Below are 57671 nucleotides of genomic sequence, written 5' to 3'. Positions count from 1 at the left end.
TCTTGAAAATGGGGGTCAATGGTAACTGTTACTTTCATACAAATCCCTTCTAACTCTATGATTTGAAGTCAGATGTCCGCTAGCAGGACCTCCTCCTTACAAGTCTATTAAACACTTTTTCAGAAATGAAAACAAGGTTTTTTGTCTATTCGGTCTTTTTATCGGTTTATCCGGTTGAAAGTTGAAGATCAGCCTACTATCATTATGAAAAAACTTGATGAGAAAGCCTCCTGTGAAAGCATACTATGGAGGGGGCTCCTTGCTTTTAGAAGGGCCTTCGTACTCTATTTACTTGGAAAAGGGAGACAAGTCCGTCCCGCCTTCTGTAGCGGTAGCCTCCTTGTCGTCCCACTCAATCTTTATTTCTCTCTAAGAGAGGAGGAAACAGTCATTCAGGAGAGTCTGACTCTAATCCGCCCTAACCTTAGTCCTAGACTGTTTTAAGATCAGGCCTTCCTTGGAGATATGGTATAATAGTTCTACCTATGCGCGTATATAACATAAGAGGGGAAGCTATGTCACAGATTATTGAATTGCCAGAAATTCTAGCCAATCAGATTGCTGCTGGAGAAGTCATTGAACGCCCAGCCAGTGTGGTCAAAGAGTTGATTGAAAACTCCATCGATGCGGGGGCCAGTCAGATTGTCGTAGAGATCGAAGAAGCCGGTTTAAAGACCATTCAAATCACGGATAATGGACAGGGGATTGCCCATGAGGAAGTGGAATTAGCTCTTCGTCGCCATGCAACTAGTAAGATCAAGAGTCAAGCCGATCTCTTTCGGATTCGGACCCTAGGCTTCCGTGGCGAGGCCTTGCCATCTATTGCCTCTGTCAGTGTCATGACTATCCTGACAGCTCAGGAAGGAGCTAGTCATGGGACCAAGCTAGAGGCTAAAGGGGGTGAAATCACTTCTCTTGAGCCGGCGACCAGTCCTGTGGGGACCAAAATTAAGGTCGAGGACCTCTTTTTCAATACACCAGCTCGCCTCAAATATATGAAGAGTCAACAGGCAGAGTTGTCCCATATCGTTGACATTCTCAACCGCTTGAGTCTAGCCCATCCAGAAATCGCCTTTACCTTGATCAATGACGGCCATGAACTGACCCGGACGGCAGGGACGGGAAATCTCCGCCAAGCCATTGCAGGAGTCTACGGGCTCGCTACTGCCAAGAAAATGGTTGCCATCGAGACAGGTGATTTGGACTTTGAAGTGTCCGGTTTTGTCTCTTTGCCAGAACTGACCAGGGCCAATCGCAACTACATCAGCCTCTTTATCAATGGCCGTTACATCAAGAATTTCTTGCTCAATCGGGCCATCTTGGACGGCTATGGCAGTAAACTCATGGTCGGACGCTTCCCAATAGCGGTCATCAATATTCAAATCGATCCCTATCTAGCTGATGTCAATGTCCACCCGACCAAGCAAGAGGTGCGTATTTCTAAAGAACGAGAACTGATGGCCTTGATCTCCCAAGCGATTGTCTCCGCTTTGAAAGAGCAAGATCTGATTCCAGATGCTCTGGAAAATCTGGCCAAGTCGACGCTTCGTCGAACAGAAAAGCCAGTCCAGACTAGCCTCCCTCTAAAAGAAAATAGCCTCTATTACGACCGAGACAAGGGAGATTTCTTTGTCCGCCCAGAGGTCGGGGAATCCCAGCCAAATGGTGAAATGTTCCCAGAGCAAACGCTTCTCTTTTCACAAGATGAAGGAAAGGAGGTCAAACCGACAGCCATCAAGTTTGCAGAGCGAAAGGCACCTCAGTATGACCAACTGGATCACCCAGAGTTGGATCTGGTTAGTCTAGACAAGGCTTATGATAAGTTGGAAGGGGAAGAGACATCAACTTTCCCAGAGTTGGAATATTTTGGTCAGATGCATGGGACCTATCTCTTTGCCCAAGGCAATGGGGGCCTCTACATCATTGACCAGCATGCAGCCCAAGAGCGGGTCAAATACGAAGAATACCGAGAGAGCATCGGGGACGTGGACGGCAGTCAGCAGCAACTGCTGGTGCCTTATATCTTTGAGTTCCCTGCAGATGATCTGATCCGCCTACAACAGCGCAAACACCTTCTAGAAGAAGTGGGCGTCTACTTAGAAGAATACGGAGCCAACCAGTTGATCTTACGGGAGCACCCAATCTGGATGAAGGAAGAAGAGATCGAGTCGGGCATCTATGAGATGTGTGACATGCTCCTATTGACCAAGGAAGTGTCCATCAAGAAATATCGGGCTGAGTTGGCCATCATGATGTCCTGCAAACGGTCCATCAAGGCCAATCACACCCTGGATGATTACTCCGCACGGGATCTCATCTACCAACTGTCCCAATGTGACAACCCTTATAACTGCCCCCACGGCCGTCCCGTCTTGGTTAACTTTACCAAGTCCGACATGGAAAAGATGTTCCGACGCATTCAGGAAAATCACACCAGTCTGCGGGAATTGGGCAAGTATTAAATAAAGAATAAAGGAATCTTATGTACGAATACATTAAAGGAATTTTAACGAAAATCACTGCTAAATACATTGTGGTAGAAACAGCTGGAATCGGCTATCTCTTGCATGTGGCCAATCCCTATGCCTACTCTGGAAAAATGAATCAAGAGGTGCAAGTCTATCTGCACCAGGTGGTTCGGGAAGATGCTCATCTTCTCTATGGTTTTGCGACCGAAGAAGAGAAAAAGCTCTTTTTGAACTTGATCTCAGTCTCTGGAATTGGCCCAGTCTCAGCTCTGGCCATCATCGCTGCAGATGACAATGCAGGGCTCGTCCAAGCCATCGAAAGCAAGAACATCACCTACTTGACCAAGTTTCCGAAGATCGGCAAGAAAACAGCCCAACAGATGGTCTTGGATCTAGAAGGTAAGATCAATCTTGATCTAGAAGATGCACCGGCTCAATCCAAAGTTAAGTCAACAGAAGAAAACCAAGCTCTCGAAGAAGCTATGGAAGCCATGTTGGCATTGGGCTACAAGGCAACGGAACTTAAGAAAATTAAGAAATTTTTTGAAGGCACGACGGATACAGCAGAAAACTACATCAAGTCGGCCCTTAAGATGTTGGTGAAATAGGAGATTTCTATGCCAAAACGCTGTGGTTGGGTTAAAATGAACAACCCGCTATATGTAGCCTACCATGATGAAGAGTGGGGCCAACCCCTCCATGATGATCAAGCATTGTTTGAGTTGTTGTGTATGGAAACCTATCAGGCAGGCCTGTCTTGGGAGACGGTGCTCAATAAACGCCAAGCCTTCCGAAAAGCTTTTTATGGCTATCAAGTCCAACGAGTCGCAGAGATGACCGACTCGGAACTGGAGGCCTTGCTAGATAATCCGGCAATCATTCGCAATCGAGCGAAGATCTTTGCGACACGGGCCAACGCCCAGGCCTTTTTACAAGTCCAGAAGGAGTTCGGCTCTTTTGATGCTTATCTCTGGTCTTTTGTCGGTGGGAAAGCCATCAACAATGATGTCCCGGATTACCGGCAGGCCCCTGCGAAGACAGCTCTTTCCGAACAACTTGCCAAAGACCTCAAAAAGCGTGGTTTTAAGTTTACAGGCCCCGTTGCGGTCCTATCCTATCTACAAGCTGCAGGTCTGGTCAATGATCACGAGAATGATTGTGACTGGAAGGGTCTTAAATGATGTCTAATAAAAATAAGGGAATCCTTGGTTTTGGTATTCTCTATACAGTTTTCTTTGAGTTTGATGGCGATAAATTGCTGGCTTCTTTGATGCCATCTGTCATTGAGAATTATCTACAATATCTAGTCTATGTAGTATTAGCTCTATATGGCTCTTTCTTGTTCAAGGATAGATTGATTCAACAATGGAATGAGATTAGAAAGACGAAAAGAAAATTCTTCTTTGGCGTTTTAAAAGGCTGGCTCTTTCTCATTCTGATGACTGTTGTCTTTGGTTTTGTATCAGAGATGTTGAGGCAGTTTTTGGGGCTAGTCGGACAAGGTCTAAACCAGTCGAATATTCAGAGCACTTTTCAAGAGCAACCATTACTGATAGCAGTTTTCGCCTGCATCATCGGACCTTTGGTGGAAGAATTATTTTTCCGTCAAATTCTATTGAGATATCTGAGAAAAAGTCTGGCAACTTGGCTGAGTGTCTTTTTGGTCGGCCTTGCCTTTTCGCTTACTCATATGCACAGTTTGTCTTTATCAGAGTGGGTCGGTGCAGTCGGTTACCTAGGTGGTGGCCTTGCTTTTTCAATTATTTATGTGAAAGAAAAGGAGAATATTTACTATCCCCTACTTATTCACATGTTAAGCAACAGTCTCTCCTTGATCATTTTAGCTATCAGTAGTATGTGATGAAAATGCCAGTAATGATAATGAGAAAAAGCTGAGAAATTCATCTCAGCTTTCTTTGTTATAGTCAAAGCGAATGACTTGCTCCGTTGCGTCTACATACGCGTGGACTCCAAAGGGAACAATTGCTCTTGGTGTAGCATGGCCAACGTTTAGATTATAGACAATCGGGATATTGCTATCAATGGTGTCTATTAAAGCCTCCTTATAGTCGTCATAGAAGGTTTCATCCATAGGTTTTCCGACCAAGAGTCCACTGATGACTTCGAATATCCCAGTTTCTTTTAAAGCCTGCAACATTTTTTTAAAATCATCAGGTTCAGGCTTTTCTTGACTTGTTTCTAGCAATAGAATCTTTCCTTCCCAGTCGGATAAGTCAGGGAAAAGTTTGTATTTTTGGCAGAGGTCTGTGCTATCTGCGTGTAGAGAGTTGTCAAAAATATCATAGAGAGACTCAAGACAACCACCGAGGATTTCTCCCTCAAACTGAGCATTGCCTTGTAACAAGTCAAAACCTGTATTTGCATGGCTGACACGAGGTGTTCCCAAGGCTTTGGGACTAAAATCAGTCCGTTCCTCATACCAAACGTCACTAGGTCGAATTTCTGAGATTATTCCCGTCTCAATCAATTCTTTGAAGTAGTGGAGGCTATATGGCAACATTTCTTTGTCTAACTCACAAATGTCTGCTAGAAAGGATTGGCCGTAAAAAGTCTTGATTCCTAGTTTATACAACATGAGATGGTTCATGGTCGTATCCGAGAAACCGAGAAAAATCTTTTTTTTGATAACCTTTTGTAGTTGGTCATTTTCAAAAAGATAAGGTAGCAAGCGATAGGTATCGTTTCCACCAATGGCGCATAGGATTATGTCGATGCTATCATCAGAAAAGGCCTGAATCAAATCCTCTGCACGAGCTTCAGGATGTTCTTTGATAAAATCTAAGCCTTTTAGCGAATGAGGTAGAAAGATAGGATTGAGTCCGAGGTCCTTGAGACGTTGAATACCCAAGTCCACTTCGTGCTTGACAAAGTCTTCACCCATAGTCCCACTAGATAAACTTATAATACCAATAGTAGAAGTCATATATTATCCTCCTAAAAATAAATTGATGCTATTGTATCATAAAAAATGATAGAAAAATATAAGGAATAGCATTAGAGATACGATTCTATGTCAATAAAGCAATAGAAAAATAATCGCTCGATGTGCTTACTTCAGAATATAGGCAAGCCCTTTTAGAAGTTGGTTACCACGTAGTTAAATCTCTTAGGAATATTGATGTAACGGAATTTATAAGAGTTTTTTTACTTTATAATACTCTAAAAAGAAAAAGATTGAAGAAAGTTACCTAAAATGAACTTTTTCTTCAATCTGTTTTTAAAATAATTTAGGAAATTGTGTTACAATGAAGAAAAAATTACGAATAGTATAAGTGGAGGCGTTATGAAAGCAGAGATCATTGCAGTGGGGACCGAAATTCTCACAGGACAGATTGTCAATACCAATGCGCAGTTCTTATCAGAAAAATTGGCCAGTCTAGGGATCGACGTTTATTTCCAAACTGCAGTTGGAGATAATGCTGATCGTCTCTTGTCTGTTCTTGCGATTGCGCGTGATCGAAGTGATCTCGTCATCCTCACGGGAGGCCTCGGACCGACCGAAGACGATCTGACCAAGCAGACCCTAGCCCAGTTTTTGGGTAAAGATCTGACATTTGATTCAGAAGCCATGGCCAAGTTGGACCGTTTCTTTGACAGTCGGCCAGACCATGTTCGAACTCCCAACAATCTGAGACAAGCTCAAATAGTAACAGGCTCAACACCGCTCCAAAATCTGACCGGTTTGGCAGTGGGAGGACTAATCGAAGTAGAGGGCGTTAGCTACGTGGTCTTGCCTGGTCCCCCTAGTGAATTGAAACCTATGGTCAATGATGAGTTAGTGCCTCTTCTAGCAACAGGAGAAAAGCTCTACTCACGCGTCTTGCGCTTCTTTGGGATTGGGGAAAGCCAGTTGGTAACCGTCCTAGCGGATGTGATTGATGGCCAATCAGACCCGACGGTGGCCCCTTATGCTAAGACAGGGGAAGTCACTCTGCGTTTGTCGACCAAGGCTTCGTCACAAGAGCAGGCAGATCAGAAATTGGATCAGTTGGAGCAAGTGATTCTCCAGCATGAGACCTTGGATGCCCAACCCTTGAGGCAGCTCTTCTATGGCTATGGAGATGACAATTCCCTAGCCAAGGTTGCTTTTGAACTCTTGTGCGAGAGAGGCTTGACCCTAACCGCAGCAGAGAGCTTGACGGCCGGGATGTTCCAGTCGACTCTGGCTAATTTCTCAGGAGCCTCAGCAGTCTTGCCAGGAGGCTTTGTCACCTACAGCATAGAGGAAAAGAGCAAAATGCTCCAAATCCCCCTAGCTGAGTTACAAGAACATGGAGTGGTCTCTGCCCATACAGCTGAGCGGATGGCGGCACAAGCCCGTCTCTTAACAGGGGCTGACTATGGAGTCAGTCTGACAGGTGTTGCTGGTCCAGACAGCCTAGAAGGGCACCCAGCAGGGACTGTCTTTATTGGAATTGCGGGTCCAAAAGGAGCTCGATCGATCAAGGTCAATATCGCTGGTCGGAGTCGTATGGATGTTCGTAAAGTCGCAGTCCTTCATGCCTTTAATCTGGTACGCAAGACTGTATTATTAGATGAAAATTTGCTATAATAAAAAGAAGGTGTAAAACACTACGCTTTGAACATAGGAGAAAAGAATGGCGAAAAAACAAAAAAAGTTAGATGACATTTCGAAAAAATTTGGGGACGAACGCGAAAAAGCCCTCAATGATGCCTTAAAATTGATTGAAAAAGACTTTGGTAAAGGTTCCATCATGCGCTTGGGTGAACGCGCAGAGCAAAAAGTTCAGGTCATGAGCTCTGGATCTTTAGCTCTTGACATTGCCTTGGGAGCTGGTGGCTATCCAAAAGGTCGAATCATCGAAATCTATGGTCCAGAATCATCAGGTAAAACAACCGTTGCTCTCCATGCGGTAGCGCAAGCCCAAAAAGAAGGAGGAATTGCTGCCTTTATAGATGCCGAGCACGCCTTGGATCCGTCTTATGCTGCAGCTCTTGGGGTCAATATTGATGAACTCCTCTTGTCTCAACCAGACTCAGGGGAACAAGGACTTGAAATTGCGGGTAAATTGATCGACTCTGGTGCTGTTGACTTGGTCGTGATCGACTCTGTTGCTGCTTTGGTACCACGTGCAGAAATTGATGGAGATATCGGTGACAGCCACGTTGGTTTGCAAGCGCGGATGATGAGCCAGGCTATGCGTAAGCTTGGGGCTTCAATCAACAAGACTAAGACCATTGCCATCTTTATCAACCAATTGCGTGAAAAAGTTGGGGTCATGTTTGGGAACCCTGAAACCACACCTGGTGGTCGTGCCCTTAAATTCTACGCTTCTGTTCGTCTAGATGTTCGTGGGAATACCCAAATCAAGGGTACTGGGGACCAAAAAGATACCAACGTTGGTAAGGAAACAAAGATCAAGGTTGTGAAGAACAAGGTGGCCCCACCATTCAAAGAAGCTATGGTTGAAATCATGTATGGAGAAGGAATTTCACGTACAGGCGAATTGCTGAAAATCGCGACAGACCTCGATTTGATTCAAAAAGCAGGTGCTTGGTATTCTTATAACGGTGAGAAGATTGGCCAAGGTTCTGAAAATGCCAAGAAGTACTTGGCAGATCATCCAGAAATTTTTGATGAGATTGACCACCAAGTGCGCGTGCGCTTTGGCTTGATCGAAGAGGATGCTCCACAAGCTACACTAGATGAAGTAGAAGAAAAACCACTTGTAGAAGAAGTAACACTAGATCTTGATGATGCTATTGAAATTGAAGAGTAACTTTTTTTCAAAATAGGTCGAAAGACTGATGGTTTTTGTGGTATAATATACTATAATGTTATTATCGTGTGGCGAAAGGAGTGCATGCATGATCAAAATTTATACAGTCTCAAGTTGCACCAGTTGTAAAAAAGCTAAAACGTGGCTTAATGCTCATCAGTTAACCTATAAGGAACAAAATCTAGGTAAAGAAGGAATTAGTAAAGAAGAGCTACTCGATATTTTAACCAAAACAGAAAATGGAATTGCTAGTATTGTTTCTTCCAAAAATCGATATGCAAAGAATCTAGGAGTGGATATAGAAGACCTTAGCATGAATGAGGTCATCGATATCATTATGCAAACTCCCCGTATTTTGAAAAGTCCCATCTTAGTAGATGATAAACGCTTGCAAGTCGGTTACAAAGAAGATGATATCCGTGCTTTCCTACCACGTTCCGTCCGAAATGTTGAAAATGCTGAAGCGCGTTTACGTGCAGCTCTTTAATTACTAAGAAGAAGTGATAGATAGTCAAATAGACTGATTAAGTCGAGATTCTAAGATCTCGACTTTTTCTTTCCTTACAGAAAGTAGCGAAAAAGTAAGGGACAAGAGTACCTTTGCTTGTGAATCTGTGGTACAATACTCCTGTAGGGGAAAGAGAATTTCCCACCTATCAGGAAAATCATAGGAGATTTTATGAAAAAGAAATTGATGTATTTAGGACTTGTCCTTGTAGCCTTAACAGCTTGTGGACAAAAGAAACAAGGAAAAACCAACTCTTCTAGCAATCAAAAGGCCAACAGTGCCAAGATTGAACAATTCAATAAAGAGAATCGCAATGTCTTGGAAAAAGCAGAGGATCAACAAATCTATACCAAGACCTTTGCTATGCCCAAAGATGAAAAAGGCATGCAACAAACTCAAATGATTACCTATCAGGGAGATAGTTTTACAAAATTGGTTATGGTCAATACAATTCCGACGAGTGATGAGATCAAACAAGCGATTCAACAAGCAGGAATAGAAGAGGTTCAAAAACTATTGGTTGAATCGATGGACAAGGATGAGGCGGCCAAACAGGCTCGGGCTCTCCCAGGTTTCTCCTTGGAAATCAAGTTGCTCAACGAAAACGACTACCAGACAACGATAACCTACGACTTTACGACCTTAGATGTCAAAAAGGCTGCTACAATGGAGTACTTCAAGTCTTCTAATCTTGAAGCGCTCTTGAAATTAACCCCAACTCAATATATGAACAACCTTCTTCGAAATGGAGCTAAAGAACAATCCTAAGGGGTGTGTGATGAAAAAATTATGTTTGACCTTCCTTTTGGCCTTGTTGGCCCTAGCAGGGTGTGGAGAAGCCCAATCTTCAGGGACAAGCACCCAATCCACAGATGGAACGATTACTCGGACCTTAGTCGATGAATTGCAAATGGAATCGGAAGAGGATGGAACTGGAGTTTTCACCCTCGTGTTGACTTACTCGGGAAAGACCTATAAAAATATCAAACTAAACGTGACCAGCTATTTGACCGATGAACGGAAAGAAGAATCTGCCCAGCACTTAAAAACTGTAGAGGATGAAGAAACGGCCAAAAACGACATGCTGTTGGCCTTTGAGTCAGAGTGGGCGACCGATCAGCTCAGAGAGTTGGATGGGGTAACGGTGACGTCTCATATGACAGAAGAAGCCTTTATCCTTGATATATCGATCGATCCGGAAAAAGTCGATCTTGAGGAAGCCAAACAAAACGAATTTTATGGAGACCTATTTGAGTCTATAGAAGATTATTCCCCAGAAAGCTGGATCAAGGAATTGAAGTCGATTGGCTATAAAGAACTGGGAGAAAAAGGCAAATGAAAAGCAAGTGTCCGATTTCTGACTTTGCTTTCAAAAAAAGCTGAAAAAGTACGGAGAAAGCCCGTGAAATCAAGATTTTTCGATTGAGAATGCTTGAAAATTATGATATAATCGAACTAATATAAAGAAAGAGGGTGTTATTGTGGGATTTACAGACGAAACAGTACGTTTTAATCTTGACGATTCAAACCGTAAAGAAATTAGTGATACATTAAAGGATGTCTACTTGTCTTTGGATGAGAAAGGCTACAATCCAATCAACCAAATCGTAGGTTATGTGCTTAGCGGGGATCCTGCGTATGTACCTCGTTATAACAACGCTCGGAACCAAATCCGAAAATACGAACGCGATGAAATTGTAGAAGAATTGGTTCGCTACTACTTGAAAGGGCAAGGACTCGACCTCTAATGAGAATTATGGGACTAGACGTTGGCTCTAAGACAGTAGGAGTGGCTATCAGTGATCCGTTAGGTTTTACGGCTCAAGGTCTGGAGATTATTCAGATTAATGAGGACAAGGGAGAGTTTGGTCTTGACCGCCTTGCTGAGTTGGTCAAAGAATACAAAGTGGACCGCTTTGTCGTTGGATTACCCAAGAATATGAACAACACAAGTGGACCGCGAGTAGAAGCTAGCCAAGCTTATGGCAAGCGAATTGAAGACTTGTTTGGATTGCCAGTTGAGTACCAGGATGAGCGATTAACAACTGTCGCAGCGGAGCGCATGCTGATTGAACAAGCCGATATCAGTCGAAACAAACGCAAGAAAGTCATCGACAAATTAGCTGCCCAGCTGATTTTACAAAATTATTTGGATCGAAAATTTTAGAAAAAGAGGAAACAACATGTCACACAACCATGATCATGACCACAACCATGACGAACGCGAATTGATTACATTGGTGGACGAACAAGGAAATGAAAGCTTGTTCGAAATCCTTTTGACCATTGATGGGAAAGAAGAATTTGGGAAGAACTATGTTCTTTTAATCCCTGCCAATGCAGAAGAAGATGAAAACGGCGAAGTTGAAATCCAAGCTTATTCATTTACAGAAAACGAAGATGGAACAGAAGGCGACCTTCAACCAATCCCAGAAGATTCAGATGACGAATGGAACATGATTGAAGAAGTTTTCAACAGCTTTATGGAGGAGTAAAAACGTCCGGGGGACGTTTTTAGCCTTGCGTTAGAAATGAAGACCGCAAGTAAGTCTGGGAGACTGTATCACCCCAACTCCAAGAAACTAGAGAGAGTTGGAAGGTCCGGGGGCGTTTTAACCCCTGCACTAGCAATTGCCTATCAGTCCTAGAGGCTGATACACACCAAGAAACTAAAAGAGCGCTAGCATCTATCCAAGCTTAGTCGCTCTTTTCTGTTAGGAGAAGAGAATGAATCAAATTGAAGAATGGATGAATAGTCGGATTGGACTGAATTTCCGTTCAGGCTTGGATCGGATGAAGCGGGCGGTTGCTCTGCTGGGGCATCCTCAGGAGGCTTATCCTATTATTCATGTGACGGGAACAAATGGGAAGGGCTCGACCATCGCTTTTATGCGCCAGCTGTTCCAAAAACATGGGCAGAAAGTCGGGACCTTTACCTCGCCCCACATGATTAGTATTCATGACCGCATCTGTATTGGAGGGGAGCCCATCTCAGACCGAGACTTTATCCGCTTGGGCCAAGTCATCCAAGCCATGGAAGTCCAATTACTAGAAACTCAGGATCAACTTTCTTATTTTGAGATTATCAGTTTGATGGCCTTCTTGTATTTTAAGGAGCAAGAGGTGGATCTGGCGTTGATCGAGGTAGGGATTGGTGGCCTGCTAGACACGACCAATGTTGTGACGGGTGAGCTTGCAGTCATTACCTCTGTCGGTCTCGATCACCAGGAAACCTTAGGAGATACGCTTGAAGCTGTCGCAAGTCAGAAAGCTGGGATTTTTAAAGCAGGGAAACCAGCCATTATCGGTCCTCTAGCTCTTGAGGCCAAGAGGGTTTGCCAGCTTGAGGCAGAGGAAAAGAACTGTCCTCTTCTAGCTTATGGGGCGGATTTTCACTTGGTCGAGGGCATCTTTCAAGACCAGAAGCACCGCTTTGAGCATCTAACACTGGGACTCAAGGGAGCCTATCAGGAAGAGAATGCTGCGGTGGCCCTCGAGGCCTTTCTCCTCTTCATGGAGCAAAGAGGTCAGCAGGTAGTGGCAGATCTGGTGGCAGAGGGCTTACAAGAAACTCGCTGGCCAGGTCGTCTGGAAGCTTTTGCTGGCGACGTCTATTTGGATGGAGCTCACAATCCTCATGCAGTTCATCGCTTGGTCCAATACGCTCAAACGTTTACGGATCAGAAGGTCAAAATCCTCTTTGGTGCCTTGAAGCGCAAGGACTACAAGGGGATGCTAGACACCTTCTGTCAAGAGTTGCCTCAGGCTGAACTGACTGTGACAACCTTTGCCTATGGAGAGGTCGTAGAAGAGGAAGCAGGTCTGGCTTATCCTTATGTGGCGGACTTCCGTGATTACTTGAAAGACTTTTACCAAGAAAATGAGGGGCAAGCTGTTCTCTTTGTGACGGGTTCTCTCTACTTTATCGCTGAAGTCAGGGCCTATCTGATCCAAATAGGAAAAGGATAACATTGACCTCAGGTAGGAAATGTCCTATACTAGGAGTAAGGCAAGGCCCTAGGGTTGCCTTTATGAATAAGGATGGCGAGAAAGGAAGAAGATCAATGATTAAAAAAATAACGACTTTACTAACTATGGCTACCGCCCTTTTGCTGGTTGCCTGCGCTAAGCAAGATACGCCAAGCCCTGCTGCTAGCTCGCAAGAGAGCTCTCAAGTTAGCTCGTCTATGGAGAAAGGGACAAGTTCCTCTAGTCCAGCCTCGTCCAGTTCTCAAGTGGCTGAAGGGACTATCGGTGGCACCTATAAAGGAACCGATGAAACCGATCAAGTGACCTTAGTCATTCAAGGAGATAAGGGGACTTGGACTGCTGTAGAAGCAGATGGGGAGACGGAAAGCAAGCCTGTCCAAATCGATGAGGTTAACCAGTCTATGGTCATCGGAGATGATACCTACCGCTATCGCATAGATGGTCAACAACTCACACTGGAGGATCTAGATCAGGAAATCGATGATCATGGAACCATTGTTCTGACGAAACAGTAAATAGCTTACTTGAGAGTGGGACAGAAATCGGTAATTCGTTAGAATTCGATTTCGTCGTCCCACCTCCGCACAGTTGAGTAGGGCTGTAAAAGATGATGAAATCAGCGTAGTAGAGCCCACTCAACCACTGCGTCTTGCTCGACAATCCAAAAACAATTAAGAGGCTAGGACTTTTGTCCCAGCCTCTTTTTTTCTTGACCTCTAGTTTGCACTGCTCTTTCAGAATTGGTATACTAGTAGGGATTAGAAAAGAAGGAGGGTTCGGGTGAGTTTTCGAAAAATACGATTTTTGATGTCCAAGTATGGTTTCAGTATTCTCTTTATGGGCTTTGAGCTCTGGTTCTCATTTGCGGCTTTCTTTTGGCTGAACGAATGGTTCCCCAATTGGCTGTCTGTCACCATCATGGTCCTCTTGTATATCTCGACCATCTTGGCTATTGTTAACCGCAATATGCCTCCTGAAAGCAAGGTGACTTGGCTCTTGATCGCGGTTGTTCCTGTCTTTGGCTCCTTGCTCTACCTCATGTTTGGTGAGCGGCGTCTCTCCAAAAAAGAAATGAAACAGTTGGAAAATATGGAGTCTATGGAGTTCCGCGAGGACAATAGTCGGGAGCTCCGTCTGAAGCTGAAAGAAGAAAACAAGGCGGTCTACGGCATGGTCAAGTCCCTGCTTTCTATGGACCACAATGCAGACCTTTACAATGGGACAAGCTCGACCTTTTTCCCTCTGGGCGATCAGATGTTTAAACAACTCTTAGAAGATTTGCGCTCCGCCAAGAAATTTATCTTTATAGAATTCTACATTATCGATGAAGGCCTGATGTGGGATAGCATCCTCGAGATTTTAATTGAGAAAGTCAAGGAAGGAGTGGAAGTCAAGCTTCTCTATGACGACATCGGCTGTATGGCGACCCTAGCGGGGAATTATACCAAACGCTTGCGAAAGTTGGGGATCGATGCTCACAAGTTTAACAAGGTGATTCCTCGATTGACTGTAGCTTACAACAACCGAGATCACCGCAAGATCTTGGTCATTGATGGTCAAATTGGCTATACTGGCGGGATCAATCTAGCAGATGAGTATATCAATCAGATCGAACGATTCGGCCATTGGAAGGATAGTGCGGTACGCATAGAGGGGCGGGCGGTTAAGGCGCTGACCCGACTATTTCTCATGACCTGGTACATCAACCAAGGGGAAATCGAAGATTTCGACAAATACCATATGGAGAATAGAGCTGTAGACGGTGAGGGCCTCTATATTCCTTTTGGGAGTGGACCCAAGCCCATCTACAAATCTCAGGTCGGGAAGGCTGTCTATCAGAATATGATCAATCAGGCCACAGATTATGTCTATATCACCACCCCTTATTTGATCATTGACTATGATTTGACAGAGGATATTCGCAATGCGGCCCTTCGAGGTGTCGATGTGCGCATTGTGACGCCCTTCATACCAGATAAGAAGTTGATCCAGATCGTTACTCGCGGGGCCTATCCAGATCTGATGGAGGCGGGTGTGAAGATCTACGAGTATCTACCGGGCTTTGTCCATAGTAAACAGGTCTTGGTAGATGATGAAATCGCTGTAGTCGGAACGATTAATTTTGATTACCGTAGTCTGGTCCACCACTATGAAAATGCCATCTGGATGTATGAAACTCCGGAAATTCCTAAGATCCGAGCAGACTTTGACAACATCTTTGCCGTCTCGAGAGAAATCAAACTGGAGACCTTCCGCGTGACCTGGTATCAGCATCTGGTCAAGGAAATCATGCAGTTGTTCGCCCCAATGTTATAAGAAAAAAGTAGTCCTAATTTGATAAAAAGGACTACTTTTTATTATGAGCATTAAAAGCGGGCAATTACGCAGGATACCTATGCATTTGATCACAATTGCATTTCTGTTTGTTGGCATATATATAAATGCTCGATCTTCAAACTAAAGTCCTTTAAGATGAATATAAGAAAAACTACAAGTGACGATTCACTTGTGCTTTTTGTAAAATCTATGGGGATTCCCCCTATTTTAAAAGTAATGGTCAATTTATCATATTCTAAGCAATAAAACTTATCCCTTACTAACAAGTTTTCCCTTAAAACAAAGTGCATGTTAAGGGAAAAAACAATTTTTAAGGGAAAAGGTTATAAAGAAGGAGAGGACCAAGATTTATTTCTAGCTATTGTCTACTGGCCTTAGTTTGTCCATATTGCCTTTTAATGTTTTGAAACGAAGTCTCCTCCTCTTCCAATCTCATTCTGTCATTCCTACAAATAATCAGGCGGTTTTTCTGCCTTTTTTGTTTCCTTGACCTATCTGGGGGAAAGGTGGGTTCTCCATTGCCTAGCTAGCCTCCTTTTCTTCTGTCATTCTCCTTCCCATATTTCTATACAGTGAGGCGAAAAAATTATATAATTATTGTAGAATTAGGTATCGTATGCAATTTTTAGGAATTATTTATGTTATAATATTTAAGAAATTAGTATGGGGGATAAAATGAATCAAAGTCGTAAGCGGACACGCTCTAATGGAAATAGTAATTGGGATCATTTACGGGTTGTCAATAGTGGTCTCTGGGTCTTGACAGCTCTGGTTGTAGGCCTCTTTCTCTATACCATATTTCGGTATAATATCCTTGCTTTTCGCTTTTTGAACGTCATTGTGACCCTTCTTTTTATCTTGGGTCTGCTTCTGACTTTGGGGCTGATCTTGGGCAACAAAGCTAAGAAAACGACTCTAGGTCTGCTAGTTGTGGGGCTTTTAGCAAGTTCGGTATCCATGTTTGTCACCCAGCAGTTGGTCGATGTGACAGGTAATGTCAACCGCAACTCCGACTACACAGAATACGAGATGGCGGTTTATGTGAAAGCAGATAGTGAGATCAAGGACATCAAGGACCTGACCACTGTCACTGCTCCGACGGGCAACAACAATGCTGGCGATGTCCAGGCCCTCGTTGATGAAGTCAAAAAGATGCGCAATCATGACTTGGCCGTGGAAAATGCAGACTCCTATGTGGCGGCCTATCAAGCCCTTCAAGAGGATAAGACTAAGGCGATCATACTCAACAATACCTTTGAAGATACCCTCTCTAGTGTAGATGAAGGCTATGCCAAAAAACTGAAGAAAATATACTCCTACAAGATTCGCCGTCAGGTCGAAAGCAAGGCGAAAACAGATGCTAATGCCGATACCTTTAACATCTATGTCAGCGGGATCGATACCTACGGACCGGTGACCTCTGTGTCGCGTTCGGACGTCAACATCATCATGACGGTCAATCGCAAGACCAAGCAAGTCCTCTTGACCACCACTCCTCGGGATGCTTATGTACCGATTGCTGATGGGGGCAACAACCAAGGAGACAAGCTGACCCACGCAGGGATCTATGGGATTGATGCTTCCATCCATACCCTAGAAAATCTCTACGACATCAAGATGGACTACTATGTCCGCTTGAATTTCACTTCCTTCTTGAAGTTGGTCGATTTGGTCGGTGGGATTGATGTCGAAAACGACCAAGAATTCACTAGTCTCCATGGCAACTACCATTTCCCAGTTGGTAAGGTCCACCTGGATTCAGAGCAAGCTCTAGGCTTTGTCCGTGAGCGCTACTCTCTCCAAGGCGGGGACAATGACCGTGGGAAGAACCAAGAAAAGGTCATCGCAGCCATTATCCAGAAGCTGACTTCTACCAAGGCTTTGACCAATTACAATAAGATTATCTCAGGCTTGCAGGATTCCTTGCAGACCAATATGCCTCTGCCAACTATCATGAACTTGGTCAATACCCAGTTGGAGTCTGGTGGTAGCTACAAGGTGACTTCTCAAGCGGTAACTGGTACAGGTCGCAACGATCTGCCATCTTATGCTATGCCAGGTTCTGCCCTCTACATGCTGGAGTTGAATGCGGACAGTGTGAGCCAAGCCAAAGAAAAGATAAACCAAATCATGGAAGGAACAAGTAATGATTGATATCCATTCACATATCGTCTTTGATGTGGATGATGGACCGAAAACAATCGAGGACAGCAAAGTACTCCTCGAAGAAAGCTATCGTCAGGGCGTGCGGACGGTCATCTCGACCTCTCACCGCCGTAAGGGCATGTTTGAAACTCCAGAGGATAAGATCTACCAGAACTACCTAGCTGTCAAAGAGATGCTAGCTAGTCATCTGCCAGATATGACCTTGCACTATGGGGCAGAGATCTACTATACGCGAGATGTTCTAGAAAAGCTAGAAGCAGGAACTATCCCTGTGCTTGCGGATACAAGTTTTGCCTTGATCGAGTTTAGCATGTCGACGCCTTACAAGGAGATCCATCAAGCCTTAAGTTCCGTCTTGCGACTAGGGATTACCCCAGTAATCGCTCATATCGAGCGCTACCATTGCTTAGAAAAGAATGAAAAGCGCGTGCGAGAGTTGATCCGGATGGGTTGTTATACCCAGATCAATAGCTCGAGTGTCCTCAAAGCCAAGCTCTTTGGAGATCGCTACAAGTTTATGAAGCATCGGGCTCGCTACTTCCTAGACAAGGATCTGGTTCACTTTGTTGCGAGCGATATGCACAATGTAGACAAGCGTCCGCCCTACATGCAGCAAGCCTATCAGATCATTGAGAAGCGCTATGGAACAGAGCGGGCTCAAGCCCTCTTTAGCAAGCATCAAGAATACTTATTAAACAACGAATTATTTTAAGAAAAATCAGTCTTATGGACTGAAAAGGAGATTATACACATGAAAAATCAAGAGAGCAAAGAGATTGAATTGGACGTCATCTCCCTCTTTAAGACCTTATGGCGCCGGAAGTTTTCGATCCTATCTACAGCCTTGATCTTCGCACTGGCTGCGCTAGGATATAGCACCTTTGTCGCGAAAAAAACCTACCAAAGTACCAGTCGGATCTATGTGGTCAGCCGTCAAAATCAAGAAAACAATGCCTTGACCAACCAGGACCTCCAAGCGGGATCCTATCTGGTAAAAGACTACCGCGAAATTATCCTTTCTCAAAATGTACTCAGCCAAGCTATTGAAGAATTGAAATTGGATATGACTCCTGGGGAACTGTCTAAGAAGGTATCCGTTGCAGTTCCGACTGACACACGGATTTTGTCCATTACAGCATCGGATGCAGACCCTAAGGAAGCTGCACGAATTGCCAATGGTTTGAAGGATGTTGCGGCAGAAAAGATCATCGCAGTAACCAAGGTGTCAGATGTAACAACCTTGGATGAGGCAGTAGTTCCGCAAAATCCTTCTTCACCGAATATCAAACGTAATGTCTTGCTTGGCTTTGTCGTTGGTGGAGTTTTTATCTCAGCCTTGGTGATCCTCTCAGAAGTCTTGGATGACCGCGTGAAGAAACCAGAAGATGTCGAAGAAGTGATGGGTGTGACCCTTATTGGTGTGATCCCAAGCATTAAGAAATTGTAAGAGGGAGAGTTCATGGCTACCTTAGAAATTGTAAAAACAAAATTAGAAGCAATGCACGATGCTGAGGAGTACTTTAATGCCCTCAGTACCAACATCCAGTTAAGTGGATCAGACATCAAGGTTGTGGCGATCTCATCTGTCCAACCCAACGAAGGAAAATCAACTATTTCCACGAATTTGGCGACAGCTTTTGCGCGTGCGGGCTATCGTACCCTCTTGATTGATGCCGATATTCGGAACTCTATCATGACAGGGATCTTCAGGAGCCAAGGTCGCGTTGCAGGCTTGACCGAAGTTCTATCAGGCAAAGATGAACTAACCCAAGCGATTGCGACGACAGACTATCCAAAATTGGATGTTCTCTTGTCTGGGCAGATTTCACCCAACCCAACGGGACTTCTTCAAAGTAAGAATTTTGAAATCATCATGAATGCCCTTCGCAATCATTATGACTACATCATCGTGGATACACCACCGATTGGGATGGTCATTGACGCAGCCATTATCGCGCAACGATGTGATGGGAGTATCATCGTGACAGCAGCGGGTGCGGTCAGCCGAAAATCCGTTCAAAAGGCCAAAGAACAATTGGAACAAACAGGAACACCTTTCCTTGGTGTAGTCCTCAATAAATTTGATATTGAATTAGAGAAATATGGTTCGTATGGGAACTATGGGAACTATGGAAACTACGGGAAAAAGAAGAAAAGATAAAGAATAGGATAGGTCCGGGAGATGATGACAGAAAGAAGGGGTTTTCACAAATTAGCTTTAGCCTTTGTGCAAAGTGCGCCAACCTTAGTGGTAGCCTATTTGTTGAGCTTTGTAAAGGAGACAGAGATCCACTTCAATACGATGCTCTATCTCTATATGCTCCACTATGTGGCCTTTTACTTCAGTGACTATAATCATGATTTCTTCAAGCGGGGTCAATTATCTGACCTCATGGAAACCTTGAAGTATAGTTTGTTCTTCGCCTTGTCGATTAGTTTTTCGAGCTTCCTTTTGGAGGAGAAGTTTTCGATTTCCAGGCGAGGAATGGTTTATTTCTTACTGTTGAGTGCTCTACTCTTATACCTTGAAAACTATGTCATTCGGAAATACTGGAGACGTTTCTACTACAAGCTCAAGGGAAGTCACAAGATCCTTTTGATTACAGCGACATCTCGCATAGACAAGGTGCTGGAACGTCTCCTTCTATCCAATGATAGTGGCGGAGAGCTGGTGGCAGTGAGTGTCCTAGATCGGCCGGACTTCCGACACGAGAAGGTTCGGGTCGTTGCTGAGAAAGACTTGATGGCCTATGCCACTCATGAAGTGGTGGATGAAGTCTTTATCAACCTACCGAGTGAAAAGTACGATATCGGGGAGTTCGTCTCCAAATTTGAGACCATGGGGATTGATGTAACGGTTAACCTCAATGCCTTTGACCTGAACTTTGCTGGTAATAAGCGGATTCGGGAAGTAGCTGGGCTCAATGTTGTGACCTTCTCGACCAACTTCTATAAGCCGAGTCATGTGACAGCCAAGCGGGTCATTGATATCTGTGGCTCCTTAGTGGGCTTGCTGATTTGTGGGCTTGTGGCTATTGTCCTCGTTCCTCTCATCCGTAAGGACGGAGGTCCGGCTATTTTTGCCCAAAAACGGGTCGGTAAGAACGGTCGCTACTTTAAGTTTTATAAATTCCGCTCCATGTATGTCGATGCAGAGGAGCGAAAGAAAGAATTGATGGCTCAAAACACCATGAAGGGTGGTATGTTTAAGATGGATAATGATCCTCGGATTACTCCGATCGGTCGCTTTATCCGCAAGACCAGTCTGGATGAATTGCCTCAGTTCTACAATGTGCTCAAAGGAGATATGAGTCTAGTAGGGACTCGTCCGCCAACAGTGGATGAGTACGAACAGTACACTCCAGAGCAAAAACGTCGCTTGAGTTTCAAGCCAGGCATTACGGGACTTTGGCAGGTGAGTGGACGTAGTGAGATCACAGACTTTGACGAAGTCGTCCGCCTGGATGTGTCCTATATCGATGGCTGGACTATCTGGTCAGATATTAAGATCTTACTGAAGACAATCAAAGTTGTGTTTAAACGAGATGGAGCGAAGTAGGAAATGAGTAAAGTAAGACAGATTCAATTAGGAGAGTTGTCCTTATTAGAAAAGTATATTGAGATTTGTTCTAAGTACAATCTCCGCTATTATGCTTTAGGTGGAACTCTATTAGGAGCTATTCGTCACAAAGGATTTATTCCCTGGGATGATGATATGGATTTAGGAATGCCTAGAAAAGATTATGAAAAATTCCTGGAAATTTGCGAAAAGGAATTACCGGATCATGTTATCCTAAGAATCCATGATGATAATTTGGGTAACACATCCATCATGGATACTTCCCTTCAAATTGAATTTGGTGGGGTTGTATGTAGTCCTTTTATCGATGTATTTCCTTTAGATGGTTATCCATCAGATGGTTTCCACTATTTCTTACATACCAATAAAATTAAGTATTACCGTGCCCTTTCAAAAATATCTGTTATCAATCGACTGCATAATCGCGACCGAGGTTTCTTTGAAAATACAATTGTGAAGGTCTCTAAGATTCTTCACTTAGACAAGTTACTAAATACTGAAAAAATCAATCAGAAGTTGCAAAATACGATTAAAAAATATGACTTTGAGACAAGTGATCTCGTGGGGAATGTATTAGGATCCTATCGCGAGAGAGAATTGGCCTACAAAGAGGTATTTGGGGAGCCACAACTCCTTGATTTTGAAACCATTAAAATCAGTGGTCATGCCGATCCGGATGCATATCTGACAAAGATTTATGGCGATTATATGAAGCTACCTGAAGAATCAGAGCAAAAAGGTCACTTTGAATCCACTTGGGGAGAATAAGCTTGAAAAGTTTTACAATGATGGGGGTCAGAATTGACCCTTTAACAATGGCTGAAACCGTTGCTGCTACAGAACAGTTTGTCCGAGATAAAAAACCGCTCCATTTGATGGGGGTCAACGCAGACAAACTTAATCAATGTGCGACAGATGAGGCTATCAAGAAGATTGTCAATGAGTCTGAAATCATCAATGCAGATGGTGCTTCTGTTGTTCTCGCTGCGCGCTATTTGGGCTATTCTGTGCCAGAGCGCGTGGCAGGCATCGATTTGATGCAGGAATTGCTCCATTTGGCCAATGAAAAAGGTTACTCTGTCTACTTCTTCGGGGCAAAAGAGGAAGTCTTGACAGATATGCTAGCCATCTTTAAAAAGGATTATCCGAATCTCCGAGTAGTAGGTCATCGCAATGGCTATTTCTCCACTGAAGAAGAGGAGACTATCCAAGAAGATATCCGTGAGAAGAATCCAGATTTTGTCTTTGTCGGGATTACCTCTCCTAAAAAGGAGTACTTGATCCAGAAGTTTATGGACAATGGAGTGAACTCTGTCTTTATGGGAGTGGGAGGAAGCTTTGATGTCCTATCAGGTCATATCAAGCGGGCGCCTTTGTGGATGCAAAAAGCCAATCTGGAATGGTTGTTCCGTGTGGCCAATGAACCCAAACGGCTCTTTAAGCGCTACTTTGTAGGAAATGCCACTTTTATTAAGAGAGTAGTACATGAAAAACGGAAAGCAAAAAAATAATATTCTTCACATTTCGAGGACCATGGATATCGGTGGGGCTGAACGTATTGTCTATCAGTTGGCGACAGATCTTAAGGATGAATTTGACCAGGTTCATGTCGCATCAACTGGTGGATTGTGGGAAGAAAAACTAGCAGAGAATGGGATTCAACACCATCGCATTTTAGACGTTGATAGCAAACAGCCAGCTACTGTACTCAAAATTCTCTCTAGTCTCTCCAAAATCATCAAAGAAAATGAGATCACTCTTGTCCACACCCATCACCGGATGGCTGCATTCTATATTCGTTTGTTGCAACTGCGTCATCCGAACTTGATTCATGTCTACACAGCCCATAATGTTTTTAAGGACAAATTGCCACTTTATAAATTTGCCCTAGGAAAGGCTCGAACGGTTGCTGTCAGCCAAGCTGTCCAGGAAAATATCTTTAATGATGTAAAGTCAAAAAACTCTGTTGTGATTTATAATGGAGTGAAAATGCAACACAGTGAACATACAGTAAATGAAATTACTAAGTGTGACGGTATCAAAATAGGCTGTATAGCTCGCTTATCCGAACAAAAAGGCTTGTCCTACCTGATCCAAGCCATGTCACTTGTGACAAATCCAAGTGTCTCCCTGTTTATTGTCGGTGACGGAGAATTGAGAAATGATTTGATAAATCAAACAAAAGAACTAAATCTGGAAGAAAGAATTCATTTTTTGGGCTACCGAAGCGATGTCGTAGAGTGTATCAATAGCTTTGACTTTTGTGTTCTTCCGTCAGTCTTTGAAGGATTTGGATTGGTTGCAATCGAGGCCTTTATGAACGGTAAAACGATGATTGCAACAGATATTCCAGGTGTGAATGAAGTAGTGAACTCTAAGAATGGGATCCTCGTTCCAGCTGAGGATCCGCAAGCCCTGGCTCAAGCAATTAAAGAGTTGGCAGGAAATCCTGAGAAAAGAGCCTCTTTAGCTGTTCAAGCAAAGAGGGATTATGATACCAAATTTAGCTATTCTATCTTTTTAGACAACTATCGCAACTTTTACCAATCGATGAGGAAGGGTTCAAAATGAAAAAAGTAATGTTGGTGTTTGGGACGCGTCCAGAAGCTATTAAAATGTGTCCTTTGGTGAATGAACTCAAGCAGCACAATACGATTGAAACTGTAGTCTGTGTAACAGGGCAACACAAGGAAATGTTAGAACAGGTCTTGGATGTCTTTCAAGTCACTCCCGATTATGATCTTGGTATCATGAAGACCAACCAAACCTTGTTTACCATTACGACATCAATCTTAGAGAAAATCCAACCGGTCCTGGAGCAGGAGCAACCTGATATTGTCCTCGTCCATGGGGATACCACTACCACCTTTGCGACAGCTTTGGCGTCCTTTTATATGGGGATTAAAGTGGGGCATGTGGAAGCAGGTTTACGGACTTACAACCTTCAAAGTCCTTATCCAGAGGAGTTTAATCGTCAGGTTACCTCTATTGTGGCAGACTACAACTTTGCTCCGACCCAGGTTTCAAAAGAGAATCTTCAAAAAGAAGGGCGTAGTAATATCTTCGTTACGGGAAATACAGTAATTGACGCCTTAAAGACAACGGTGAAAGAAGACTACGATCATCCTATTTTAGAATGGGCAAAAGGAAGTAAACTCATTATGTTGACGGCCCATCGTCGCGAAAACCTTGGGGAACCTATGGAGCACATGTTCCGTGCGGTCAACCGGATTTTGGAAGAGTTTGAAGATGTCAAGGTGGTTTATCCCATCCACAAAAATCCTAAGGTCAGAGAATTGGCCAGCAAGATTTTTGGAGAGAATGAGCGAATGAAAATCATTGAGCCTTTGGAAGTGATTGATTTTCATAATTTCATGAACCAAAGTTATATGATCTTGACAGACTCAGGTGGCGTCCAAGAAGAAGCGCCTTCTTTAGGAAAGCCGGTCCTTGTCATGCGCGATACGACAGAACGTCCAGAAGGTGTGGCCGCAGGGACTCTGAAATTGGTTGGGACAGAAGAAGAAGCCATTTATCGCAATTTTAAGCTCCTTCTGGAAGACCAAGACGAATACAAAAAGATGAGCCAGGCAAGTAATCCTTACGGGGATGGGACGGCTTGCCGACAGATTGTAGAAATTATCATGAAGGGATTAGCATAATGGAAAAGGTTTCGATTGTCATACCGGTCTATAATGTCGAGGAGTATTTACAGTATAGTGTCGGTAGTCTTAGACAGCAGACCTATTCAAATATTGAAATCATCCTGGTCGATGATGGATCAACCGATCGTTCAGGAGAAATTTGCGACCAGTATGCTCAGGAAGATGACCGTATTCGAGTGTTCCATCTTCAAAACGGAGGGTTGTCTAATGCTCGAAATACAGGAGTGAAAGCTGCGACAACTGACTGGATTATCTTCCTTGATTCTGATGATTATTATGACATTAGAGCAGTCGAATATTTGGTTGGCTTAAAAGAACAGTATAAAGTTGACCTTGTATCGACACCGGTTATTGAAGTAAGAAATCATGAGGACAAAGATTTTTCGGGTGATGTAGATGAAAAAAGTTCAAGGAAATTAGATCGTCATACAGCCCTCAAAGAAATGTTCTATGGTCACCACGTTGGGACCCATTCGGGTGGAAAGCTATATAAGAAAGGGATCTTGCTCCAACACCCCTATCCAGAAGGAATGATCTACGAAGATTTGGCTGTTGCTTATGAACATATTGCTTGTTGTGATGAAATTGCAGTCAGCGATCTAAATCTTTATAAATACTATCGAAGACCAGGGAGTATCGTAAATTCTTCTTATAGCGATCGGCTTTTGGATTTTTACAAGGCCATGGACTGGAACAGAGCCTATGTCGAGAGAGATTATCCTGATGATCAGGAAATGAAAAAAGCGGTCAATACCCGCTATGTCTTTAATGGCTTGCATGTGGTCCATGCCTTATTAGGTTCTCAAATGTATGACCAAGTCAATAAGATTCGCAAAGAGTATCGTCGCTATTGGAAAGATATTCTAATCAATTCACATATTACAAGAAAAAACAAACTCAAATACCTTCTTTTGCTCCTTTCTCCTCATTTGTATCAAAAGGTGAGAGCAAAACTAGGCTAGATTGCTAATAGCTATGTTTTAAAGAAGGAAACTGAGACAAAACAGGAGGTTTAGGATGATTTATGCAGGGATTTTAGCGGGTGGAACAGGCTCACGGATGGGGATTACGGATATGCCCAAACAATTTTTGGATTTGGGTGGACGTCCTATTTTAATCCATACCGTTGAGAAATTCTTATTAGTCCATGAAATTCAGAAAATTGTATTGGGAATTCATCCGGACTGGGTGACTTATACGGAAGACCTGGTCGACAAATACTTGGCTTCTTATAAGGAACGGATCTTGGTTGTAGAGGGAGGAAGTGACCGCAACTCTACCATTGAAAATATCATCTTGGCTATCGATAAGGTGCAACCTTTAACAGATGAGGATATTATCGTCACTCATGATTCCGTTCGTCCCTTTGTCAGCCTAAAAACCATTCAAGAGAACATTGAATTGGCCAAGAGCCATGATGTTGTAGATACAGTCGTTGAAGCGACCGATACCATTGTTCAAAGCTTAGATAATACCTTTATCACCGACATCCCAGAGCGTCAATATCTCTACCAAGGTCAAACCCCTCAAACCTTTAAAATGAAAGATTTCCTTACCTTGTACCATGATTTGAGTGACCAGCAAAAAGAAGTCTTGACAGATGCCTGCAAGATCTTTGTCATTAATGGCAAAAAAGTTGCCCTTGCAAAAGGGGAATATTCCAATATTAAAATTACGACGATTACAGATTTGAAAATTGCACGCGGTATGATTGAGGACAATTAATATGTTGAACCAAATCTTTCAGCTGACCCAGCCGAAAAACATCACCATCAAATACCAAGAAGAAGACATGAGCCTTGGAGACAAGGTGTTGATTCGCCCCTATTACATGGCCATTTGTCATGCGGACCAGCGCTACTATCAAGGGAAGCGGGATCCTAAGGTGCTCAAAAAGAAATTGCCCATGGCCCTGATTCATGAGTCATCAGGTATTGTGGTAGCGGATCCTACAGGGACCTTTCAACCAGGACAGATCGTGGCTATGGTTCCCAATCAGCCTCCCCATCAATCAGAGGGTGTCTTCTTTGAAAATTATTTGGAGGGGACACACTTCTTATCTAGTGGATTTAATGGCTTTATGCAGGAAGTGGTTGCCTTGCCGCTGGATCGTGTAGTGGCTTATCCAGAAGAAGTTCGGGGCCCTGTGACAGCTTTAGCGGAGTTTAGCAGTGTTGCTATGCATGCCATTCATCGCTTTGATCTCATTGCCCACCAACGAAGAGAATCCGTTTTGATTTTAGGAGACGGAAGTCTTTCTTATGTGGTTGCGACTTCTTTGCACTATCTTTACCCAGATTTGAAAATTACGGTCGTAGGGCGTAATAGTGATAAACTGCAATTGTTTAATTTTATCCATCAGGCAATTTTAACCAGCGAATTGACAGAAGACCAACGGTTTGATCACGCTTTTGAATGTACCGGTGGTCAAGGAAGTGAACCAGCCATCAATGACATTATTGATCATATCAAGTCCCAAGGAACCGTGATGTTGATGGGGGTTAGTGATAACCGGGTCGCAGTTAATACAAGAGATGTTCTTGAAAAGGGATTGACCTTTGTGGGGTCTTCTCGCTCAGGTCGTGAAGATTTCGAGCGGGCTGTAGAGATGCTGGCTAATCGTCGGGTCCAAAGTCGTTTGAAAAACATTATTCACGTTGATGGAGAAGTTCAAACCATCCCAGATATTCACCGAGCTTTTGCGACAGATTTGATCACACCGTTTAAAACGGTCTTTAAGTGGGGATTGTAGCCAATCATGAAAGTTCTTAAAAATTACGCCTATAATCTCTCCTACCAGTTACTGGTGATTATCTTGCCGATTATCACTACCCCTTATGTAACACGGGTTTTTAGCTCGAATGACTTGGGGACCTATGGCTATTTCAACTCCATTGTCACCTATTTTATCCTTTTGGCGACCCTAGGAGTGGCTAACTATGGAACCAAAGAGATTTCAGGACACCGGAAAGATATCCAAAAGAATTTCTGGGGGATTTATACTCTCCAGTTGGGGGCTACGATTTTATCCCTTACCCTCTATGTTCTTTTATGTGTAACCCTATCTTCCATGCAAAATCCTGTGGCCTATATCTTAGGTCTTAGTTTAGTATCAAAAGGCCTTGATATTTCTTGGCTCTTTCAGGGGTTAGAGGACTTCCGCAAGATTACGATTCGGAATATCACGGTCAAACTGGTTGGAGTCATCTCCATCTTCTTGTTTGTCAGATCTGCCAATGATCTTTATCTCTATGTATTCTTACTAACGATCTTTGAGCTCTTAGGTCAGCTCAGTATGTGGTTACCCGCTCGTGAATTTATTGGGAAACCCCATTTTGATTTGGCTTATGCACGGGTGCATTTAAAACCGGTCATTTTGCTCTTTTTACCGCAAATTGCTATTTCCTTGTATGTCACTTTGGACCGAACCATGCTGGGGGCTCTCGCATCTAAGATGGATGTGGGGATTTACGATCAGGCCTTAAAATTGGTCAATATTTTGTTAACCTTGGTGACCTCACTGGGGAGCGTCATGTTGCCTCGGGTATCGAGCCTTTTATCCTCGGGGGACCATAAGGCGGTCATTAAGATGCACCAAATGTCCTTTTTGATTTATAATTTGGTCATTTTCCCGATTATTGCCGGTATGCTGATTGTCAATGATGACTTTGTTCAATTCTTCCTAGGGAAGGATTTCCAGGATGCGCGTTATGCCATTGCCATCATGATTTTTAGAATGTTCTTTATCGGATGGACCAATATCATGGGGATTCAAATTCTAATCCCTCATAATAAAAACAAAGAATTTATGATTTCGACAACTGTTCCTGCCATTGTCAGTGTCGGATTGAACCTGATCTTCCTACCAAAACTGGGCTTTATTGGAGCTGCAATTGTGTCAGTGTTGACGGAAGCTTTGGTATGGGGGATTCAACTCTACTTCACACGAACCTATCTTAAAGAAGTGCCGATTATGGGCTCAATGATAAAGATTGTGTTCGCTTCAGGCCTCATGTATGGTCTCTTGCTACTAGTCAAGTCCATCGTCCACCTTTCGCCGACGCTGAATGTCGTTCTGTATGCTGGACTTGGCGCAATCATCTATGGGACCTTGATTTTGCTCTTCAAGGTGGTAGATGTGAAAGAGTTGAAACAGCAGTTTACGAAACGTACATAGAGCAAGACTCTTCCATAATGATGGAAGAAGTACTTGCTAGACGAAATAATTGTAACTATGAAAAGAGAGGCCGAGAAAGGAAAGATAAAAGATTCTTGATCAGCTTGGATATAAATAGTGGGATGGACACTTGTGTTTGGCACAAGACGAGCCTGCCTCTTGTTATCCTTGCTTTCATGTTTTTTATCAATGTATTATCAATATGTTAAAAATGAAATTTGACGACCTCCTCGTAAGTGTTGTCGTAGCTATCGTCATATTCTTTAATACCCTATCAACAACAATGTTGAATAAAGGGATTTTTCACATGAATGCAAGCACTCTTTTGTTAGTAGTCTTGCTATTAGCAGTGCGATTTTGGAACAAGATCAATGTTTCTTATACGTACTTGCTATTTTCATTAGCCTTACTATCAATTGGTGTCCTCGTATATGTGAGAACTGGGAGACTCAATTTTTTAGTCTATTCCTTATTGATGTCCTTGTTAATAAGTGCAGATAGGAAGGTTGTTTTACGGACCTATATCTTTGTTGGTGGAAGTGTTCTTGTATCAGTCTTCTTCTTATCTCTTTTAAAAGTCATTCCGAACTTGCAATATAGTCGGGGAGGCGTTATTCGGAATTCCTTTGGGTTTATCTATCCTACGGATTTTGCTTCGCACTGTTTTTATCTTTTCGTAGCGATTTCTTATCTATTGAAGAATCGCTATATCTGGCTACGGACCTTTGTTGGTCTCTTCTTGGCCGTCTTTCTCATCAAGTTTTGTGACGCTCGGATGAATGCTTACTCACTGCTTGTGGGAACCTTGGTTTTTGTTTTCTTTTATTTAACCAAGGAAAAGAAAATTGGGCTCTATGCCCTCATGCCCTACTCAGCTGCGCTCTTTTCTTCCCTCATCCTCTATCTGACTTATCACTTCTCATGGACTTCGCCTTTCTATGTAACAATCAATCAATTGATTACAGGGCGCTTAGCCTTAGGGAAAAATGCCTTTAATTTATACGAACTAAATTGGTTTGGCACCAGAGGCGTTCAATTTATTGGTTCAGGGGGAAGTACAGAGTCTGTTCTCAGCTACAACTACGTCGATTCGTCCTACGTTCAAATGCTCTTCACTTATGGCATTATTCCGGTACTCACCCTCATTTTCATTTATATTCTAGTATCTAGGGACGAGTATAAGAGGGGGAGATATCTTTATGTTGCTATTCTTTCTTTGATCACTGTCAACTGTATGATTGAAGCCTTTTGGTTTGTACCTTCTTATAATATTTTTATGTTTATCCTCTTCACTCAAAACACAGTGGATGCTAGCCCATCGGCAATAGTCGGTGAGCAAGCAACTGGTTAGTGACAAGCTCAGTAGAAGCTGGAGAAATTTCATCCTAGGACAAAGGGATCACTCTTATTGGACATGTTATTTGTATCAGTCAGAGGCATGCTAAGTTAAAAACTGATGACCATCTATTAAAAGGGAGACAACTATGTACGATTATCTGATTGTTGGTGCTGGTTTATCGGGGGCAATTTTTGCTCATGAGGCGACCAAGCGTGGCAAAAAAGTAAAAGTCATTGATAGACGAGATCACATTGGTGGCAATATCTACTGTGAAGAAGTGGAAGGGATCAATGTTCACAAGTATGGAGCACACATTTTCCATACCTCAAACAAAAAGGTTTGGGATTATGTCAACCAATTTGCTGAATTTAACAACTATATCAATTCACCAGTGGCTAACTATAAGGGGAGTCTTTACAATCTTCCTTTCAACATGAATACCTTCTACGCCATGTGGGGGACCAAGACTCCTCAAGAAGTCAAGGACAAAATTGCAGAACAAACGGCAGATATGAAGGATGTTGAGCCTAAGAACCTTGAAGAACAAGCGATCAAGTTGATTGGTCCAGATATCTATGAAAAGTTGATCAAGGGCTATACGGAGAAGCAATGGGGACGTTCTGCGACGGACCTTCCTCCTTTCATCATTAAGCGCCTCCCAGTGCGTTTGACCTTTGATAATAACTACTTTAACGACCGTTACCAAGGGATTCCAATCGGTGGCTACAACGTCATCATTGAAAACATGCTAGGTGATGTAGAAGTAGAACTTGGGGTTGATTTTTTTGCCAATCGTGAAGAGCTGGAAAGCTCAGCGGAAAAAGTTGTCTTCACAGGAATGATTGACCAGTACTTTGACTACAAACATGGGGAGTTGGAATACCGCAGCCTTCGTTTCGAACACGAAATCTTGGATGAGGAAAATCATCAAGGTAATGCCGTGGTCAACTATACAGAACGTGAGATTCCTTATACTCGGATCATCGAGCACAAGCACTTCGAGTATGGGACTCAACCGAAGACGGTGATTACCCGTGAATACCCAGCTGATTGGAAACGAGGCGATGAGCCCTACTATCCAATCAATGATGAAAAGAACAACGCCATGTTTGCTAAGTATCAAGAAGAAGCCGCTAAAAATGACAAGGTCATCTTCTGTGGACGCTTAGCAGACTATAAATACTACGACATGCATGTGGTTATTGAGCGTGCTCTAGAAGTCGTAGCAAATGAATTTGATTGAAAGAAACAGTGATTCATGAAGTATTTTCTAAAAGAAGAGTTTTTAAAAGATTCTGGAGCTCGAAACGCAGGGAACAAGGCTAGAAATGATGTCGAGGAGATCGTCAAACGCGAAGGCTATCAGCCCTTGTTGTTAACAGTTGAAGATTGGTACCAAATGGGAACCGTTAAAGCCCAACAGCATAAGGCGAAAGCGTTGGCTCAAGCTTTTTCTCAGTTGAAATCAGGGGATCAATTATTGATTCAATTTCCCATGCTCCATCATAGTTTTTTCACCACTCGCTTGGTAAGAAAAATCCAGCGAAGAGGGGTACAAGTCTATTTTATTATCCATGATTTGGAAGCTTTGCGCTATGCCAATCTGGATACAGTACCTTTGAAACATAAGATTCGAGTTCATCTTCAAGAATCGAGTCTATTGAAGGTAGCTGATGGAGTGATTGCTCATAATCCGATTATGAAATCAGTATTGGTGGAGAAGGGGATCCCAGAGCACAAACTAGTTAGTTTAGAAATTTTTGACTACCTCATTCCGAATTACCAAGAGAAAGATGGTCTATCAAAGGATCAACCAATCATTGTAGCAGGGAATTTAGCCCAAGAAAAAGCAGGCTACCTTTATCAATTGCCTGCTAGACCGGCCTACAATCTCTATGGTGTCGGCTTTGACGAGAGCAGAGCACTTGCCAACGAGACCTATTTTGGCTCCTTCCTACCTGATGAACTCCCTGCAGCCCTTGAAGGTGGCTTTGGTCTTGTCTGGGACGGGGATAGCGCGGAGACCTGTAGTGGCGTTTTTGGAGAATATCTTCGCTATAATAATTCGCACAAGGCTTCGCTTTATTTAGCGGCAGGTTTTCCTCTAGTGGTTTGGAAACAATCTGCTCTCTCGCATTTTGTCTTAGAGAATAGGTGTGGAATTGCAGTGGAATCACTACATGATCTCTCTCAAGCGATTGAACAGTTAGATGATAAGGACTACCAAGACTTGCTTGTCACTGCAAAAAGGATTGGCCAAAAGATTCGTGAAGGTTTTTATTTGACCAAAGCCTTAAGACAATTGAATATGTAATAGAAGAAAGAAGTCTAAAACTTCTTTCTTCTATTGATTGTCACTAATTTTTAAAATTTGCCTCATAAAACTTTTCCTAGGAGACTTGGTATGGTAGAATAGGGAAAGCATAAAATAAAGCAATAGGGAATAACAATGAGAAAAAAAGATTTGATTTATGTTGCAAGTGCAGCTGTCTTGATGGCTGCTTCAACACAGGTAGCTCAAGCAGATGAAGTGACTGGTAAAGATCCAGCCCAAGTTGAAAACGAACAAAGGTTAGCTTCTCCAGATCTTTCAGCTCCAACAGTAGAAGATACTACTAAGGAGACAAGCCTTAGTTATCCTGCTCCAGCGACGGTTACGGAGCTTTCTAATGAATCAGGAGTAAGCGAAAAAACTCAAGATCAAGGGACAGGAGCTTCAGTAGGGAAAGAGGAAGCAAGTACCCCAACCTCTACAGAAGAGGTTGCCAAGCCTGAAACACGAGCTGGAAGCACCTTCTTCACTGCTTCTTCACAAGCTCCAAATGGTCGCTCGACAGATGTAGCAGTGCAGCCTAAATCCTTTGTCGATGTTAGCAGCCACAATGGCTACATCAGTGTCGAAGACTATCAGGTCTTGGCTAGAAAAGGCGTGGGAGGTGTCGTTGTCAAGCTGACAGAAGGAACGACCTATACTAATCCCTATGCGGAAGGCCAAGTTCGAAATGCACAAACAGCTGGCCTCCAAGTGTCTACCTATGCTTTCTCACGCTATACAAGCGAGGAGCAAGCTAAGGCGGAAGCCCGCCACTATATCTCAGTTGCCAAACGCTTGAACCTGCCTACGACAACTGTCATGGTCAATGACATGGAAGATGCTAAGATGCAGGCTAACATCAACCGCAATACTCAAGCCTGGACAGATGAGATGCGTAAGAATGGTTATACCAATCTCATGTACTACACCAGTGCCAGCTGGATTGATGAAAACAATCTTCGCAAAAAAGGTCCTGTTTCGACTGCTCAGTTTGGCCTGAAAAACTTCTGGGTGGCTCAATACCCATCTCCAAAACTCTCTGTCAATGATGCAAAGAACTTGCGTTACAACGGTGGGGCAGGAGCTTGGCAGTTTACCTCTCAAGCAGAATTATTGCCTGGTAAGCACGTCTTTGACCAAAGCGTCGACTATTCTGGTCGCTTCACGACCAATGCCAAACCAATTGCTGATCCGACTAGAGGAAACTTAAATGGTAAGATCAGCATTGAAAACAAAGATGATGCAACAGGGCGTTTTGATGTCCTAATTTCAAACGTAACCGCTCCAAATGGGGTTCTCACAGTTTCTGTCCCTGTCTGGTCAGATATCAATGGCCAAGATGATTTGGTCTGGTATACTGCTACCAAACAGGTAAATGGAACCTACAAGGTCAGTGTCAAAGCTAGTGACCATAAAAATTCACGGGGCAAGTACCACGTTCACCTTTATTACAACCAATTAAATGGCCAATCTGTCGGTGTAGCTGCAACGACAACAGAGTTAGCTACCGGCAAGGACCGTACTGTTGAAAGTCCAAGAGGATCTGTCTCGGCTGAGTTAACGATTTCAACTAATCAGAACTTAGGTACTTTCAGGATTACGGCTAAAAACCTTCAAGGCTTCGATGGTTATAAGGAAGTAAAGATTCCATTCTGGTCTCATTCTAATGGGATGAAGGATATCGTCTGGTATACACCGACACGCCAAGCAGACGGTTCTTACACTGTAACTGCTAAAGCTAGCGACCACGAAAACGCTGATGGTAAGTATGAAGCTCAAGTCTTCTATGTGGATTCCCAAGGACAAAATAAGTTTGTTAAAAAAACCTTTATCGATTATACAGCAACGAACCCAGTCACTGCTGATGCAGTTGATCTGACTATTACCAAGTCAGAAAAAGATGGTACTTTCACGATTACGGCCAAGAACCTTCAAGGCTTCGATGGCTATAAGGAAGTGAAGATTCCATTCTGGTCTCATGCCAATGGAATGAAAGACATTGTCTGGTACACTCCGACTCGCCAATCAGACGGTTCGTATACAGTGACCGCAAAGGCAAGTGATCACGAAAACGCTGACGGCAAGTATGAGGCGCAAGTCTTCTATGTGGATGCCCAAGGAAAAAACAAGTTTGTTAAAAAAGCTTTTATTGATTACACGGCAACCAAACCATCAGCTGATCTGACTATTACCAAGTCAGAAAAAGACGGTACTTTCACGATTACGGCCAAGAATCTTCAAGGCTTCGCTGGTTATAAGGAAGTGAAGATTCCATTCTGGTCTCATGCTAATGGGATGAAGGATATCATTTGGTATACACCAACGCGCCAATCAGACGGTTCATACACCGTAATCGCTAAAGCTAGTGACCACGAAAAAGCCGATGGTAAATATGAAGCTCAAGTCTTCTATGTAGATGACAAGGGTCAAAACAAGTTTGTGAAAAAGGCTTTTGTTGATTACCAAAATCAAGCTCGTCAAACTGGCACTCTGACTATCCAAAATAATAATAAAGAGAAGGGAACCTTTGATGTCATCGTATCAGATGTCTTCAGTCCGAAAGGAGTGAAGACGGTTCAAGTACCGATTTGGTCTGACAAGGACGGTCAGGATGATATTATCTGGTACAATGGCAATCGTCAGACAGACGGGACTTATAAAGTCTCTGTCAAGGCTAGCGACCATAAGAATTCGACTGGTAAGTACCATATCCATCTCTACTATATCCAAGAAGATGGGACCAGAGTGGGTGTTGCGACTAGTGCAACAGAAGTGACTTATCAAAATCTCACCAATAAAACCAAAGCCTATATCACCAACGTCAATGTCTCTGCAGGGACCTATACAGTAGCAGTCGACCAAGCTCCTCAAGGTCGTCGGATCAAACAAGTCCGTGTGGCAGTCTGGTCTCAACCGAACCAAGAAAACCTTTACTGGTACTCCACTGCTTCTAGTGGTACGCACACAGAAGTGGCGGTTTCGGCCCTTCACCATGGCAATCAAAAAGGTGATTACACGACCCACGTTTATGTCGATTATACGGACAACACAGTAGAAGGCTTTAACCTTGGTAAGACCAGTCTATCCCCTCAGAATCAGAAGGTAAATCCTAAAACGACCTACTATTCTCAGCGGGATCCTCGTTGGGGTTCTAAGTGGTATGGAATTAGTAACATGGACCAATCTGGCTGTGTCCCAACCTCGTTAGCCATGACCTTTACGGATATCTTGGGAGTTGGAGTGACTCCGACAGCAGTAGCCGATTATTTGTACAACCAAACGGATACATTTAATAAGACATCTGGGGCTGGTACAGATGCCCAGGGAATTGTTTCAGCAACACAAAAATGGGGACTCAATAGCCAAATGTTGACAGGGGCTTCTACTATTGCGGCTTCCTTGCAAGCTGGGAAACATGTCCTTGCAGCAGTCGGACCTAGTCGTTTTATCAATGCTCCATATACCCATGAAATTGTCCTTCATGGCTACGATAATGGTAAAACTTATGTCAGAGATCCATTTAATGCAGCCAACAACGGCTGGTATGGTATTGATTATATCCATTCATTGAAGAGTACAGATCCGATGGATACAAAATTAGGATCACCTTTCTTCTCAATCTTTGCCTAAAGTCTATCTATCTCATAGACATCTTTCAATCATACAAGTGAAGCTGATACATTGAGTTAGCTTCACTTTTTTATTATTCGGAAACTCCTTATTTTTGATAGAATTTCTTTTTAGATTGGGCTCTCCTGTGGTACAATAGGAGAGTATAAAATGGGGAAGCATCGCTCTTTGATAGAACTCAGAGAGAGGCTTTTTCAAATCTAAAAAGGGAAGTTTCATGAAAAAGAAAGATATTATCTATTTTGCTAGTGCAGCAGTCTTGCTCGGGCTCACGACGCCTTCAGTTCTCGCAGATGAACAGAATAGCCCAAGTGTTGATGCTTATGGACCAACAAATGTTCTCTTGAACAATTCCACACCTACAAGCTCCAGTCCAACAGATGGACCAAAGGAAGAGAGTCCCGTGACACCTCAACCAGAACAACCAACTGTCCCAGAAGTACCTAAACAACCAACGCCAATCAACGATCCACAACCAAGTAACCCAAGCAAACCTGATCAAGAAAAGCCTACAGATCCAGTAAATGAGAATGTCAATCAAAAACCTAGTGGAAATTTGGTGATTAATACTAACGAAGAAAGTAGTTTCACAATTACAGTGAGTGAACTACAAGGTTTGTCAGGTTTTAAGGAAATTCAGATTCCATTTTGGTCTCACGCGAATGGTATGAAAGACATTGTTTGGTATACTCCGACCAAACAACAAGATGGGTCTTATTCTGTGACTNTTTTAAGGAAATTCAGATTCCATTTTGGTCTCACGCGAATGGTATGAAAGACATTGTTTGGTATACTCCGACCAAACAACAAGATGGGTCTTATTCTGTGACTGTAAAAGCAAGTGATCATGAAAATGCATACGGGACATATGAGGCGCAATTGTTCTATGTTGATTCAAAAGGCAAGAATCAATTTGTAAAAAAAGCTTTCGTGAATCGAGATCAACCTAGCGCTGATTTAACGATTACAAAGTCGGAGTCAGATGGCAGTTTCACAATCAGAGCTACCCGTTTAACAGGACTGTCTGGATTTAAAGGAATTCAGATTCCATTTTGGTCTCACGCGAATGGTATGAAAGACATTGTTTGGTATACTCCGACCAAACAACAAGATGGGTCTTATTCTGTGACTGTAAAAGCAAGTGATCATGAAAATGCTTATGGGACATATGAGGCGCAATTGTTCTATGTTGATTCAAAAGGCAAGAATCAATTTGTAAAAAAAGCTTTCGTGAATCGAGATCAACCTAGTGCTGATTTAACGATTACAAAGTCGGAGTCAGATGGCAGTTTCACAATCAGAGCTACCCGTTTAACAGGACTGTCTGGATTTAAAGGAATTCAGATTCCATTTTGGTCTCACGCGAATGGTATGAAAGACATTGTTTGGTACACTCCGACCAAACAACAAGATGGGTCTTATTCTGTGACTGTAAAAGCAAGTGATCATGAAAATGCTTATGGGACATATGAGGCGCAATTGTTCTATGTTGATTCAAAAGGCAAGAATCAATTTGTAAAAAAAGCTTTCGTGAATCGAGATCAACCTAGTGCTGATTTAACGATTACAAAGTCGGAGTCAGATGGCAGTTTCACAATCAGAGCTACCCGTTTAACAGGACTGTCTGGATTTAAAGGAATTCAGATTCCATTTTGGTCTCACGCGAATGGTATGAAAGACATTGTTTGGTATACTCCGACCAAACAACAAGATGGGTCTTATTCTGTGACTGTAAAAGCAAGTGATCATGAAAATATAGATGGGACATATGAGGCGCAACTCTTTTACCTTGATGCGAAAGGGAATAAAGAATTTGTAACTAAGTCCATGGTTGAGTATCATAAACTTCGTCCGACTGGTACCCTAACCATCCAAAACAACAACAAGGAGACCGGTACTTTTGACGTCATTATCTCTGATGTCTTTAGTCCAAAAGGTGTTCAATCTGTCCAAGTGCCGATCTGGTCTGACAAGGACGGCCAGGATGACGTTATCTGGTACAGCGGGCATCGTCAGTCAGACGGTAGTTATAAAGTCTCTGTCAAAGCAACAGACCATAAAAATTCGACGGGACGCTACCATGTCCATCTCTACTACGTCCAAGCGGACGGAACTCGGGTTGGTGTCTCTACGGCAACGACCGATGTAGAATTCCGCCAAGCCAAGACTAAGACTCAAGCTAAGATCAAGTATGTCAATCCGACCTCTGGGACCTTCACAGTCGAAGTAGACCAAGCTCCTCAAGGGCGTCAAATCAAGGATGTCCGTGTGGCTGTCTGGTCGCAAGCCCACCAAGAAAACCTTCACTGGTATACCACTCCTTCTGTGGGTGGTCGTACAGAGGTACAGGTGAATGCTGCCAACCATGGCTACCGCCAAGGAGATTACACCACCCATGTCTACGTGGACTATACCGATGGTACTGTCGAGGGGATTAACCTGGGGCAAACAGGCTTGTCTCCAGTTGTAGCCAGAGGGCAACGAGATCGTGTCCTCCGTGCTGCAGCAAATCTGGTCGGTGTGACCGCAGGTAGCGCAGCCCATCGCCAGTTGGTCTCAGACTATAATAGTGTCAAACCTCTCCCTGTAGGTTATACTGTCAAAAACTCAGACGACTGGTGTGATGTCTTTGTGACTACCGTCTTCCAGCGGGAAGGTTTGAGCCACTTGATCGGTCGCGAATGCGGGGTTGAACGCCATATCCAGATTTTTAAGCGCTTAGGGATCTGGAATGAGAATGGCTTGACGACGCCAAAGGCAGGGGATATCATCACCTTTAACTGGGATCAAAATAGCCAACAAAACGACGGTTGGGCAGATCACATCGGGATTGTTGAAAGTGTCCAAAATGGCATAATCCATACCATCGAAGGAAACTCCAATGGTGCCGTCCGTCGCCAGGTCTATCGTGTCGGCCATGGCAATATCCGTGGATTTGCAACGCCACGTTATTATTAAAAGAAGAGCAGTTCCTAGCAAGCTAGGGACTGTTTTTTTGTCGTTTTTTCTCCTGAGGCCAGCTTAGATTAGAGGCAAGCGAGTTGCTTTTGGAAAAGCTTGGGAAAATAAAAAACTAATTAGTGATAGGTTCGGGTTTCGTTTATGATTAACTAGTGTAATTTAAAAAACGTTAGCCACGAATCGGAATTAATCAGACAACTCAAAAAAAATCATTCGGAAATACTACTAGTTTGAAGTTCTTTTTAAATTAAATGAACGTAAAAAACATTTTTTTGAAAATATTGCATCTATTTTATTGAAATTGGTTTAGAAAAGTATTATAATGCAAAGTGTATAAAAGGTTTTATAGGGAAAATAATTTGAGGATTAGTTCCATTTAAATCCAACTATACTGTGTGGGATGATTTTGCGAACCATGCGAAAGAAGAGAGGAGAATCATATGAAAAAGGAAAGACAAATGAAGCAATTCATGTCAAAATTCCTAAATGCAGCAAGTCTATTCTTGCTGGTGTTTTCGATGTTTTCGACCCCGCTTGTCACCATAGCAGAGACAAGTGAAGGGACGACGCCTAGTACCGAGGCTGTTCAGCCAGAGTCAGCAACAGAGGCATCTAGCAGTGCGACGGAAGCCAGTGCGACAGAAGCAGCTAGTAGTGCGACTGGGGCGCTAGCACCATCAGGAGCCGATCGAGCAGCAGCACCTCGCGCTCCAAAAGCTGTAGATGATGTTATCACGAGTATCAAATATACCAACAATGAAGGCGGAGAACTGAACTGGTCACTCGAGCCCTGGGCAACCTTTAAGATCAATGCGACCTTTGCCTTGCCAAATAATAAAATTCACGCAGGGGATACTACAACAGTTTCAGTTCCATCTCAGTTGATTATCAACAGTACGGACTTTGAATTAAAAGGGAAAGACAAGGATGGCAAAGAACAAATTGCTGCTTATGCTCATGTCGACCCAACCTACAAAAAGTTGACCTTGACCTATACAGACTTTGCTGAAAAGAATTCAGATGTCAAAGGTAGTTTCTTCTTCTATGTTCGTGTGGACCACCTGCTCGTTCCAAATGCAGAGAAGATTCCAATTAGTATAACAGTAGAAAATAAGGTCGTTCCAAATGAACCTCCTCAACCACCAGTAGACTACATTGGGGTTAAGAAACCTGACACTTATACCCTCAACAAGGTTGGTTCTTATAACCGGGAAGCAACCACTCCAACCCTTAACTACACCATTGCCATCAACCGCAAACCACTCAATATCAAAAATGCGGTTTTAAAAGATACCTTACAATTCACCAATGCCCACTACGATCGGAATTCCTTCATCGTTGAAAAAGGGCAATGGGTATGGGAAAATGCCACTTGGGTTTTCAAAGATGCTGAGCCAGCCATCTATGAAATTGATTTTCCAGATGATAAGTCTTTTGTGATTAAGATTGCAAATATCACAGACAAAGAAATGTACCGTATCCGCTACAACGTTCAGCTAGGTTATGTTCCTCGAGATAATGAAAAATTTGTCAACAATGCTACGTTAAACGGTGAAGATTCGATTGTGAAGAAAGCCGAAGCGCGTGTTCTCTGGCAAAAAGGTGGAGGTAATGTAGAAGGCTATGCCTACCATATCAAACTCCACAAGCAAAATGAAGCTGGTGAGCCACTTCAAGGGGCTCAATTCAAGATCGTCCGCAATGCCAACAAACAAACTCTTACTCATACAGTGGATGGAAAAGAAACCGATATCTTTACTTCAGATGAGAATGGGGATTTGAATGTACCAGGCTTGCTCAAGGATGATTACACCGTTACAGAAGTAGCAGCTCCAAATGGTTACCAATTGCTCAAAGACCCGGTGACCATCTCAGAGAATGATTTTGCCCAAGGTAATCCGAATTTCGATGTGACTAGTAAAATCTTGACAGTTGTGATTAGCAATAAGAAACAAAACAACCGTCAACTCAAGGTAACTAAGAAATGGAATGATAAAAAGAATCAATACAAGACTCGTCCAGCATCTGTGACTGTCAACCTCTTGAAAGACGGTGTCGTCGTCGAAGGTAAGAGTCTGGTCTTGAGCGAGGACAATCATTGGACAGGGGCCTTCACAGATCTAGATGAAACTGGCAATTACTCAGTCCAAGAAGTCGATGTAGCTGGCTATGTCGCAACTGTTGAATCAGAAGCAAAAGATAGCATCCGACTTGTCAATAGTCTTGAAACAAGAGAAGTCTCTGGTAGCAAGACCTGGAAGGACGACAACAACCGCGATGGAAAACGTCCAAGCCAGATCACTGTCAATCTCCTTGCAGATGGAGAAAAAGTAGACAGCCTAAAAGTGAAAGCTGACAAGGATGGGAATTGGACGTACAGCTTCAAGGATCTTCCAAAATACAAGGATGGAAAAGAGATTGTCTATACGGTATCTGAGGAAGCGGTTGAAGGCTATACCAGTCAGCTAGAGGGAACTAACCTCACCAATACCTACACTCCAGCCACTGTTTCTATTGAAGGAAGCAAGACCTGGAAGGATGACAACAACCGTGACGGCCTTCGTCCGAGTCAAATCACTGTCAACCTTCTTGCAGATGGGGAGAAAGTGGACAGTGCTACTGTTAGCCCAGATGCAAGCGGTAATTGGACCTACCGTTTCCAAAACCTTCCAAAATACAAAGATGGTAAGGAAATCACCTACACAATTTCGGAAGGAAAAGTTCCGGGATACAGTAGCAAGGTAGAGGGGACCAACCTCATCAATAGCCATACACCGGCCACTGTTTCCGTTAAAGGAAGCAAGACTTGGAAGGACGCTGACAACCGTGATGGACTTCGTCCAGAAAAAATCACTGTTATCTTGAAAAAAGCTCTAGCTAGATCAGAAGCAGTAGAAGTCGCTCGTAAAGAGGTCACAGCAAAAGACAAGTGGGCTTATGAGTTTAAAGATCTTCCAAAATATGAGAATGGACAAGAAATTGTTTACTCTGTAGATGAAGAAGCTGTTCCGGGTTATGAAACCAGTGTAGAAGGAACCAACCTCACCAATACCCATACTCCTGAACGGACTGCCATTCCATTCAGCAAGGTATGGCAAGACGATGGCAACCAAGACGGTCTTCGTCCAGAGTCGATCGTAGTGAACCTGTTGGCAAATGGTAAGAAGGTAGCTAGTCAGACCCTCACAGCTGAAACTGGCTGGGCAGGAATCTTTGAAAACCTTCCAAAATACGAGGCTGGAAAAGCCATTGTCTACACCCTTGAAGAAGAAAAAGTAGCCAATTATACAGCTGACATCGATCAAACCAACTATGTCATTACCAATACTCACAAGCCAGGTGAAACTCACCTAACCGTGACGAAACGTTGGGATGATGAAAATAATAAAGCGGGCATCCGTCCGAAGAGCATCAAGGTTCAACTCTTTGCAGATGGTAAGAAAGTTGGAAGCGAAATTGAGCTCAGTGAAGCCAATAAATGGACCTATACTTTCTCAAAACTTCCAGAGAAAGCAAAAGGAAAAGCCATTGTCTATACGGCAAGTGAAATGGTGGTTCCAGCGGGTTATGAAGGGACAAAAGTGCAGGAAGATCCAAGTAATGTGATCTTGACCAATAAGCACAAACCAACAGTGCCACCGTCAACACCGCCATCGACACCACCGTCAACACCACCGTCAACACCACCGTCAACACCGCCGTCAACACCACCGTCAACACCGCCATCGACACCACCATCGACACCACCGTCAACACCAGAAAAACCTGGACGTCCAGTTCAGAAGAAATTCTTGCCAAGTACGGGTACGGTTGTTTCGATTGTAAGTATTGTCTTAGCAGTTGTCTTAGGTGGACTTGCTCTCTATATCTTGAAGAAGAAAAAAGACTAATTCCAAACGAGGAGTTTGGCCACAGATCTAGGAATCATTCCTAGATCTTTTTTGATACCGACATCAAGTTCATACCAAGTGATGACAAGTCCTGGTCAGAAGGGGCTAACAGGCCTTTCTTCGAGTAAAGATCAGAACCTATGACGGGACAATGGACGAAAGTAGAAAAATGTTGAAAAAAGTGGAGAATTCTCACAAACTTTTTTAAAAAAGTTCCTTTTCTTGGATAAAAAGACCTAAAAAGCCACAAAAATGGTATTATAAACCGATATAATTTATTAAAAAAATGAACTAAAGAAACTAAAAAGGGAAAAAATATAAAAGCAAGAGCTTTGCCACCGGAATGGTATAATAAATATATTTTAAATGATTCTTTGGACATTTAAATGAAGGTACAGAAATGGCGCTATTACAATGGAAATAGACAATTGTCAGACGATTTAATGTATGTTGAGTTTCAATAGATAAAAAACTAAAAAATAAATACACAGATTCGTCTAAACTTGTTGAACAAATAACAAAAAAGTGATAGAATGTTAAAAATGTGTCATTGTCTTGTAATCTACGTAATATTTTTGTCGAATTATTTCGTATTCATTTCGAACTATATCAATCATTACGAAGGCAGCTAGACAAGATAGATAAAAAATGGATCTCCAAGGAGAAAGGTACATATGAGAGTGTATCGGAGAACATTTTTAACAAGGGAAACAAGGAGAATATATGAAAAGAGATAGATGGTGGCTCCCCTTCCTAGCGGTGGGAGTCATAGTAGTGTCTGGAATAGGTTTGTTGTATTACAACAGTCCTGTTCGGAACAAGAGTTCAGGTCCATTGGATAGTGCAACGACGACAGCGAGTAGTAGAGAGAATACAGCTCTTGAACTAGTTGGTCAACAACTACCAGAATTTAAAATGACGGACCAGAAGGATCAAGAACTGAAAAGTTCCAACCAGTATGAGAAACCGATGCTCGTTGTAGAGTGGGCTAGTTGGTGTCCGCACTGCCAACAGCAACTTCCGATTGTTCAGCAGATGTATGAGAAATATGGAAAGAAGATCAATTTTGTGATGCTGAACATGATGGAAAAGGGTAAGGAGACTAAAGAGTCCGCCGATCAGTATATAAAGGATAAAGGTTTTACCTTCCCTTACTATTACGATCGCGACCAATCTGCTGCAGATGCTCTGCAAGTCCAAACGATTCCTAGTATCTACTTCGTGGACAAGGATCAAGAAGTCACCCGAGTGGCTGTCGATCACTTAGACCAAGAGGAGTTTGAGGAAGCGTTAGAAACATTACTAAACAATTAACTTCTATAGAAGAGAAAAATAAAAAAAGGAGGACGGAGCTCCGAAAAGCTCCAAGGGAATTATGAAAAATTTTTGTAAAAAGATTTTCATGTTGTTTGCAATCTTGTTCATGTCCTTGCCTGCAAACTTAACAAGTGCTCTTGTAACTCACGCCCGAGCGGAAGAGAACATTGTTACCACGCAAGGAAACAAGAACACCAAGATCACACAAAACGGATGTTCGCGCAAGATTGAAAAGACAGAAGAAATTCACTGGCGACTCCCAAGAAAACCAATTGACTTGGTCATCTTGCAGGATGCGAGTGGATCGTTCAAAAATACCATCCCAAGTGTTCAGAAGGCATTGAAGGCCTTAACGACATTTGTTAGTGAAGAAGACTACAATGAGAACAATCCTCGTTTGGTCAAGACTAATGATCCGGATACATCAGACCGTGTCATGATGACCACCTTCCAAGGTGTGGATGGCTACAACTATTACAACAACGATACCTTTACAGGTAAGCCAACTGTATATCCGGGTTGGGGACCAAAATATGATTATCAATACAAATCAACAGGTCTTACAACTGATCAGAATGCAATCCATAACTTTATCAATAACATCACAGTAAACGGAGGAACTCCAACAGTTCCAGCCATCGAAGATGCTATCAAACAGTATAACGCTAATAAAGGTAGCATGGCCAATGGGCGCAAGACCGTCTTCCTCATGATTACCGATGGTGTTGCCAATGGTAAACGTGATGCTGATGGTAAGGTTCGAATTGACTATAGTGGCATTCGAAATCAAAAACTCCAACGTGCATGGAGTTATAACCAACTTTCTGAGGCTTCCCAAGACATCATTGGTCGTGTAAACGAAGTAAAAGATGCTGCGAACACTCTTAAAGGAGTGGTTGGGGAAAACGGAACTGTAGTTGTAGGTTTCTGGGAAGACGTAGCACTGTTTAACAATGATAAGGCTCAGTACTACGATGTCTACAAAAATGGTTTCTCAAAATACTTTGATATCGGAGACAACCGTTCCGTTCAGGAAATCTTCCATGAAGCCCTTCAAGGGATGGCTTCTCCAGATAAAGAAGTAAATGGCAAAAACGTTTCCTTCTATGTTAATGAACAAGACAATATCGACAAATTCTCAGCTCGCGTTTTGGAATCTGTTGGGGCTGCCTTGGTCAAGGAAGATATCAAGGGTGAATTTACGGTCACTCCAGGCTACAAGGTAGATGCTGTTCGAATCAATGGGAAGAAGATTGTCTCTGAAGTCAAAGATCCTGACAAGGAAATCCGTGGTAAGATCGAACAGGATGGTGACAATGTTACTATCTCTGTACCAGAAAGTGTCTTCAACCCTGGTAAGAACAACTTCGACTACGACTTGAGTAAAGAAGCTCATGCTGAGCAAGTGGACGAAGATGATGAACAAGATCCTCCTGCAGGTTACCAACCAGCTAAAGAACAAGTTCAAGTTCCTGAGTTGACTGGTAAGTTTAAGGTTGGTGACTTCGAAACTCAAACAATTGGGGGTCACAACGAAACAGTAGAAGTTCAAAAACTTGAATACTGTTACCCAAGTGCAACCAAGAAAATCGAAGACCAAGATCTTAGCAACGATACAGGTACCATTGAAGACCCACTTCAATTGACTAAAAAACCAGCTTATGCAGCTAACTTGTCAGATAAAGCTGAAGAATTTACGTATACAGTAAACTACAACTTCAACAACGTTCCTTATGAATTCAAGAAGAATGTTATGTTGACTGACCCATTGGACTACCGCTTGGAAGTGGTTCGTAGCTCAGCGACTGGTCCTAATGGTTCTCTAACAACTCGTGTCGTGAAAGGTCAAGACAGCGCTGGAAACGAACGCGACATCGTCGTGGCAGATGTGCCAAGCGACGGGACAAACTACAACTATTTGGTCTTGAAACAAGCAGAGCTCAAGATTACGGTTAAATTGAAAGAAGAATTCCGCAAGGATCAAGCAAGTAAGAATTACTTAGCCCTTCTTCAAGATAGCAACGGCTTTGGTTTGGTCAACCAAGGGAATATCATGTGGAATGGCGAAGATGATTCTCCAAACCCAGACCCTCACGCTAAGACAGCAGACAAGCCAAGCACCATCCGTCGTTCAAACCCTGTTTATGTAAAACCTCCATTGTCAACTGACATCGAGAAAAAAGTAAACGAAAAAGAACATGCGGACCTTGCGACAGAAGATGAACTCTTCGAATACAAGGTATCTGTTCCATGGCCAGGTACTGCTGACAAGTTCACTGTAACCGATACAGTCGTTCCAGAATTGGAAGTTCAAGAAAGCACCATCAAAGCAACTATTGATGGAAAAACTTATTCGGCTCTCACTAAGGCGACGACCCTAAAAGATCAAACTGTTGAAATCAGCTTGGATAAAGCTGATATGGATCGTTTGGCACGTTTGGTCAACCGTCGTGGTGGCGACGAAGTTAAAAAACTGGACTTAGTCTTCCAGGCTAAGATCCGTCCAAATGCTGACTTGAGCAAGTACAAGAAGAACGGAACCATCAAGGTGCCTAACAAGGCAGACGTCGCTTTGAACGACATCAAGAAAACTTCTAATGAAGTAACCGTTACTCCGCCGAAACCAAAAGAACCAACGGTAGAGAAGAAAATCAATGAAACCTTAGAAGATTACCAAACCTTCGAAGGTCAACCATATACCTACAACATTTCAACAGCTATCCCAGCAGATGTTTCTTCTTATAAGAAATTTGTCATCAGCGATACGCTTGATAACGATTTGGAATTTGATGGAGAAGCAACTATTAAGGGAGATGCTGCGGATCTCTTCACAGTAGAAAAGAACGGTCAAACTGTTACAGCTACTGTGAAACCAGGCAAGTTCAAAGACCTTGCTAACTACTCAACTGTTGAGTTGATCATCCCTGCCAAAGTGAAACAAGGCGTGTCAGGTAAAGTCATCGACAACAAAGCGAAAGTTGAGTACACAAACAAGAGCAATGTGGACAAAGAAGTAGAATCAACTCCAGTTCATGTTACTCCTCCTCCTGTAACTAAGAAGATCAATGAAAATCTTGATCACTTAGATATCCCGACAGGAGAACAATACAAATACAACGTTAAGACAAAACTTCCAACAGATATCAAAGATTACAAGAAATTTGTGATCACAGATACCTTGGAAAATGAATTGTCTGTCATCAATGAAGGTGAAACAAAACCTGTCATTAAAGGTGCAGCAGCAGCCTTCTTCGATGTTGAAGTTCAAGGTCAAACAGTAACGGCTACGATGAAGAACTTTGCAAATGCTGCGGATCTTGCAGGTCAAGAAGTTGAACTTGAAATCCCTGCTAAGATCAATGATGGTGTAACTCGCGTTAAGATTCCGAATACAGCGAAAATCAGCTACACTGATAAGAACGACCACAGTGGTGAGAAAGAGACAAAACCAGTAACGGTTACTCCTCCATCAGAACCAACTGTTAAGAAGAAAATCAATGAGAAGCTGGATACAGCCGTAATCGGAGCTGAAACAGACTACACTTACAACATCAAGGCTAAATTGCCAAACGATATCACTTCTTACAAATCATTTGTAATCACGGATACCTTGGATGAAAATCTCCAAGCTGGTGAAGCAACAATCGCTGGTGAAGCTAATAAATTCTTCACGGTAACAGTAACTGGTCAAACAGTAACGGCTACGATGAAGGACTTTGAAAATGCTGGCGACTACGCTGATAAAGAAGTTGAACTTGTTATCAAGGCGAAAGTGAAGAAAGAATCAACTGCTGAAGCAATTGAAAACAAAGCTAAAATCACTTACACTAACAAGAGCGATCAGCAAGGTGAGAAAGAGACAAAACCAGTAACGGTTACTCCTCCACCAATCACGAAGAAAGTGAACAATCAAGAACACGCTGACTTGAATAAATTAAGCGAAAGCTTTACTTATACAGTCGATACGAAAGTTCCTGAAGTTGCTGATAAGTTTGAAGTATCAGACCAACTGGTTAATGAATTAACCTTTGATGGGGATGCAACTGTCGAAGTGGATGGCCAAAAAGCAACAGACCTCACTGTTCAAACCAACGGTCAAACACTCACTGTAACCTTTGATAAAGACCAAGTGAAGAAATATGCTGGTAAAGCTGTTCATATTACCTTCAAGGCTAAGATCAAAGACAATGTCTCATATGATGCCCTTCTAGCTGCTTATCCAAATCCAGCTGGAGACAAGCCTTTAGTGCCAAATACTGCAAGCTTCATCATTAATGACAACCCAGATTCTAAGAAAGAATCAACTCCTGTAACCGTAACTCCTCCTCCAACCACAACACCTGAGTTGAAGAAGAAAGTCAACGGTCAAGAACGTTACGAATTAGCGAAACGTGATGAAGAGTTTACCTACACTCTTACAACAGAAATGCCTGCTAATGCATCGATCTTTGAAATCACTGACGAATTGAAAGATGTCTTGCAATTTGTAGGTAAAGATGGATCTGCAACTGTGAAGATTGATGGAAAAGCCGCTGGTAAGAAAGCGACTGTAACAGTCAAAGATCAAACCATCAAGATTGCCTTTGCAGAAGCTTCTGTGAAAGCAGATGCTGGCAAGTCTATCGAAGTAACCTTCAAGGCTAAGATCAAGGATGGCGCAAACCTTGCAGCTTACATCACCCCTGCAGGTACAACTGAAATTCCGAACAAAGCTTCTTATGATATTGACAACAATCCGAAATACCATAAGGACTCTAACGAAGTTCCGGTAACACCTCCAACACCAGGTGAGCCAGGTATCAAGAAAGATGTCAACGGCAAAGAAGCTGAAACATTGAAGACAGCTACTGAAGAATTTACCTACAATGTAAATACAGAAGTACCAGCAGATGCAACAGCCTTTGCGGTCAAAGATACCTTGGTAGATGTTCTTGAATTCGCAGATCCTACAGGTCGTGCAAGTGCAAGCCTCAACGGCCAAGCAATTCCAGCTGAACAAATCAAGGTTGAAGGTCAAACCATTACCTTGACCCTTACAGAAGACCAAGTCAAAGCTAACGGTGGTAAAGCTGTTAAATTGACCTTCTCTGCTAAGATTAAAGCAAATGCAGACCTTTCAGCTTACATCACTAAAGATGGTAAGACGGAAGTTCCAAACAAGGCAAGCTACACTGCTAGCTTCCCTAACAAACCTGAGGTGAACAAAGACTCCAACGAAGTCCCAGTTACTCCTCCAACACCAAATGAGCCAGAAATCAAGAAAGACGTTAACGACAAAGAAGCTGCGACTCTTAACAAACGCGATGAAGTCTTTACTTATAATGTAACGACAGAAGTGCCTCAAGCAGCAACAACCTTTGAAGTCCACGATACCTTGGTAGATGTTCTCGAATTTGCTGGTTCTTCAAGTGCAAGCTTGAACGGCAAAGAATTGAAGGCTGAACAAATCAAGATTGACGGCCAAACCATTACCTTGACCCTTACAGAAGACCAAGTCAAAGCCAACGCTGGTAAAGCGGTGAAATTGAGCTTCACAGCCAAGATCAAGGATGGCGCAAACCTTTCAGCTTACGTCAAAGATGGTAAGACTGAGGTTCCAAACAAGGCAAGTTACGTTGCGGACTTCCCTAATAAACCAGGCTTTAGAAAAGATTCTAATGTAGTCCCAGTTACTCCTCCAACTCCGAAAGAACCAGAGATCAAGAAGGATGTCAACGAAAAACCAGCTGAAACCCTTGTAAACCGTAACGATACCTTCACTTACCACGTCAACACAAGTGTTCCAACAGATGCGACAGCCTTTGAAGTTCACGATACCTTGGTAGATGTTCTTGAATTCGCAGGCGCATCAAGTGCAAGCTTGAACGGCAAAGAATTGAAGGCTAACCAAATCAAGGTTGACGGACAAACCATTACCTTGACGCTTACAGAAGAGCAAGTGAAAGAAAACAGCGGTAAAGCAGTGAACTTGACCTTCACAGCTAAAATCAAGAAGGGTGCCAACCTCGCAGCTTACCTCACACCTGCTGGTAAGACCGAGATCCCTAACAAGGCAAACTACAAGGTAGACTTCCCTAACAAACCAGGCGTAACCAAGGATTCCAACACGGTTCCAGTAACACCTCCAACACCAGGTGAGCCAGAGATCAAGAAAGATGTCAACGGCAAGCCAGCTGAAACGCTTCAAGCTCGTAACGAAGAGTTCACTTACCATGTCAACACTGAAGTTCCAGCAGATGCGACAGCCTTTGAAGTCCACGATACCTTGGTAGACGTACTTGAATTCGCAGATGGTACTGGACGTGCAACTGCAACTCTTGGTGAAGAAGCTCTTGCTCCAGAACAAATCAAGGTTGACGGTCAGAAGATTACAGTCACATTGACTGAGGACCAAGTCAAAGCCAACGCTGGTAAAGCAGTGAACTTGACCTTCACAGCTAAGATCAAGGATGGTGCCAACCTTTCTGCTTACGTAACCAAAGAAGGTAAGACTGAAGTTCCGAATAAGGCAAGCTACAAAGCAAGCTTCCCTAACAAACCAGGCGTAACCAAAGACTCAAATGAAGTCCCAGTTACACCTCCATCACCAGAACTTCCTCCAATCGAGAAGAAAGTAAACAACGAAGACCAAGCAACTTTAGGAGCACGCGATGAAGTCTTCACTTACAAAGTGACTACTCGAGTTCCTCAAGATGTTACAGGATTCGCAGTATACGATACGATTGAAAAAGTTCTTGAATTTGCAGGCGAAAACGCTGAAGCTGTCGCAACTCTTGACGGCCAAGCTTTGGATGCCAGCCACATCAGCTTCAAGGGTCAAAAGATTACAGTGAAATTGACTGAAGAAGAAGCGAAAGCCAATGCTGGTAAGACAGTTGAATTGACCTTCAAAGCGAAGATCAAAGATGGTGCAAACTTGTCAGAATATGTGAACGAAGATGGCGTAACCCGTGTACCAAATACGGCTAAGTACAACTTCAACAACGATCCTGGCACAGAGCAAAAATCTAAACCAGTCCCAGTTATCCCACCAACACCAGGTGAGCCAGAAATTAAGAAGGATGTTAACGACAAACCTGCTGAAACACTAGCTAAACGTGATGAAGTCTTCACTTACCACGTCAACACAAGTGTTCCAACAGATGCGACAGCCTTTGAAGTTCACGATACCTTGGTAGATGTTCTTGAATTCGCAGGCGCATCAAGTGCAAGCTTGAACGGCAAAGAATTGAAGGCTAACCAAATCAAGGTTGACGGACAAACCATTACCTTGACGCTTACAGAAGAGCAAGTGAAAGAAAACGGCGGTAAAGCAGTAAACTTGACCTTCACAGCTAAGATCAAGAAGGGTGCCAACCTCGGAGCTTATATCTCTGCTACAACGAATCAAGTAGAGATCCCTAACAAGGCAAGCTACAAGGTAGACTTCCCTAACAAACCAGGCGTAACCAAAGACTCGAACACAGTCCCAGTTACACCTCCAAACCCAGGTCAGCCTGAAATTGAAAAACAAGTCAACGGTACAGCTGAAGCCCTTCTTGGAGACCGTGATGAAGTATTTACATATACGATCAACACAGTGATGCCAGAAGATGCAACAGCCTTCGCAGTAACCGATACTCTTGATCCTGTATTAGAGTTTGAAGGAACTGCAAACGTAACTCTTGATGGTAAAGCAACTGATGCTACTGTCACAACTGACGGACAAACTCTGACAGTTAACTTCCCAGAAGCAACAGTGAAATCAAGCGCTGGCAAGAAAGTACAAGTAACCTTCAAGGCCAAAGTCAAAGCCGACGCAGATCTTACTCCTTATCTGACAGATCGTGGCTACACAGTACCAAATACAGCATCTTACATCCTTAATAACAATCCAGGATTGAAGAAAGACTCTAACACCGTTCCGGTTGTTGTACCGAAAGTACCAGAACCAGAAATTTCTAAGAAGATCAATCGTACCTTGGATCACTTGGATGTAGACTACGATGCTGGCTACATGTACAATGTCAACACGAAATTGCCTGCAGATATCGACAAGTATAAAGAATTCACTGTAACAGATACCCTTGAACCAGTATTGGAAATCGCGGGTACACCAGTGGCTTACGTCGATGGTTACGATGCCAAAGAAGCTCTTGAAACGAAAGTGGAAGGTAACACTGTTACCGTGACAGTGAAAGACTTTGCTCGCCTCAAAGGCTTCAAAGAAATTCAATTGTACATTCCATCTAAACTCAAATCAGGTAGCGATTTGACACCTTATGCAGAACAACTTGTTCCAAACAAGGCGACTGTATCCTTCAAGGACCGCAATGGTCAATCAGGAAACAAGGAATCTAAGCCGGTGACGGTGAAACCACGTGATCCTGAAAAACCACGCGATCCAGATCCAAACAGACCACAAAAAACTGTTGGTCCAGAGGATGGTTCAGCACCAGGCTCTGTTTACCGCTTGAAGACAGCTGGCGAACTCTTCCGCTTCGACATCACTACTCCAGTTCCAACCGATCCAAAAGATGAGAACGGCAATCCAGTCAAAGACCAATACGGTCGCGACGTCAAGACGAAATTGACCAACTTGACCTTCTCAGATGAGATCGATAAGGCTCTGAAAGTGAAGAAAATTGCCCTCAAGGTTGAAAATGCTCAATTTGCTTCTATCCAAGCAGCGCTTCAAGCCAAGCTTGATCAGGCAAAACAAGAGTTGAAAGACCTTGCTGGTCAACCAACTACTGGTTCAATTGCAGAACAAGTAGCTGCAGCAGAAGCTAAAGTCGCTGACTTGACAGCGCAAGTAGAAGCTGCCAAGACTGCAGCAGCAGAAGATGCAGAATCAGCAGAAAAAGCAGCAGCTGTGACAACACTTGAAGCAAGCTTGAAAGCGGCTCAAGATGAATTGACAGCTCTGAAAGAAAACGCTGATAAGTCAGGTGGACTTCCAACATCAGCTGATCAAAAACAAGCTCAAGAGAAACTTGAACAAGAAATCAAGAGCCTAGAAGAAGCGAAAGCGAAACTTGATAAGGCAGTTGAAAATCTAAGCAAAGTTTCTAATGAACGTGGTGAAATTACTGGTTCTGACTTAAGTGCCTTTGCAACTGTCACCTATGATGAAGCAACAAATCTAGTAACTGTTGAAATCACAGATGAAACTATTCTAGATGCCCTCAAAGGAAGCACCCTCCGTCTTGTCTTGTACACAAGCTTCAAAGATGGCGTCGATGTTAGCAAGTACGTCGACAATGGTGTGCCAAACGTTGCAAAAGTAAGCTTCAACCATAAACCAAAAGAAACTTACGAAGTGAAGGTATTCCCACCAGCACCAAATACACCACCACCTGGTCCATACACACCTCCAACGCCAGTGATTCCACCGGCACCGAATGGTGACTTGCCACCAGCTCCAATCCCAGATAAACCAAAACCTAAGAAACCAACACCGAAGGTCCCAGAACAACCACAACCAATCTTACCGAAGACAGCAGCAGTTGATTCTCCAGTAATGAATCTTGTGGGTGGCCTCATGTTGGGAATGACTAGCCTTCTTATCTGGAAACGCAAGAAGGAGCAATAACACATATTGCTAGAAGAGGGTAAAATATTTTACTCCTCTTCTTGCGGTATTGTTAGTATAATTTTAAAGGAAATTATCATGAGTAGAAAAAAGTTAATTAAATTAGGGATTTCAGTTCTTGCCTTAAATGCTTTGGGAGTAGCAGCGCATTATACAGTCCCAAACTTTATCCCAACCGTTTTGGCTGAAACACCAGGAGAAGATGAAGAAATTCCAGATGCAGAAGAACGGAAATTGGTTGTTAATTTCACTAATAAATTGAATGAATTTGAAGGAGACATTCAAGCCTTTGAGGACGATCCTTCTGATGAGGATATGAAGGGTTTGCTAGAGGATAGCATCAATGAGCTAGCTACTGGACTTGCCGTTGTTAAAAACGGTGTCAAAAGTCCAGAAGGTCAAGCTTCTGCTACTAAATTAGAAGCTCGTTACAACGCCTTGGTTGCTCGAGCAAATGCTGCCTTAGGTAAGACTACCCCAACTGAAACGACGAAAGAAGTGACAGAGACGGAAGAGATTCCATTCACCAGCCGAGAGGAAAAGAATGCAGATCTTCCAGAAGGCACGCGCAACGTCAAGACTCCTGGTCAAAAAGGTGAAAAGACCATTGTCTATACCGTTACTTATGTCGACGGTAAAGAAACGAAACGCGAGAAGAAGAGCGAAACTGTTACGAAGCAACCAGTTGAAGAAGTGGTTGAAGTGGGCACCAAGAAGGCTGCTGTTGTGACAACTCAGGAACTCACAGTTACAGAACCAATCCCTTATGGAGAACAGACCGTAACCAATCCTGACTTGCCAGAAGGTACACGTAACGTGAAGACTCCAGGGGAAAATGGTGAGAAGACCGTTGTCTACACGATTACCTTGACCGATGGTGTCGAAACCAAACGCGAGAAGAAGAGCGAAACGGTCACTAAACAACCGGTTGATAAGGTCATCGAAGTCGGCACTAAGAAAGCTGCGGTGATCACAACTAAGGAAGTGACAGAGACGGAAGAAATTCCATTCACAAAACGTGAAGAAGAGAACCCTGCTCTCCCAGAAGGTACTCGCAATGTAAAAACTCCAGGTGAAAAAGGTGAAAAGACTATTGTCTATACCGTAACTTACACAGACGGAGTTGAAACAAAACGTGAGAAGAAGAGCGAAAGTGTCACCAAACAACCAGTTGAAGAAGTGGTTGAAGTGGGCACCAAGAAAGCTCCAGTTGTAACCACTTCTGAAGTGACAGAGACGGAAGAAATTCCATTCACAAAACGTGAAGAAGAGAACCCTGCTCTCCCAGAAGGTACTCGCAATGTAAAAACTCCAGGTGAAAAAGGTGAAAAGACTATTGTCTATACCGTGACTTACACAGACGGAGTTGAAACAAGCCGTGTCGTGAAGAGCGAAAGTGTCACCAAACAACCAGTTGAAGAAGTGGTTGAAGTGGGCACCAAGAAAGCTCCAGTCGTGACGACTCAGGAAGAAGTAGAAAAACATGAAGTTCCATTCACAACCCGTGAAGAAAAGAATGCAGATCTCCCAGAAGGCACGCGTAACGTGAAAACTCCTGGTCAAAAAGGTGAGCGGACTATTGTTTATACCGTTACCTACACAGACGGAGTTGAAACAGATCGTATTGTGAAGAGCGACGACATAACCAAACAACCAGTTGAAGAAGTGGTTGAAGTGGGGACTAAGAAAGCTCCAGTTGTAACAACTTCTGAAATCACAGAGAAGGAAGAAATTCCATTCACAAAACGTGAAGAAGAGAACCCTGCTCTCCCAGAAGGCACACGCAATGTGAAAACTCCAGGTGAAAAAGGTGAAAAGACCATTGTCTATACCGTGACCTATACAGATGGAGTTGAAACAAGCCGTGTCGTGAAGAGCGAAAGTGTCACCAAACAACCAGTTGAAGAAGTGGTTGAAGTGGGCACCAAGAAAGCTCCAGTTGTAACAACTTCTGAAATCACAGAGACGGAAGAAATTCCATTCACAAAACGTGAAGAAGAGAACCCTGCTCTTCCAGAAGGCACTCGCAATGTGAAAACTCCAGGTGAAAAAGGTGAAAAGACCATTGTCTATACCGTGACTTACACAGACGGAGTTGAAACAAAACGCGAGAAGAAGAGCGAAAGTGTCACCAAACAACCAGTTGAAGAAGTGGTTGAAGTGGGTACTAAGAAAGCTCCAGTCGTGACGACTCAGGAAGAAGTAGAAAAACATGAAGTTCCATTCACAACCCGTGAAGAAAAGAATGCAGATCTCCCTGAAGGCACACGGAATGTGAAAACTCCTGGTCAAAAAGGTGAGCGGACTATTGTTTATACCGTTACCTACACAGACGGAGTTGAAACAAAACGCGAGAAGAAGAGCGAAAGTGTCACCAAACAACCAGTTGAAGAAGTGGTTGAAGTGGGCACCAAGAAAGTTCCAGTTGTAACAACTTCTGAAGTGACAGAGAGGGAAGAAATTCCATTCACAAAACGTGAAGAAAAGAATGCAGTTCTCCCAGAAGGCACACGCAATGTGAAAACTCCAGGTGAAAAAGGTGAAAAGACCATTGTCTATACCGTTACCTATACAGACGGAGTTGAAACAAAACGTGAGAAGAAGAGCGAAAGTGTCACCAAACAACCAGTTGAAGAAGTGGTTGAAGTGGGGACTAAGAAAGCTCCAGTCGTGACGACTAAGGAAGTCACAGAGACGGAAGAAATTCCATTCACCAGCCGTGAAGAAAAGAATGCAGACCTTCTGGAAGGCACACGCAAGGTCAAGACTCCGGGTCAAAAAGGTGAGCGTACTATCGTTTATACCGTGACCTACACAGACGGAGTTGAAACAAAACGTGAGAAGAAGAGCGAAAGTGTCACCAAACAACCAGTTGAAGAAGTGATTGAAGTAGGGACTAAGAAACCACATGTACCGGTTGTTACAACCAAGAAAGTGGAACAAACTCTTGAATTACCATACAAGGTCATCCGTAAAGAAAACCCAGCACTTGCTAAGGGTGAAGAACGTCGCGTGACAGTTGGTAAGAAGGGACAAGCCCTGATCGTTGAAGAGATCACCTATACAGATGGTGTTGAAACTGGACGTAAAGAACTAGAACGTAAGGTGCTTGTTGCGCCAGTTGATGAGTTTATCTACTACGGTGTAGCAGAAAACCCAGTCAAGCCAGTGAATCCGGTTAACCCGGTGAATCCAGTTAACCCGGTGAATCCAGTTAACCCAGTGAATCCGGTTAACCCGGTGAATCCAGTTAACCCAGTGAATCCGGTTAACCCAGTCAAACCAGTTAACCCAGGTAAACAGGAAGAACCTGCTAAACCAGCTGGCAAGGTAGTAGCATTGGATCGTCCAGCCACTAGTCCAGTGGTTGAAAACAAGCAAGCTCTACCAAATACAGGTGAACAAGGTACAGGGTTCTTAGCCCTCCTTGGTGCAACTGTCTTGAGCATGTTCGGATTCCTTAGCCACAAGAAGAAAGAAGACTAAGAAGTGGAAGACTCTACTATAGAGAGGAAAACCCAAAACTAGTCGTAAGAGAAGGTCCTAGACCTTCTCTCTTTTTTTGAAAGAGGGCTAGAGGTTGCAGGTGCTTGACCTTCCCTCTCTGTCAGCTCATTACGAGGGAAAGCTTTCTGGAGGTGTACGATGTCAGCTTCTTCCCCTAGAGGGGTCATGATTCCTTTAGAAATAGAAATAAAGAAACGATAGAAAACTTCTAAAAAATGAGTATAATACTATCCTATTGTTTTATCCTTTATATACATACTATTGCAAGTGTAAAGAGGCAAAGAATAACCAGACAGTAAAAAGAATGAGTATAATTTGATGAGTAAAATATGTTTGGTTTCAAACTATTTGCATTTAAAAATTTTGTGTGCTATAATGCAAATGAAGGGTGAAAAAATATTAAAAAACTGCGTTGTTACTGAATTTTCGACAGGGTAATTGTAGATATCAGAACGAAGCATTCATTTTTTAAAAAGGCCTTACTAA

General features: G+C 43.1%; 39 protein-coding genes and 1 pseudogene (1 of these 40 cut by a window edge). 38 read left to right on the top strand and 2 right to left on the bottom strand.

Going from position 1 to position 57671, the window contains the following annotated elements; genetic code table 11:
- On the bottom strand, positions 1-38 hold the start of the coding sequence (locus E5S68_RS07740) for a LytTR family DNA-binding domain-containing protein (RefSeq protein ID WP_135783012.1). It extends 403 nt beyond the left edge of the window; the window shows 38 of its 441 coding nt (coding positions 1-38); its start codon is at positions 36-38; its stop codon lies beyond the left edge, outside the window.
- Between the two features lie 477 nt (positions 39-515).
- On the opposite strand from E5S68_RS07740, the gene mutL reads away from it, so the two are divergent.
- Genes mutL through E5S68_RS07720 form a run of 4 tightly spaced genes read left to right on the top strand, consistent with a single transcriptional unit; the run spans position 516 to position 4329 of the window.
- On the top strand, positions 516-2462 hold the full coding sequence (mutL, locus tag E5S68_RS07735) for a DNA mismatch repair endonuclease MutL (RefSeq protein WP_135783011.1): 1947 nt from the start codon (positions 516-518) through the stop codon (positions 2460-2462).
- A 20-nt stretch (positions 2463-2482) separates the two neighbouring features.
- Positions 2483-3076 carry a Holliday junction branch migration protein RuvA gene (ruvA, locus tag E5S68_RS07730; RefSeq protein WP_135783010.1) on the top strand — a complete coding sequence of 198 codons (594 nt, stop codon included), beginning with the start codon at positions 2483-2485 and terminating at the stop codon, positions 3074-3076.
- Positions 3077-3085: 9 nt separating this feature from the next.
- Positions 3086-3649 carry a DNA-3-methyladenine glycosylase I gene (locus E5S68_RS07725; RefSeq protein ID WP_135783009.1) on the top strand — a complete coding sequence of 188 codons (564 nt, stop codon included), beginning with the start codon at positions 3086-3088 and terminating at the stop codon, positions 3647-3649.
- Positions 3646-4329, top strand: coding sequence for a CPBP family intramembrane glutamic endopeptidase (locus E5S68_RS07720; RefSeq protein ID WP_135783008.1), 684 nt, complete (start codon positions 3646-3648; stop codon positions 4327-4329). Before E5S68_RS07725 ends, E5S68_RS07720 begins: the two co-directional genes overlap by 4 nt.
- Before the next feature lie 45 nt (positions 4330-4374).
- Here the strand turns inward: E5S68_RS07720 and E5S68_RS07715 are convergent, their stop codons facing one another.
- The gene (locus E5S68_RS07715) at positions 4375-5412 is read right to left on the bottom strand and encodes a S66 family peptidase (protein WP_135783007.1); all 1038 of its coding nucleotides are present in this window, start codon (positions 5410-5412) and stop codon (positions 4375-4377) included.
- A 360-nt stretch (positions 5413-5772) separates the two neighbouring features.
- Between E5S68_RS07715 and E5S68_RS07710 the strand changes: the two genes are divergently transcribed.
- The 34 genes and pseudogenes from E5S68_RS07710 to E5S68_RS10625 all read left to right on the top strand — a co-directional run bounded on the left by E5S68_RS07710 (position 5773) and on the right by E5S68_RS10625 (position 57164).
- Positions 5773-7041: a competence/damage-inducible protein A gene (locus E5S68_RS07710; RefSeq protein WP_135783006.1), complete on the top strand. Its 1269-nt coding sequence runs from the start codon at positions 5773-5775 to the stop codon at positions 7039-7041.
- Between the two features lie 46 nt (positions 7042-7087).
- Positions 7088-8230: a recombinase RecA gene (gene recA, locus E5S68_RS07705; protein ID WP_135783005.1), complete on the top strand. Its 1143-nt coding sequence runs from the start codon at positions 7088-7090 to the stop codon at positions 8228-8230.
- Between the two features lie 88 nt (positions 8231-8318).
- Entirely contained in the window at positions 8319-8717 is a 399-nt protein-coding gene (spx, locus tag E5S68_RS07700) for a transcriptional regulator Spx (protein WP_135783004.1), read from the top strand.
- Between the two features lie 192 nt (positions 8718-8909).
- Positions 8910-9506, top strand: coding sequence for an SP0191 family lipoprotein (locus tag E5S68_RS07695; RefSeq protein WP_135783003.1), 597 nt, complete (start codon positions 8910-8912; stop codon positions 9504-9506).
- Positions 9507-9516: 10 nt separating this feature from the next.
- Entirely contained in the window at positions 9517-10077 is a 561-nt protein-coding gene (locus E5S68_RS07690) for a hypothetical protein (RefSeq protein WP_135783002.1), read from the top strand.
- Positions 10078-10219: 142 nt separating this feature from the next.
- A complete protein-coding gene (locus tag E5S68_RS07685) occupies positions 10220-10486 on the top strand; it encodes an IreB family regulatory phosphoprotein (RefSeq protein ID WP_135783001.1) in 267 nt (88 codons plus the stop codon).
- Positions 10486-10905: a Holliday junction resolvase RuvX gene (gene ruvX, locus E5S68_RS07680; RefSeq protein WP_135783000.1), complete on the top strand. Its 420-nt coding sequence runs from the start codon at positions 10486-10488 to the stop codon at positions 10903-10905. The genes E5S68_RS07685 and ruvX overlap by 1 nt, the downstream gene beginning before the upstream one ends.
- A 16-nt stretch (positions 10906-10921) precedes the next feature.
- Positions 10922-11233 carry a DUF1292 domain-containing protein gene (locus tag E5S68_RS07675; RefSeq protein ID WP_135782999.1) on the top strand — a complete coding sequence of 104 codons (312 nt, stop codon included), beginning with the start codon at positions 10922-10924 and terminating at the stop codon, positions 11231-11233.
- 232 nt (positions 11234-11465) lie between these two features.
- Positions 11466-12707 (top strand): bifunctional folylpolyglutamate synthase/dihydrofolate synthase, encoded by a 1242-nt coding sequence (locus E5S68_RS07670; RefSeq protein WP_135782998.1) that lies wholly within the window; start codon positions 11466-11468, stop codon positions 12705-12707.
- A 95-nt stretch (positions 12708-12802) separates the two neighbouring features.
- On the top strand, positions 12803-13243 hold the full coding sequence (locus E5S68_RS07665; protein WP_167470844.1) for an SP_0198 family lipoprotein: 441 nt from the start codon (positions 12803-12805) through the stop codon (positions 13241-13243).
- A gap of 265 nt (positions 13244-13508) precedes the next feature.
- Entirely contained in the window at positions 13509-15044 is a 1536-nt protein-coding gene (gene cls / locus E5S68_RS07655; protein ID WP_135782997.1) for a cardiolipin synthase, read from the top strand.
- A 696-nt stretch (positions 15045-15740) separates the two neighbouring features.
- Positions 15741-17219: an LCP family glycopolymer transferase CpsA gene (cpsA, locus tag E5S68_RS07650; protein WP_167470843.1), complete on the top strand. Its 1479-nt coding sequence runs from the start codon at positions 15741-15743 to the stop codon at positions 17217-17219.
- Positions 17212-17943 carry a capsular polysaccharide biosynthesis protein Cps4B gene (gene cps4B / locus E5S68_RS07645; protein ID WP_135782995.1) on the top strand — a complete coding sequence of 244 codons (732 nt, stop codon included), beginning with the start codon at positions 17212-17214 and terminating at the stop codon, positions 17941-17943. Before cpsA ends, cps4B begins: the two co-directional genes overlap by 8 nt.
- A gap of 39 nt (positions 17944-17982) precedes the next feature.
- The gene (locus E5S68_RS07640) at positions 17983-18678 is read left to right on the top strand and encodes a Wzz/FepE/Etk N-terminal domain-containing protein (protein ID WP_135782994.1); all 696 of its coding nucleotides are present in this window, start codon (positions 17983-17985) and stop codon (positions 18676-18678) included.
- Positions 18679-18690: 12 nt separating this feature from the next.
- Positions 18691-19392 (top strand): tyrosine-protein kinase, encoded by a 702-nt coding sequence (locus E5S68_RS07635; RefSeq protein WP_135782993.1) that lies wholly within the window; start codon positions 18691-18693, stop codon positions 19390-19392.
- A gap of 24 nt (positions 19393-19416) precedes the next feature.
- On the top strand, positions 19417-20790 hold the full coding sequence (locus E5S68_RS07630) for a sugar transferase (RefSeq protein WP_135782992.1): 1374 nt from the start codon (positions 19417-19419) through the stop codon (positions 20788-20790).
- Positions 20791-20793: 3 nt separating this feature from the next.
- Positions 20794-21579 (top strand): LicD family protein, encoded by a 786-nt coding sequence (locus E5S68_RS07625; protein WP_135782991.1) that lies wholly within the window; start codon positions 20794-20796, stop codon positions 21577-21579.
- Between the two features lie 17 nt (positions 21580-21596).
- Positions 21597-22322, top strand: a complete 726-nt coding sequence (locus E5S68_RS07620) for a WecB/TagA/CpsF family glycosyltransferase (RefSeq protein ID WP_420880198.1) — start codon at positions 21597-21599, stop codon at positions 22320-22322.
- Positions 22297-23382 carry a glycosyltransferase family 4 protein gene (locus E5S68_RS07615; RefSeq protein ID WP_135782989.1) on the top strand — a complete coding sequence of 362 codons (1086 nt, stop codon included), beginning with the start codon at positions 22297-22299 and terminating at the stop codon, positions 23380-23382. The genes E5S68_RS07620 and E5S68_RS07615 overlap by 26 nt, the downstream gene beginning before the upstream one ends.
- Positions 23379-24473, top strand: a complete 1095-nt coding sequence (gene wecB / locus E5S68_RS07610; protein ID WP_135782988.1) for a non-hydrolyzing UDP-N-acetylglucosamine 2-epimerase — start codon at positions 23379-23381, stop codon at positions 24471-24473. Before E5S68_RS07615 ends, wecB begins: the two co-directional genes overlap by 4 nt.
- Positions 24473-25438, top strand: a complete 966-nt coding sequence (locus E5S68_RS07605; protein WP_135782987.1) for a glycosyltransferase family 2 protein — start codon at positions 24473-24475, stop codon at positions 25436-25438. The genes wecB and E5S68_RS07605 overlap by 1 nt, the downstream gene beginning before the upstream one ends.
- Before the next feature lie 55 nt (positions 25439-25493).
- The gene (locus tag E5S68_RS07600; RefSeq protein WP_135782986.1) at positions 25494-26201 is read left to right on the top strand and encodes an IspD/TarI family cytidylyltransferase; all 708 of its coding nucleotides are present in this window, start codon (positions 25494-25496) and stop codon (positions 26199-26201) included.
- A 1-nt stretch (position 26202) separates the two neighbouring features.
- Complete coding sequence (locus tag E5S68_RS07595; protein WP_135782985.1) at positions 26203-27228, top strand: zinc-binding dehydrogenase; 1026 nt, start codon at positions 26203-26205, stop codon at positions 27226-27228.
- A 6-nt stretch (positions 27229-27234) separates the two neighbouring features.
- The gene (locus tag E5S68_RS07590; protein WP_135782984.1) at positions 27235-28653 is read left to right on the top strand and encodes a flippase; all 1419 of its coding nucleotides are present in this window, start codon (positions 27235-27237) and stop codon (positions 28651-28653) included.
- Between the two features lie 202 nt (positions 28654-28855).
- Positions 28856-30004, top strand: coding sequence for a polysaccharide polymerase (locus tag E5S68_RS07585; RefSeq protein WP_135782983.1), 1149 nt, complete (start codon positions 28856-28858; stop codon positions 30002-30004).
- Between the two features lie 133 nt (positions 30005-30137).
- Entirely contained in the window at positions 30138-31235 is a 1098-nt protein-coding gene (gene glf / locus E5S68_RS07580; protein WP_135782982.1) for a UDP-galactopyranose mutase, read from the top strand.
- 15 nt (positions 31236-31250) lie between these two features.
- Complete coding sequence (locus E5S68_RS07575) at positions 31251-32306, top strand: glycosyltransferase (protein ID WP_135782981.1); 1056 nt, start codon at positions 31251-31253, stop codon at positions 32304-32306.
- Between the two features lie 135 nt (positions 32307-32441).
- Positions 32442-35936, top strand: a complete 3495-nt coding sequence (locus E5S68_RS07570) for a GBS Bsp-like repeat-containing protein (protein WP_135782980.1) — start codon at positions 32442-32444, stop codon at positions 35934-35936.
- A 217-nt stretch (positions 35937-36153) separates the two neighbouring features.
- A pseudogene (locus E5S68_RS07565) lies at positions 36154-36663 on the top strand (GBS Bsp-like repeat-containing protein); the annotation flags it as partial.
- Positions 36664-36761: 98 nt separating this feature from the next.
- On the top strand, positions 36762-38894 hold the full coding sequence (locus tag E5S68_RS07560) for a GBS Bsp-like repeat-containing protein (RefSeq protein ID WP_483025170.1): 2133 nt from the start codon (positions 36762-36764) through the stop codon (positions 38892-38894).
- Between the two features lie 443 nt (positions 38895-39337).
- On the top strand, positions 39338-42787 hold the full coding sequence (locus E5S68_RS07555) for a Cna B-type domain-containing protein (protein WP_135782978.1): 3450 nt from the start codon (positions 39338-39340) through the stop codon (positions 42785-42787).
- A gap of 723 nt (positions 42788-43510) precedes the next feature.
- Positions 43511-44101, top strand: coding sequence for a TlpA family protein disulfide reductase (locus tag E5S68_RS07550; protein WP_049522917.1), 591 nt, complete (start codon positions 43511-43513; stop codon positions 44099-44101).
- Between the two features lie 88 nt (positions 44102-44189).
- Positions 44190-53678: an isopeptide-forming domain-containing fimbrial protein gene (locus tag E5S68_RS07545; protein ID WP_275946149.1), complete on the top strand. Its 9489-nt coding sequence runs from the start codon at positions 44190-44192 to the stop codon at positions 53676-53678.
- A gap of 78 nt (positions 53679-53756) precedes the next feature.
- Entirely contained in the window at positions 53757-57164 is a 3408-nt protein-coding gene (locus tag E5S68_RS10625; protein WP_135782976.1) for a G5 domain-containing protein, read from the top strand.
- Positions 57165-57671: the final 507 nt, after the last annotated feature.

Origin of the sequence: Streptococcus rubneri (assembly GCF_004785935.1) — a bacterium.
Classification (GTDB): Bacteria; Bacillota; Bacilli; order Lactobacillales; family Streptococcaceae; genus Streptococcus; species Streptococcus rubneri.
The sequence above is the reverse complement of the archived record's forward strand: the minus strand, read 5'-3'. Positions and strand labels throughout refer to the sequence as shown.

Coding starts and splice junctions, on each gene's coding strand:
- wecB (WP_135782988.1), top strand. CDS start 23,379: ATGAAAAAAGTAATGTTGGTGTTTGGGACGCGTCCAGAAGCTATTAAA.
- E5S68_RS07555 (WP_135782978.1), top strand. CDS start 39,338: ATGAAAAAGGAAAGACAAATGAAGCAATTCATGTCAAAATTCCTAAAT.
- ruvA (WP_135783010.1), top strand. CDS start 2,483: ATGTACGAATACATTAAAGGAATTTTAACGAAAATCACTGCTAAATAC.
- E5S68_RS07690 (WP_135783002.1), top strand. CDS start 9,517: ATGAAAAAATTATGTTTGACCTTCCTTTTGGCCTTGTTGGCCCTAGCA.
- E5S68_RS07620 (WP_420880198.1), top strand. CDS start 21,597: ATGATGGGGGTCAGAATTGACCCTTTAACAATGGCTGAAACCGTTGCT.
- E5S68_RS07600 (WP_135782986.1), top strand. CDS start 25,494: ATGATTTATGCAGGGATTTTAGCGGGTGGAACAGGCTCACGGATGGGG.
- spx (WP_135783004.1), top strand. CDS start 8,319: ATGATCAAAATTTATACAGTCTCAAGTTGCACCAGTTGTAAAAAAGCT.
- E5S68_RS07710 (WP_135783006.1), top strand. CDS start 5,773: ATGAAAGCAGAGATCATTGCAGTGGGGACCGAAATTCTCACAGGACAG.
- recA (WP_135783005.1), top strand. CDS start 7,088: ATGGCGAAAAAACAAAAAAAGTTAGATGACATTTCGAAAAAATTTGGG.
- E5S68_RS07715 (WP_135783007.1), bottom strand. CDS start 5,412: ATGACTTCTACTATTGGTATTATAAGTTTATCTAGTGGGACTATGGGT.
- E5S68_RS07570 (WP_135782980.1), top strand. CDS start 32,442: ATGAGAAAAAAAGATTTGATTTATGTTGCAAGTGCAGCTGTCTTGATG.
- E5S68_RS07575 (WP_135782981.1), top strand. CDS start 31,251: ATGAAGTATTTTCTAAAAGAAGAGTTTTTAAAAGATTCTGGAGCTCGA.
- E5S68_RS07640 (WP_135782994.1), top strand. CDS start 17,983: ATGAAAAATCAAGAGAGCAAAGAGATTGAATTGGACGTCATCTCCCTC.
- E5S68_RS07625 (WP_135782991.1), top strand. CDS start 20,794: ATGAGTAAAGTAAGACAGATTCAATTAGGAGAGTTGTCCTTATTAGAA.
- E5S68_RS07550 (WP_049522917.1), top strand. CDS start 43,511: ATGAAAAGAGATAGATGGTGGCTCCCCTTCCTAGCGGTGGGAGTCATA.
- E5S68_RS07725 (WP_135783009.1), top strand. CDS start 3,086: ATGCCAAAACGCTGTGGTTGGGTTAAAATGAACAACCCGCTATATGTA.
- E5S68_RS07605 (WP_135782987.1), top strand. CDS start 24,473: ATGGAAAAGGTTTCGATTGTCATACCGGTCTATAATGTCGAGGAGTAT.
- cpsA (WP_167470843.1), top strand. CDS start 15,741: ATGAATCAAAGTCGTAAGCGGACACGCTCTAATGGAAATAGTAATTGG.
- E5S68_RS07630 (WP_135782992.1), top strand. CDS start 19,417: ATGACAGAAAGAAGGGGTTTTCACAAATTAGCTTTAGCCTTTGTGCAA.
- E5S68_RS07720 (WP_135783008.1), top strand. CDS start 3,646: ATGATGTCTAATAAAAATAAGGGAATCCTTGGTTTTGGTATTCTCTAT.
- mutL (WP_135783011.1), top strand. CDS start 516: ATGTCACAGATTATTGAATTGCCAGAAATTCTAGCCAATCAGATTGCT.
- E5S68_RS07675 (WP_135782999.1), top strand. CDS start 10,922: ATGTCACACAACCATGATCATGACCACAACCATGACGAACGCGAATTG.
- E5S68_RS07585 (WP_135782983.1), top strand. CDS start 28,856: ATGTTAAAAATGAAATTTGACGACCTCCTCGTAAGTGTTGTCGTAGCT.
- E5S68_RS07635 (WP_135782993.1), top strand. CDS start 18,691: ATGGCTACCTTAGAAATTGTAAAAACAAAATTAGAAGCAATGCACGAT.
- E5S68_RS10625 (WP_135782976.1), top strand. CDS start 53,757: ATGAGTAGAAAAAAGTTAATTAAATTAGGGATTTCAGTTCTTGCCTTA.
- cps4B (WP_135782995.1), top strand. CDS start 17,212: ATGATTGATATCCATTCACATATCGTCTTTGATGTGGATGATGGACCG.
- E5S68_RS07595 (WP_135782985.1), top strand. CDS start 26,203: ATGTTGAACCAAATCTTTCAGCTGACCCAGCCGAAAAACATCACCATC.
- E5S68_RS07590 (WP_135782984.1), top strand. CDS start 27,235: ATGAAAGTTCTTAAAAATTACGCCTATAATCTCTCCTACCAGTTACTG.
- E5S68_RS07665 (WP_167470844.1), top strand. CDS start 12,803: ATGATTAAAAAAATAACGACTTTACTAACTATGGCTACCGCCCTTTTG.
- ruvX (WP_135783000.1), top strand. CDS start 10,486: ATGAGAATTATGGGACTAGACGTTGGCTCTAAGACAGTAGGAGTGGCT.
- E5S68_RS07670 (WP_135782998.1), top strand. CDS start 11,466: ATGAATCAAATTGAAGAATGGATGAATAGTCGGATTGGACTGAATTTC.
- E5S68_RS07695 (WP_135783003.1), top strand. CDS start 8,910: ATGAAAAAGAAATTGATGTATTTAGGACTTGTCCTTGTAGCCTTAACA.
- E5S68_RS07545 (WP_275946149.1), top strand. CDS start 44,190: ATGTTGTTTGCAATCTTGTTCATGTCCTTGCCTGCAAACTTAACAAGT.
- E5S68_RS07615 (WP_135782989.1), top strand. CDS start 22,297: ATGAAAAACGGAAAGCAAAAAAATAATATTCTTCACATTTCGAGGACC.
- glf (WP_135782982.1), top strand. CDS start 30,138: ATGTACGATTATCTGATTGTTGGTGCTGGTTTATCGGGGGCAATTTTT.